General features: G+C 70.5%; 55 protein-coding genes, 3 tRNA genes and 2 pseudogenes (2 of these 60 only partly in view). 23 read left to right on the forward strand and 37 right to left on the reverse strand.

The genetic code is table 11. The features are described from left to right. A protein-coding gene (locus ABZ923_RS01150) for an L-threonylcarbamoyladenylate synthase (protein ID WP_361465083.1) crosses the window boundary here: on the forward strand, window positions 1-150 show its 3' portion. The gene continues 837 nt to the left of window position 1, outside the view; the window shows 150 of its 987 coding nt (coding positions 838-987); its start codon lies off the left edge, out of view; it ends in the stop codon at window positions 148-150. 46 nt (window positions 151-196) lie between these two features. Here the strand turns inward: ABZ923_RS01150 and ABZ923_RS01155 are convergent, their stop codons facing one another. Further along, window positions 197-838: a carbonic anhydrase gene (locus tag ABZ923_RS01155; RefSeq protein WP_361465086.1), complete on the reverse strand. Its 642-nt coding sequence runs from the start codon at window positions 836-838 to the stop codon at window positions 197-199. 197 nt (window positions 839-1,035) lie between these two features. Between ABZ923_RS01155 and ABZ923_RS01160 the strand changes: the two genes are divergently transcribed. Then, complete coding sequence (locus ABZ923_RS01160) at window positions 1,036-2,295, forward strand: SpoIIE family protein phosphatase (RefSeq protein ID WP_361465089.1); 1,260 nt, start codon at window positions 1,036-1,038, stop codon at window positions 2,293-2,295. A gap of 48 nt (window positions 2,296-2,343) precedes the next feature. Here the strand turns inward: ABZ923_RS01160 and ABZ923_RS01165 are convergent, their stop codons facing one another. Beyond that, on the reverse strand, window positions 2,344-2,883 hold the full coding sequence (locus tag ABZ923_RS01165; protein ID WP_361465092.1) for a DUF6368 family protein: 540 nt from the start codon (window positions 2,881-2,883) through the stop codon (window positions 2,344-2,346). A 183-nt stretch (window positions 2,884-3,066) separates the two neighbouring features. On the opposite strand from ABZ923_RS01165, the gene ABZ923_RS01170 reads away from it, so the two are divergent. Next, window positions 3,067-3,246, forward strand: coding sequence for a hypothetical protein (locus ABZ923_RS01170; protein ID WP_361465094.1), 180 nt, complete (start codon window positions 3,067-3,069; stop codon window positions 3,244-3,246). Window positions 3,247-3,360: 114 nt separating this feature from the next. Here ABZ923_RS01170 and ABZ923_RS01175 read toward each other — a convergent pair whose 3' ends face one another. From ABZ923_RS01175 to ABZ923_RS01195, 5 genes are all read right to left on the reverse strand, one after another. Beyond that, on the reverse strand, window positions 3,361-3,615 hold the full coding sequence (locus ABZ923_RS01175; RefSeq protein WP_361465097.1) for a hypothetical protein: 255 nt from the start codon (window positions 3,613-3,615) through the stop codon (window positions 3,361-3,363). Between the two features lie 149 nt (window positions 3,616-3,764). Beyond that, complete coding sequence (locus tag ABZ923_RS01180) at window positions 3,765-4,247, reverse strand: DUF3618 domain-containing protein (RefSeq protein WP_361465100.1); 483 nt, start codon at window positions 4,245-4,247, stop codon at window positions 3,765-3,767. Beyond that, entirely contained in the window at window positions 4,244-4,669 is a 426-nt protein-coding gene (locus tag ABZ923_RS01185) for a phage holin family protein (RefSeq protein ID WP_361465103.1), read from the reverse strand. Before ABZ923_RS01185 ends, ABZ923_RS01180 begins: the two co-directional genes overlap by 4 nt. A 155-nt stretch (window positions 4,670-4,824) precedes the next feature. Further along, window positions 4,825-5,373 carry a phosphatase PAP2 family protein gene (locus ABZ923_RS01190; RefSeq protein ID WP_361465105.1) on the reverse strand — a complete coding sequence of 183 codons (549 nt, stop codon included), beginning with the start codon at window positions 5,371-5,373 and terminating at the stop codon, window positions 4,825-4,827. A gap of 55 nt (window positions 5,374-5,428) precedes the next feature. Beyond that, a complete protein-coding gene (locus ABZ923_RS01195) occupies window positions 5,429-6,523 on the reverse strand; it encodes a YihY/virulence factor BrkB family protein (protein WP_361465108.1) in 1,095 nt (364 codons plus the stop codon). Window positions 6,524-6,764: 241 nt separating this feature from the next. Here ABZ923_RS01195 and ABZ923_RS01200 point away from each other — a divergent pair, with 241 nt between their 5' ends. Next, window positions 6,765-7,211, forward strand: a complete 447-nt coding sequence (locus ABZ923_RS01200; RefSeq protein ID WP_361465260.1) for an ATP-binding protein — start codon at window positions 6,765-6,767, stop codon at window positions 7,209-7,211. Between the two features lie 512 nt (window positions 7,212-7,723). Further along, the gene (locus ABZ923_RS01205) at window positions 7,724-8,713 is read left to right on the forward strand and encodes a magnesium and cobalt transport protein CorA (RefSeq protein ID WP_361465111.1); all 990 of its coding nucleotides are present in this window, start codon (window positions 7,724-7,726) and stop codon (window positions 8,711-8,713) included. Window positions 8,714-8,803: 90 nt separating this feature from the next. Here the strand turns inward: ABZ923_RS01205 and ABZ923_RS01210 are convergent, their stop codons facing one another. The 7 genes from ABZ923_RS01210 to ABZ923_RS01240 form a co-directional block, all read right to left on the reverse strand. After that, a complete protein-coding gene (locus ABZ923_RS01210) occupies window positions 8,804-9,673 on the reverse strand; it encodes an alpha/beta hydrolase (RefSeq protein WP_361465113.1) in 870 nt (289 codons plus the stop codon). 15 nt (window positions 9,674-9,688) lie between these two features. Continuing rightward, on the reverse strand, window positions 9,689-10,168 hold the full coding sequence (locus ABZ923_RS01215) for a hypothetical protein (RefSeq protein WP_361465116.1): 480 nt from the start codon (window positions 10,166-10,168) through the stop codon (window positions 9,689-9,691). 48 nt (window positions 10,169-10,216) lie between these two features. Further along, complete coding sequence (locus tag ABZ923_RS01220; RefSeq protein WP_361465119.1) at window positions 10,217-11,626, reverse strand: protein kinase; 1,410 nt, start codon at window positions 11,624-11,626, stop codon at window positions 10,217-10,219. A gap of 284 nt (window positions 11,627-11,910) precedes the next feature. Continuing rightward, entirely contained in the window at window positions 11,911-12,456 is a 546-nt protein-coding gene (locus ABZ923_RS01225; protein WP_361465122.1) for a hypothetical protein, read from the reverse strand. A gap of 125 nt (window positions 12,457-12,581) precedes the next feature. Continuing rightward, window positions 12,582-13,043: a nuclear transport factor 2 family protein gene (locus ABZ923_RS01230; RefSeq protein ID WP_361465125.1), complete on the reverse strand. Its 462-nt coding sequence runs from the start codon at window positions 13,041-13,043 to the stop codon at window positions 12,582-12,584. 162 nt (window positions 13,044-13,205) lie between these two features. After that, the gene (locus ABZ923_RS01235; protein WP_361465128.1) at window positions 13,206-14,339 is read right to left on the reverse strand and encodes an NAD(P)/FAD-dependent oxidoreductase; all 1,134 of its coding nucleotides are present in this window, start codon (window positions 14,337-14,339) and stop codon (window positions 13,206-13,208) included. A 155-nt stretch (window positions 14,340-14,494) separates the two neighbouring features. Continuing rightward, on the reverse strand, window positions 14,495-15,520 hold the full coding sequence (locus ABZ923_RS01240) for an SAM-dependent methyltransferase (protein WP_361465130.1): 1,026 nt from the start codon (window positions 15,518-15,520) through the stop codon (window positions 14,495-14,497). Between ABZ923_RS01240 and ABZ923_RS01245 the strand changes: the two are divergent. Continuing rightward, window positions 15,447-15,813: pseudogene (locus ABZ923_RS01245) on the forward strand (SDR family NAD(P)-dependent oxidoreductase). The gene ABZ923_RS01240 and the pseudogene ABZ923_RS01245 overlap by 74 nt on opposite strands. 72 nt (window positions 15,814-15,885) lie before the next feature. On the opposite strand, the gene ABZ923_RS01250 reads toward ABZ923_RS01245, so the two are convergent. The 8 genes and pseudogenes from ABZ923_RS01250 to ABZ923_RS01285 form a co-directional block, all read right to left on the reverse strand. After that, window positions 15,886-17,640 (reverse strand): CHAP domain-containing protein, encoded by a 1,755-nt coding sequence (locus tag ABZ923_RS01250; protein ID WP_361465132.1) that lies wholly within the window; start codon window positions 17,638-17,640, stop codon window positions 15,886-15,888. A 128-nt stretch (window positions 17,641-17,768) separates the two neighbouring features. Continuing rightward, window positions 17,769-18,194, reverse strand: coding sequence for a hypothetical protein (locus tag ABZ923_RS01255; RefSeq protein ID WP_361465135.1), 426 nt, complete (start codon window positions 18,192-18,194; stop codon window positions 17,769-17,771). Window positions 18,195-18,204: 10 nt separating this feature from the next. Further along, window positions 18,205-18,582: a fic family toxin-antitoxin system, toxin component gene (locus ABZ923_RS01260; protein WP_361465138.1), complete on the reverse strand. Its 378-nt coding sequence runs from the start codon at window positions 18,580-18,582 to the stop codon at window positions 18,205-18,207. Next, window positions 18,582-18,821: a hypothetical protein gene (locus ABZ923_RS01265; protein ID WP_361465141.1), complete on the reverse strand. Its 240-nt coding sequence runs from the start codon at window positions 18,819-18,821 to the stop codon at window positions 18,582-18,584. The genes ABZ923_RS01260 and ABZ923_RS01265 overlap by 1 nt, the downstream gene beginning before the upstream one ends. 46 nt (window positions 18,822-18,867) lie before the next feature. Beyond that, window positions 18,868-19,389, reverse strand: coding sequence for a MarR family transcriptional regulator (locus tag ABZ923_RS01270; protein ID WP_361465144.1), 522 nt, complete (start codon window positions 19,387-19,389; stop codon window positions 18,868-18,870). 171 nt (window positions 19,390-19,560) lie between these two features. Beyond that, window positions 19,561-20,646 carry an alkene reductase gene (locus ABZ923_RS01275; protein WP_361465146.1) on the reverse strand — a complete coding sequence of 362 codons (1,086 nt, stop codon included), beginning with the start codon at window positions 20,644-20,646 and terminating at the stop codon, window positions 19,561-19,563. Window positions 20,647-20,858: 212 nt separating this feature from the next. Continuing rightward, window positions 20,859-21,106: pseudogene (locus ABZ923_RS01280) on the reverse strand (4-hydroxy-2-oxovalerate aldolase); the annotation flags it as partial. 521 nt (window positions 21,107-21,627) lie between these two features. Continuing rightward, complete coding sequence (locus ABZ923_RS01285) at window positions 21,628-22,974, reverse strand: phosphatase PAP2 family protein (protein WP_361465148.1); 1,347 nt, start codon at window positions 22,972-22,974, stop codon at window positions 21,628-21,630. Between the two features lie 263 nt (window positions 22,975-23,237). Between ABZ923_RS01285 and ABZ923_RS01290 the strand changes: the two genes are divergently transcribed. After that, on the forward strand, window positions 23,238-25,148 hold the full coding sequence (locus tag ABZ923_RS01290) for a S9 family peptidase (protein ID WP_361465151.1): 1,911 nt from the start codon (window positions 23,238-23,240) through the stop codon (window positions 25,146-25,148). Between the two features lie 15 nt (window positions 25,149-25,163). Here ABZ923_RS01290 and ABZ923_RS01295 read toward each other — a convergent pair whose 3' ends face one another. Next, window positions 25,164-26,042, reverse strand: a complete 879-nt coding sequence (locus tag ABZ923_RS01295) for a GNAT family N-acetyltransferase (protein ID WP_361465154.1) — start codon at window positions 26,040-26,042, stop codon at window positions 25,164-25,166. A 193-nt stretch (window positions 26,043-26,235) separates the two neighbouring features. On the opposite strand from ABZ923_RS01295, the gene ABZ923_RS01300 reads away from it, so the two are divergent. The 3 genes from ABZ923_RS01300 (at window position 26,236) to ABZ923_RS01310 (ending at window position 28,899) form a co-directional block, all read left to right on the forward strand. Then, the gene (locus ABZ923_RS01300) at window positions 26,236-27,357 is read left to right on the forward strand and encodes a PP2C family protein-serine/threonine phosphatase (RefSeq protein WP_361465157.1); all 1,122 of its coding nucleotides are present in this window, start codon (window positions 26,236-26,238) and stop codon (window positions 27,355-27,357) included. A 338-nt stretch (window positions 27,358-27,695) separates the two neighbouring features. Beyond that, window positions 27,696-28,424 carry an SDR family oxidoreductase gene (locus ABZ923_RS01305; RefSeq protein ID WP_361465159.1) on the forward strand — a complete coding sequence of 243 codons (729 nt, stop codon included), beginning with the start codon at window positions 27,696-27,698 and terminating at the stop codon, window positions 28,422-28,424. Window positions 28,425-28,461: 37 nt separating this feature from the next. Further along, window positions 28,462-28,899 (forward strand): cupin domain-containing protein, encoded by a 438-nt coding sequence (locus ABZ923_RS01310; protein WP_361465162.1) that lies wholly within the window; start codon window positions 28,462-28,464, stop codon window positions 28,897-28,899. Between the two features lie 75 nt (window positions 28,900-28,974). On the opposite strand, the gene ABZ923_RS01315 is transcribed toward ABZ923_RS01310, so the two are convergent. Then, entirely contained in the window at window positions 28,975-29,532 is a 558-nt protein-coding gene (locus tag ABZ923_RS01315; protein WP_361465165.1) for a GNAT family N-acetyltransferase, read from the reverse strand. A 155-nt stretch (window positions 29,533-29,687) separates the two neighbouring features. Here ABZ923_RS01315 and ABZ923_RS01320 point away from each other — a divergent pair, with 155 nt between their 5' ends. Then, on the forward strand, window positions 29,688-30,659 hold the full coding sequence (locus ABZ923_RS01320; RefSeq protein ID WP_361465168.1) for an expansin EXLX1 family cellulose-binding protein: 972 nt from the start codon (window positions 29,688-29,690) through the stop codon (window positions 30,657-30,659). Window positions 30,660-30,728: 69 nt separating this feature from the next. Here ABZ923_RS01320 and ABZ923_RS01325 read toward each other — a convergent pair whose 3' ends face one another. Together ABZ923_RS01325 and ABZ923_RS01330 are read right to left on the reverse strand one after the other, a co-directional pair. Continuing rightward, window positions 30,729-31,751, reverse strand: a complete 1,023-nt coding sequence (locus ABZ923_RS01325; RefSeq protein WP_361465171.1) for a LacI family DNA-binding transcriptional regulator — start codon at window positions 31,749-31,751, stop codon at window positions 30,729-30,731. 219 nt (window positions 31,752-31,970) lie between these two features. Beyond that, entirely contained in the window at window positions 31,971-34,883 is a 2,913-nt protein-coding gene (locus ABZ923_RS01330) for a glycoside hydrolase family 48 protein (RefSeq protein ID WP_361465174.1), read from the reverse strand. A gap of 562 nt (window positions 34,884-35,445) precedes the next feature. Between ABZ923_RS01330 and ABZ923_RS01335 the strand changes: the two genes are divergently transcribed. The 4 genes from ABZ923_RS01335 to ABZ923_RS01350 all read left to right on the forward strand — a co-directional run bounded on the left by ABZ923_RS01335 (window position 35,446) and on the right by ABZ923_RS01350 (window position 40,096). Beyond that, a complete protein-coding gene (locus tag ABZ923_RS01335) occupies window positions 35,446-37,254 on the forward strand; it encodes a glycoside hydrolase family 6 protein (RefSeq protein ID WP_361465177.1) in 1,809 nt (602 codons plus the stop codon). 298 nt (window positions 37,255-37,552) lie between these two features. Further along, window positions 37,553-38,239, forward strand: a complete 687-nt coding sequence (locus tag ABZ923_RS01340) for a DinB family protein (protein WP_361465180.1) — start codon at window positions 37,553-37,555, stop codon at window positions 38,237-38,239. Window positions 38,240-38,483: 244 nt separating this feature from the next. After that, on the forward strand, window positions 38,484-39,644 hold the full coding sequence (locus ABZ923_RS01345; protein WP_361465183.1) for a hypothetical protein: 1,161 nt from the start codon (window positions 38,484-38,486) through the stop codon (window positions 39,642-39,644). Window positions 39,645-39,667: 23 nt separating this feature from the next. Then, complete coding sequence (locus ABZ923_RS01350) at window positions 39,668-40,096, forward strand: hypothetical protein (RefSeq protein WP_361465186.1); 429 nt, start codon at window positions 39,668-39,670, stop codon at window positions 40,094-40,096. Window positions 40,097-40,120: 24 nt separating this feature from the next. On the opposite strand, the gene ABZ923_RS01355 is transcribed toward ABZ923_RS01350, so the two are convergent. The 9 genes from ABZ923_RS01355 to ABZ923_RS01395 all read right to left on the reverse strand — a co-directional run bounded on the left by ABZ923_RS01355 (window position 40,121) and on the right by ABZ923_RS01395 (window position 45,459). Further along, window positions 40,121-40,780 (reverse strand): hypothetical protein, encoded by a 660-nt coding sequence (locus ABZ923_RS01355; RefSeq protein ID WP_361465188.1) that lies wholly within the window; start codon window positions 40,778-40,780, stop codon window positions 40,121-40,123. A 142-nt stretch (window positions 40,781-40,922) separates the two neighbouring features. Next, window positions 40,923-40,995, reverse strand: a tRNA-Gly gene (locus ABZ923_RS01360). A 23-nt stretch (window positions 40,996-41,018) separates the two neighbouring features. Beyond that, the gene (locus tag ABZ923_RS01365; RefSeq protein ID WP_361465191.1) at window positions 41,019-41,633 is read right to left on the reverse strand and encodes a response regulator transcription factor; all 615 of its coding nucleotides are present in this window, start codon (window positions 41,631-41,633) and stop codon (window positions 41,019-41,021) included. Further along, window positions 41,630-42,874, reverse strand: coding sequence for a histidine kinase (locus ABZ923_RS01370; RefSeq protein ID WP_361465194.1), 1,245 nt, complete (start codon window positions 42,872-42,874; stop codon window positions 41,630-41,632). Before ABZ923_RS01370 ends, ABZ923_RS01365 begins: the two co-directional genes overlap by 4 nt. A 16-nt stretch (window positions 42,875-42,890) precedes the next feature. Then, window positions 42,891-43,679, reverse strand: coding sequence for an ABC transporter permease (locus ABZ923_RS01375; protein ID WP_361465197.1), 789 nt, complete (start codon window positions 43,677-43,679; stop codon window positions 42,891-42,893). Further along, on the reverse strand, window positions 43,676-44,614 hold the full coding sequence (locus ABZ923_RS01380) for an ABC transporter ATP-binding protein (protein WP_361465200.1): 939 nt from the start codon (window positions 44,612-44,614) through the stop codon (window positions 43,676-43,678). Before ABZ923_RS01380 ends, ABZ923_RS01375 begins: the two co-directional genes overlap by 4 nt. 135 nt (window positions 44,615-44,749) lie before the next feature. Then, a tRNA-Gly gene (locus ABZ923_RS01385) sits at window positions 44,750-44,822 on the reverse strand. A gap of 80 nt (window positions 44,823-44,902) precedes the next feature. Continuing rightward, window positions 44,903-44,974: transfer RNA gene (locus ABZ923_RS01390), tRNA-Gly, on the reverse strand. Between the two features lie 167 nt (window positions 44,975-45,141). After that, entirely contained in the window at window positions 45,142-45,459 is a 318-nt protein-coding gene (locus ABZ923_RS01395; RefSeq protein WP_059249902.1) for an Lsr2 family protein, read from the reverse strand. 310 nt (window positions 45,460-45,769) lie between these two features. Between ABZ923_RS01395 and purS the strand changes: the two genes are divergently transcribed. From purS to purM, 7 genes are all read left to right on the forward strand, one after another. After that, complete coding sequence (purS, locus tag ABZ923_RS01400) at window positions 45,770-46,033, forward strand: phosphoribosylformylglycinamidine synthase subunit PurS (protein ID WP_014673609.1); 264 nt, start codon at window positions 45,770-45,772, stop codon at window positions 46,031-46,033. Then, window positions 46,030-46,710 (forward strand): phosphoribosylformylglycinamidine synthase subunit PurQ, encoded by a 681-nt coding sequence (purQ, locus tag ABZ923_RS01405; protein WP_361465204.1) that lies wholly within the window; start codon window positions 46,030-46,032, stop codon window positions 46,708-46,710. The genes purS and purQ overlap by 4 nt, the downstream gene beginning before the upstream one ends. Further along, entirely contained in the window at window positions 46,707-48,965 is a 2,259-nt protein-coding gene (gene purL, locus ABZ923_RS01410; protein ID WP_361465207.1) for a phosphoribosylformylglycinamidine synthase subunit PurL, read from the forward strand. Before purQ ends, purL begins: the two co-directional genes overlap by 4 nt. A gap of 125 nt (window positions 48,966-49,090) precedes the next feature. Further along, window positions 49,091-49,888, forward strand: a complete 798-nt coding sequence (locus tag ABZ923_RS01415; RefSeq protein WP_361465209.1) for a sterol carrier family protein — start codon at window positions 49,091-49,093, stop codon at window positions 49,886-49,888. 73 nt (window positions 49,889-49,961) lie between these two features. Then, entirely contained in the window at window positions 49,962-50,396 is a 435-nt protein-coding gene (locus tag ABZ923_RS01420) for an META domain-containing protein (protein WP_361465211.1), read from the forward strand. A gap of 201 nt (window positions 50,397-50,597) precedes the next feature. Continuing rightward, window positions 50,598-52,127, forward strand: coding sequence for an amidophosphoribosyltransferase (gene purF / locus ABZ923_RS01425; protein ID WP_361465214.1), 1,530 nt, complete (start codon window positions 50,598-50,600; stop codon window positions 52,125-52,127). A 35-nt stretch (window positions 52,128-52,162) separates the two neighbouring features. Then, window positions 52,163-53,230 (forward strand): phosphoribosylformylglycinamidine cyclo-ligase, encoded by a 1,068-nt coding sequence (purM, locus tag ABZ923_RS01430; RefSeq protein WP_361465217.1) that lies wholly within the window; start codon window positions 52,163-52,165, stop codon window positions 53,228-53,230. A gap of 66 nt (window positions 53,231-53,296) precedes the next feature. Here purM and ABZ923_RS01435 read toward each other — a convergent pair whose 3' ends face one another. Together ABZ923_RS01435 and ABZ923_RS01440 are read right to left on the reverse strand one after the other, a co-directional pair. Next, on the reverse strand, window positions 53,297-53,542 hold the full coding sequence (locus ABZ923_RS01435; protein WP_030348846.1) for a DUF3073 domain-containing protein: 246 nt from the start codon (window positions 53,540-53,542) through the stop codon (window positions 53,297-53,299). Between the two features lie 290 nt (window positions 53,543-53,832). Further along, window positions 53,833-54,939 (reverse strand): Glu/Leu/Phe/Val dehydrogenase dimerization domain-containing protein, encoded by a 1,107-nt coding sequence (locus ABZ923_RS01440; protein ID WP_361465219.1) that lies wholly within the window; start codon window positions 54,937-54,939, stop codon window positions 53,833-53,835. Between the two features lie 200 nt (window positions 54,940-55,139). Here ABZ923_RS01440 and ABZ923_RS01445 point away from each other — a divergent pair, with 200 nt between their 5' ends. Continuing rightward, window positions 55,140-55,561: the 5' portion of a hypothetical protein gene (locus tag ABZ923_RS01445; protein ID WP_361465221.1), read on the forward strand. It continues 421 nt past the right edge of the window; only the first 422 of its 843 coding nucleotides appear in the window; its start codon is at window positions 55,140-55,142; its stop codon lies off the right edge, out of view.

Consider the following 55,561-nt stretch of genomic DNA (forward strand, 5'->3'; position numbering starts at 1 on the left):
GCCTACGCGCGCGGGCTGTACGGGTTCCTGCGCGAGCTCGACCAGCAGGGCTGCGACCTCATCGTCGCGTCCCTGCCGGCGGAGGAAGGACTGGGACTCGCGATCGCCAACCGGCTCCGCCGCGCCGCGGGGCCCCGGCCCTCCGCGTGACCGGCATCGGATCGGTGGCGTGCCCGAGCGGCCACGGCCTCCACGGTCAGGACGCCGCGGGCACCGCCACGTCGAGCCCCCGGGCCGCGACGACCTTCGCGCTGCCGTCGGCCAGGCGGTAGCACAGGCCCACCACGGCGGCCTGCCCGGCGGCGACCTTCTCGGCGAGCACCCGGGAGCGGTCCAGCAGCAGGTCGACGCTGTGCCTTATGTGCTCGGCGAGGATCTCCTCCGGTTCGACCCGTCCGGCGGCCCGCGCCGCCAGCACGCTGGGCGTCACCCGTTCGACGACGTCCCGGACGTACCCGGACGGCGTCATGCCGTCCTCCAGCGCGGCGCACGCCGCGCCGACCGCGCCGCACGAGTCGTGGCCGAGCACCACGACCAGCGGGCTGCCCAGTACGTCCACGCCGTATTCGATGCTGCCCAGCACCTCCGCGCCGATGACGTGGCCTGCGGTGCGCACCACGAACAGGTCGCCCAGGCCGCGGTCGAAGATGATCTCGGCGGCCAGGCGGGAGTCGGAACAGCCGAACAGCACGGCGAAGGGCTGCTGGGACGGTGCGATCTCGGCGCGGCGGGTGGAGTCCTGGTTCGGGTGCTCGGGAGTGCCCGCGACGAAGCGCTGGTTACCGGCCAGCAGCAGCTCGAAGGCGTCCTGGGGCGTCGGAGTCTTGATCTCGGTCATGTCCGTAGCCTAGGACCCCGCTCCAGGCGTCGCACCGCCTGCCCCTGTACAAGCCTCTTCCAGGCGGCGCCGTCACCCCCCGTCCCGCGGTCCCACCACAGGCCGGCGGTGGCGCCCGCAGCCCGCGAGCGAGGTCGGCGGGCGCGGAAGCCGGACCTTTCGTAGATTGAGGAGCGAGCCACTGGCAGGGAAAGCGTGTGACACCGAACATCGATTACCCAGGGGTGTTCGCCGCCCTTCCGAGCCCGTGCCTGGTGCTCGGCACGGACCTGGTGATCGCTGACGCCAACCCGGCCTTCTGCGAGGTGACCGGACGGAGCCGGGCCGAGCTGATCGGGCAGTACCTCTTCGACGTCTTCCCGGACAACCCCACCGATCCGGAGGCCGACGGGGTGAGCACGCTGCAGGCCTCACTGCACCGTGTCCTGTGCTCCGGCCAGACGGATCACATGGCGTTGCAGAAGTACGACATCCCGGTCCCCGGCAGCCCCGAGGTGTTCAAGGAACGGTGGTGGACCGCGATCAACGCGCCCGTCCCCGGCCCGGACGGGAAGGTCGCCTGGATCATCCACCGGTCCGAGGACATGACCGACGTCGTCCGTGCCCGCCGCACCGCGCACACGCCGTCGGTCAGCCCCGGCCGGGAAGCGGCCATGGAAGCCGAGCTGTACGCCCGGGCGCGGCAACTGCAGCAGCTGAACTTGGAACTGCGGCAGGCCCACGCCCGTGAACGGCGTATCGCCGTCGCCCTCCAGGAAGCCATGCTCCACTCCCCCGACCTCGCCCGGCACCCGAACATCGCCGTGCGCTACCTGCCCGCGACCGGATCACTGAACGTGTGCGGCGACTGGTACGACGCGGTCGACCTGCCCGGGGACCGTTTCACCGTCACGGTCGGCGACGTGGTCGGCCACGGGCTGATGGCCGCCACCGTCATGGGCAGGCTCCGCAGCGCGCTGAGCGCCGCCACCCGCACCGTCCACGGTCCCGCGCAGGCGCTGGAGGTCCTCGGGCTCTATGCCCGCTCGGTCGATGGAGCACTGGCCGCCACCGCCGTCCAGGTCCTCGTCGACTGTCACAGCCAGCTGCTCATCTACAGCAGCGCCGGCCATCCCCCACCGATCCTCCTGCACCCGGACGGCTCCTGCCGGCTGCTCGACCAGGCCACCGACCCGCCTCTGGGCGCCCGCCCCGAACACGTCCCCCGCCCCCAGGCCAACACGACCTACACCCCCGGTGACACCCTCGTCCTCTACACCGACGGCCTGATCGAACGCCGCGACGAGGACATCGACGCCGGCCTGACCCGCTTGACCGCCACGCTCGCCACCTGCACCGGGTTCGGCGCCGAACACCTCGCCGACGCCCTCCTCGCCCGCCTGGGCCTCTCCAGCGGCGCCGACGACGACATCGCCATCGTCGTCGTCCGCCTGGACCGCACGACCCGACCGTACTGACCGCACCGACGCGCGGACTGGGCCTGAGCAGGCTGACGCGGGTTCCGGCTACTTCAGCAGCCGGAAGCCGGGCTGTCGAGCCCATGCTCTGAGGAACACCGCCGAGCCGTACGCGGCGGGCCATGGATGGGTCATCGTTGCTACGACGCCCGGCAGGCCTGCCACTTCCGGTACCTGGTCCTCGCTCAGTTCGACGTGGACAACGCCGCCGACCACCTCCATCACGGCGGCGGTCAGCAGGACCGTGACGACGTGGTCGATCGGACGGTTGCAGAAGGCGACGACGTGGACGGCGTGGGTCGGCGTGAAGCCGATGAAAGGCTCCAGATCGACTTCGTCGTGCTCAGCCTCGAAGGTGGCCTCGTCGCCGATGCCGGGCCCCATGAGGGAGACCTGGACGGGCCGCCGGCCGTCGACACTCCCGGTGTCCGGGATTCCGAGGCATTCCGCGTTGATGTTCAGGTCGTACTCGCCGACCCGCTTCTCCTCGAACCGTGCCGAGCAGCGAGCCAGAAGACCGCGGAGCCGCCGAACCGCCTCGCAGGGGACGGCCTTCGCCAACTCGATCACCAACACCGGCCCGCTCATGGCTCGGAGCCTAACGTCTACGACACCGAGAAGCCGCGAAGTTCCAGGCCCGGTCCGGTCGTTCCGCCGGCTCCGGCCGAGCAGCTGGCCCGAGGCGGCTCAAGTTCTGCTCAAAGCGGCGGCGCGTGCTGCGGTGGTCGGCGCACACTGACTGGCGGGACCACACACACGAGGGGGAACGCCTTGAAGACTTTGCTCAGCCGAGCCTCGGCCATCGTGCGGGACACCGTCTCCGGCCGTCGGCGTCTCAGGACGTACGACCACCCGGAGGCGCACCGCCACCGGCACAACCGCGACGCCGGCCTTGCCCACGACTACATCCCGACGGCGCCGCAGATACCCATCGGCGGGTCCGGCATGTGAACAGAGCGCTGAGCTGGGCCAGCTGAGCGGGTGCGGGCTCACCAGGCCGCTTCGGTACGCGATGACGACGAGCTGGGCGCGGGTGGCGGGGGCGGGGCTCGCAGGTCGCGCCGGTCACTCCGGAGGGTCGACCCGCGTGGGGAGTTGCTGCCAGCAGCGGTGGACGTGCTGCTCAGCCTCCCGCACGACCGAGGCGGCAGCGTCGGCCGGGAAGGCGGCCGTAGCGGGTGCGGTCTCGTCGCCGGAGGACGTGCTGCGGTCGAGCACCGGACCACGGCTGCTGTGGTGCAGGACGGCCGCCCTGGCGACGAGGACCGCGGCGATGACTGCCGCGGCGGTCAGCGCGGCGGCGGCGTGCTGGTCGGACATGGCGGTGAGGCGTCCTTCGCGTGAGTACTGGTCAGCGGGTGGGAGGGCCGGTGTCGGTGTCGTACCGGCCCTCCCCACGTGCTCGTGCCGTCAGCCGGGCCGGGTTCCGAGCGGGCGGCGGGAGGCGCCGGCCCGGTCATCGCCGGTGCTCAGCCCTTGGAGCGGCGGCAGGCCAACCACGTCACGACGGCCACGCCCGCCGCGGCCAGCAGCAGCTTCCGGTTGTTCCGCGCCAGCTGCGCTCCCTGAGCCGTCTTCTGCCGCACCGGCTCGGGTGCCTTCTCCTCCCACAGCTGACCGGCCTGGGCCGCCTTCGCGCGGGCCTGCTCGGCGGCTTGGGCGGCACCGTCCTTGACCGGGTCGGGCAGCCGGTCCTGCGCCTGGTGCGCCAGGTCGGCGGCCTTCGCCTTCAGTTCGGCGGCCTTCAGGGCGGCTTGCTCCTTCAGCTCGCCGGCCATCGCGGCGGCCTGCTCCTTGACCTCGGCGGCCTTCTCCTGGGCACGTGCCTTGACGTCGGTCTTCGCGGCGAGCGCCTCGACCGTCTCCCCGAGCTCGGACCGGGTCTGTTCGACCTGCTCGCGCAGTTCCTCGGGGCTCGTGGCGGTGGGCTCGTCGTGCGGCGGCTGGGTCATCGGTGCGCACTCTCCTTGATCTCGGCCACGTCGGCCTTCACGTTCTCGATCGTCTGCTCGGGCGTGGGCGGCGCGGCCTGGTCGACCTGCTTCTTTCCGCTTATGGCCATCATCGCGGCGATCACACCCAGCACCGCTGTGACGATCAGCGCCGCTGCCCACACCGGCAGCGGCACCGCGAGCGCGGCGATCACGGTGGCGACCAGCGCCTGCAGCATCAGGAAGCCGACGACACCGGCGCCGCCGAAGAGGCCGCCGCCCTTGCCGTAACGCTTGCCCTTCTCTTTCATCTCCGCCTGCGCCAGCCGCAGTTCGCCCCGCACCAGTTCGGTCAACTGCTGCGAGGCCCGCTGCACCAGCTCGCTGACCGGTTCCTCACCGGATCCGGCGTGGTGCGGCTGTGTGCTCGACACGTCGGTCACCTCCCGTTCCTGAGTCCGTATCGGCCGGGCCGCACCCTGCGCCCGGCCATCCGACGAGCGCGCGAGTACCCCGAACAGGCGAGTTAAGGTCGATCGACGTGGCTTGCCTGCACCCCGCCGGGATCACGCGCGTCGTATCCGGCCCGCGCCGACCGCTAGAGCCCCTGGCGGAGGATCAGCCGGGGGGCGTGACGAGCGAGCCAGGCGCCGGCCAGGCCGATGACGGCGCCGGTTGCCACGTCGCTGGGGTAGTGGGCGCCGCTCTGCACGCGTTCGAGCGCCACCAACGCGGCCGGCAGGGCGCACACCGCGCCGGCGGCCGGCCACACCGCCGCCACGGCGGCGGTGAAGGCCACCGCGGCGGCGGTGTGGCCGGAAGGGAAGGAGGAGGAGTCGGGCCGGTCGTCCACCTCGTCGTGGGGGAACCACTCCTTCGGCGGCCGGGGCCGGTCGGCCAGCTGCTTGCACAGGCCGTTCGAGATCAACTGGGCCACGGCCAGGGCGGCCAGGCCACCGGCCGCCGCCCTGCGGCCGCGCCACCCGCCCAGCCAGGCCATCGCGGCGGCCGAGCCGCACCACAGCTTCGTGCTCTCCGCGGCCTCCTCCACAGCCGACAGCACCTTGCCGGCACCGGGCGGAACGCGCCAGGCCACCTGTTCACTCAGCGACCGGTCAACGTCACGCAACACTGCAAGAACCCTCATGGGAGGCGGATATCCCGCAGGTCGACGCCCACACCCAAGATCGTCAGGCGGCCGGTCACTCCTCGCCCAGGCGACGCCGGTCCTCCTCGTCCCACGTCCGGGTGTCGCGGGGCTGGGTGTACGGCTCGGTGTCGGGCGGCAGGCCGCCCGCGATGGCCCGCTGGCGTACGGTCTCGGCGTCGAACTCCAGGCCGAGCAGGATGGCCAGGTTGGTGATCCACAGCCAGACCAGGAAGACGATGACGCCGGCCATGGTGCCGTAGGTCTTGTTGTAGGAGGCGAAGTTGGCCACGTAGAAGGCGAACCCCGCGGAGGCGATCATCCAGATCAGCAGGGCCAGGAAGCTGCCCGGGGTGATCCAGCGGAAGCCCTTCACCTTCGCGTTGGGGCTCGCCCAGTACAGGATCGCGATCATGATCGTGACCAGGAGCACGAGGACGGGCCACTTGGCGATCGACCACACCGTCAGTGCCGTGTCCCCGACCCCCAGCGCGGTCCCGGCCCGGCGGGCCAGGCCGCCGGTGAACACCACGATCAGCGCGCTGACCACGGCCAGGACCATCAGCACGACCGTCACGCCGACCCGCACCGGAAGGATCTTCCACACCGGGCGGCCCTCCGGCATGTCGTAGACGGCGTTGGCCGCGCGGATGAACGCCGCCACGTAACCGGAGGCGGACCACACGGCCAGGACGATGCCGACGATGGCCATGATCGAGCCGACGCCGGCGCTGCTCTGCAACTGCTCCACGGCCCGGGTGATGATGTCCCGGGCCGAGCCGGGAGCGAGTTTCCTGATGTTGGCCAGCACCGCGTCGGTCGCCGACTTGCCGGTGATACCCAGCAGCGACACGAGCACCAGGAGCGCCGGGAACAGCGACAGCACGCCGTAGTACGTCAGCGCCGCCGCACGATCGGTCAGCTCGTCGTCCTTGAACTCGCGCAGCGCCCCCTTGAACACGGCGCCCCACGCCCGCTTGGGCAGCTTGGTCGGCGTGTCCGGTGCCCGGCGTTCCACTTCCGGCCCGGGCCCGGCCTCCTCGGGTGCCGCCTCGTCGCGTGCCGGCGCCTCGCGCGCCTCAGCCTCGCGTGCCTGCGCCTCGTCGACACCGTCGTGTGCTTTTCGCCCTGGAAGATGCAGCTTCGCCATACGCGCCGGGTAACCCCTCACGGCCCCGTCTACGCCTGCGCGGGGAGATCGGCCACCGCACCGGCGGCCCGCTCAGCCCTCCCCCGGTGCTGTCAGACCGTACGTGCTCGCGTCGACCGGGGAGAGCGCAGGCGTACAGATGACGATCGCGGGTACGCGCGGGCGTATGAACGGGGTGGCGAAGGCGGTGGGCATGAAGGCAGTGGGGATGCAGTCGGTCCTTCTCGGCGAACAGGGCGGCATGGACCCGGAGCAGGAGTCGTGGCGGATGTCGGCCGCGCTCGACGGCGACGGCACGTGCATCGCCGAGGCGCGCCATCTCGCGGCCGGCTTTCTCACCCGGCTGCGGGCCGACCACGGCATCCTCGTGCCGTCACGGGCGATGGACCTCACGCAGCTGGTGGTCAGCGAACTGGTCACGAACGCCCGCAAGTACGCGCCCGGCCCGGTGCTGCTCGACCTGCGCGTCACCGACGAGGTGATCGAGGTGGCGGTCTGGGACAGCGATCCGGTGCTGCCGGTGGCCCGGGCCGCCGACCCCGGCCGGGTGGGCCAGCACGGACTGGAGATCGTGATGGCGGTCGTCCAGGGCTTCGAGGCGCAGCGGGAGCCGGTCGGCAAACGCATCACCGCCCGCATCGCCCTCTTCGACGACCCCCACGGGAGTACGGCCCGCCGCCGGCCCTGAGGGGCGAAGCCGGCGTGCGGCGGCCGCCGGCACCAGGACGGGAAGAAGCTGAGCTCCCCGAGTCGGGACTCGGGGAGCTCGGCGGGGCTGGCTTCCCAACCCCGCACGGGGCGGGTAGCCCCGGTGTCGGCTTTTATACCGACGCGATCAGGCCACGTCGCGGTACGGCACTGACTGCTCAGCCGGATCACTCGGCTTACTCGTGCTGTGGACCAGTCGGAGATGACGGCCACGGGCGTGACGTGCCACCCGCGGGCCGCCCTGCAACCAGCCCTCGATGCGGTCCATTCCGTACAACAGCAGGCCCAGTACGGGCAGCAATAACACGGCGACGGCGAACACAGCGACAGATCCCTCCAGCCGGCAACTCCCCACCGGGTTTCCAGCAAGCTCCCGGCCAGCGGCCCGCCTGTGTGAAGGTCTGGTGACCAACCGGGGTGCGGACGGTTCACCACGACAGACCTTTGCACTCCCCCAAGCATGGATCGCGCCGGTGGAAGCATCCGTAGGGCATGGAGTGCGTGATCTATCAAGAGCGGACGGGCGAGTACGAGCAGATCGACTACCGGCAGGCGGACGCGGGATGCCAGGCCACCCTGGACCGCCTGGCGGTGCTGAAACCGGACGAGTTCGCCTGGATCCGCATGGACGAACCCCGCCAGGAGGAGCTGCAGCGGCTGGGCGAGTACCTCGACCTGCATCCTCTGGCGATCGAGGACGCGGTCCAGGCCCATCAGCGGCCCAAGCAGGAGCGCTACGGCGACGTCCTCGCGGTCGCCGTGAAGACGGTCTGGTTCGTCGAGCGGAGCGCGGACGTGGAAACCGGCGAGGTGATGGTCTTCCTCGGGCCGTCCTTCGCGCTGACCGTGCGGCACGGAGCGGACGATCCCACGGTGGAGGCGGCGCGCCGGCTCGCCGATCAGCCGGACATGACCCGGCTCGGACCGGTCAGCGTCCTGCACGCGGTGACCGACGTGATCGTCGACGCGTACGCCGAGGCCGCCGCCCAGGTGCGCACGGACCTGACGGAACTGGAACGGTGCGTCTTCTCGCCCGCCCGCGACGACCTCACCGAGCAGATCTACTCGCTCAAACGCGAGGTGGTGGAGTTCCGCGACGCCGTCCAGCCCCTCGTCCCCGTCATGCAGCCCTTCACCACGGCCCGGGACGACTGGCCGCGGCAGGTCCTGCCGTACTTCCGTGACGTGACGGACCACCTCACCCGCACCGACACCGAAGTCCGCGCCCTGGACGACCTGCTCGCCTCCGTCCTCGACGCCCATCTCGCCAAGGTGGGCACCTGGCAGAACGACGACATGCGCCGCATCAGCGCCTGGGCGGCCATCTGCGCCATCCCCACCATGGTCGCCGGCATCTACGGCATGAACTTCTCCCACATGCCCGAACTGGACTGGCGTTACGGCTACCCGTGCGCGCTCGCCGTGATGGCCCTCGGCGCGGGACTGCTGTACCGGGCCTTCCGCCGCAACGGCTGGCTGTGACGGGCGGGTCGGCGCGCGCGGACGGTCCCGGGGCCGGCGGACGCACGGCGACGGGAGCGCTTCGGCGCCGACGGGTGCTGCTCCGGGCGCTCAGGCAGGCCGTCCGGTGAAGAAGTCCGCAAGGGAGGACACGAGCGCTTCCGGAGCCTCTTCGGCCACGTGGTGGCCGGAGTCGATGCCGTGGCCCCGTACGTCCGGCGCCCACTGACGCCAGATCCGCACCGGGTCCCCGTAGAGGTCCTCTAGGTCGTCCCGGAGCGACCAGAGGATCAGCGCCGGGCACCGGATCCGTACCCCGGCGGCACGATCGTCCTCCTCGTGCCGCCGGTCGACGGTGAGGCCGGCCCGGTAGTCCTCCAGCATCGCCCGCACCACGTCGGGGTTCCTCGTGGCCGCACGCCACTCGTCGTAGTTCTCCCGTCCCATGGTCCGAGGATCGCCGCGGTACCAGCTGTCAGGGTCGGCGTTGATGACTCGCTCGGGGATGTCCGGCTGGGCGAAGAAGAACCAGTGCCACCACTGCGTGGCGAACTCGGTCGTGATGCGGGACAGGTGCTCGGTGAGCGGCAGGCAGTCGATCAGCGCCACCCGCGAGACCGCGTCGGGGTGATCGAGCGTGAGACGCAGCGCGACGCTGCCCCCGCGGTCGTGCCCCGCGAGTGCGAACCGGGCATGGCCGAGGGAGCGCATGACCTCGACCACGTCACCGGCGACAGCCCGCTTGGAGTATCCGGCGTGGTCCGCGGTGGGTGCCGGGCCGGTGGACCGGCCGTACCCCCGGAGATCGGGACACACGACGGTGAAACCGCGCCGGACGAGGAGCGGGGCGACGCGATGCCAGGTCGCGGATGTCCGGGGGTGGCCGTGCAGCAGCACCACCGGCGGCCCCTCCCCGCCGTGGCGGACGAGAATCGACGCGTCATCGGTCTGAACCCGCCTGGTCTCGAAACCCTCGAACACGTCTGGAATCTCCCGTCACTGCTCGTCGAGGGATGCCTGCCGGGCGAGGAACTCCTCGAACGCAGCCCTCTGCTTCGGATCCATGAACCCTTGGCGGACACCGCGGGCCTTCTCCTGGAGCCAGTGCGCCTCGTCGGGGTCCAAAAGCTCGGCGACCACCACGCCTTCGCGCGCAACCGCCGTACGCCCTCCCACGCGACGGCGAAAGAGCGTGAAGGGGCCGAATTCCGCCGGGTGGGCCAGCTCCTGCTCCTCCGCCACCGCCGGGTCCTCTTCCCCGGCGGCACCCGCCGGACAGGCGGTGGGGGCCCAGTGCTCCCAGAGCGCCAGCGTGGCCGCGGGTACGAGCACCGCTCGTTCCGCCTCTTCCTGCCTCTGCCCGTCCCACACGATCGTGAGGGTGACGGGCTCGCCGACCGCCTCGGCCAGGCCGAGCACCCTCTCCATCTCATCGTTGATCGGGTAATCCACCACTACGTCGATCCGAATGCCCATGGAGCCCGAGGCTACTGGCCGCCTCCGACATGCACCGGTCACGTGCGGCTAGTCCCCGTGCTTCTTCCGGGACTTCTTCTCATGCGCCTTTTCGGCCTTCCGGGACGTGTCGGCTCGCTTGCCGGCGGCGTGCGCCCCCTTCTTGCCGTGCGATGCCGTCCGGGACGTTCCCGCGACCTGTGAGGCCGGGACCGTGGTGCTGCGTACCACTGCGTCGACGGCCGGTTCCCGGTTCCGGACCGCGTGGGCGGGGCTGGTCGTCGGATCGGGACGGGCGGCAGGACGCCGTCCGGCGGCGACGTCACGGCCGGCGGGCTCGGCAGGAGCAGATTCCGCCTCCCCACCGGGAGTTGACGCGTCTGGTGTGCCTGCCTTCACGGAGGGGCTGGACGCCGCCCGTGTCGCTTCCTGGTGCGGAGGTCCGTCGGATACGGCGAGAGTGGCGGCGACGGCGGCCGCCACCGCGGCGGCCGTACCGACGACCAGGTGGCGTCCGCGGGCGGATGCGGCCTTGGGTACGGCCGTGCCGGCGGTGTGCGGCGCGTACGGGTGCGTGAGGTCGCCCCGCGCCGGCGCCTGCCTGGGGACCAGGCTCGTGACCTCGGCCGGGGGTTGGGCGGGCCCGGGGCCGACGGTGGCGGCCAGGGCGGTCAGGGCCCGGGCGCAGTCGTCGGCCGATGGGCGGTCCTGCGCGTCCATGGCGGTCATGTCCGCCAGCAGGGCCGCGAACTCCTCCGGCAGGGAGTCGGGCAGTTCGGGCCGCCGGTGGAGCCGCGCGATCGCGGCCTCCAAGGGCACACCGTCGTACTCGAGTCGGCCCGTGACGCATTCGAGGAGCACCAAGCCGAGGGCGTAGACATCGGCGGGCGGGCCGACGGGCTGGCCGAGCACCTGCTCGGGAGACAGGTAGGCGGCCGTGCCGATGAGTGAGCCGGTGGCGGTGTGGGTGGTGGCGTCCAGCAGCCGGGATATCCCGAAGTCGGTCAGGTGGGGGCGGCCGGACGCGTCCAGGATGATGTTCGAGGGTTTCACGTCGCGGTGGACGATCCCTGCGTCGTGAGCGTGGGCCAGGGCACGTGCGAGTCCGGCTCCGAGGGCCGCGGCCTCTCCGGGCGCCAGGGGACGCGCGGCGATGCGGGCCTTCAGCGTGGGGCCGTCGATCAGCTCCATCACGAGATAGGCACGTCCGTCGTGCCGGCCGGCGTCGTAGACGGTGACCAGCCCGGGGTGCCGCAACCGGGCGAGGATCACCGCCTCGTTGTGGAAGCCGTCCTCCCTGTCGCCCTCGGCACCGACGCGGAAGACCTTGACGGCCACCGGCCGTTGCAGACGCAGGTCGAAGCCGCGGTGGACATCGCCGGCGCCTCCCGATCCGACGACCGTGTCCAGGCGGTACCGCCCGCCCAGCACGTGTGCGGAACACCGGAACGGCGCCAGAGCCGACTGGCGGAGCCTCATGTCATCTCCCACTGCTTCCCCAAGTGCTGCCCACTGGTGCGCCGACAGAAGGGCGCCGCACACGCGTACCCGTGAGCTGCCGGAGTACCCCGATCACCGCAGGTCTGATGCCTTCACCGCCGCGGCTGCACGGGCGTCCGCCGGCCAGTGCGCCGAGGCGGCTGCCCCGAAGGGCAACCGCCTCGTCCCGCTACGCTCGCATGGTCGGCCGCGGACGACGTTCCGAGCCCGCGGCCCCTTCTGCCCCTGCCGCCGACCCTCAGGTGCCTCGGGACGGCGGCGGCTCATCCTGCCGTCCCGTGCAGCAGTTCCTCCACCTGGCGGACCCGCCACTCCTCGACCGTCGTCTGCTGTCGCCGGGCCCGTTCGAGCAGCGCGTCGAGCCGGGCCGGATCCAGGCGTTCTTCCGTCTCGCTGAGCCGGCGCAGGGTCTGCCAAACGGCCGCCTTCCCCTCGATCCCCAGCCGCAGCGCTTCCAGATCCACCAGGACGCCGAGCGGGGAGCGGCGTACCAGGCGGCCGTTCGGCTTCAGCCGTCCGGCCTTCTCGCCCGCCCATCCCGCGCACACCTTGTAGCGGCGCACGGGGACGCCGAGGTCCCGCATGATGCCGATCAGCGTCGTCCGGTCCTGGGCGATCTCTGCCGCGACGGGCTCCAGTGCGCGCCCGAGCGCGGAACCCCGGGAGCCGCGCACCAGATGGGCGGCGCGTTCGGTGCCGGCGGTGGCGCCGGCGAGATGGTCGTTCAGATAGATGCCGAGCAGCTTCACGTCGACACCTAGCCCGGTGTCGTGACGCCGGCGCGCGCCGGACTTCGGAGGGGCGGTCATCTGCGGTCTCCTTCGGTTGCCGGGGTTCCTCGCGGGTGAGCGGGTACGGATACCGCGGTACCCGGAGTGCCGCCCGGCATCACACCGAAATCAGTCGAGGACGAGCCAGGGTCCCCGGGGTCGACTCACGAGCCGTTGCTGAGGCTCGCGGTCACGGCGGTCAGGCGGTCCATCGCGTGCGCCACGCCGAGCCCGTCCATGTAGTCGCGGACATGCACGATCCGGCCGTTCCGGACCCGGATCACGAGAAGGCCGGGGAAGCTGAAGGACCGGCCGGTCGTGGTCACGGTGCCGGAGACGATCTGCTCGACGACGATCACCTCCGGGTCGGTGCTTCCGTGCACGGCGACTTCGTGGATCTCCTTCGGCTGCGCCGGGCTCGCGCCCCAGGCCGCTCGGTAGCCCGCGCGCACTTCTTCGCGTCCCTGGTAGCGCTCAGGCATCCCGGGGAAGAGGAAGGGAAACTCGTGCACGGCATCGACCGCGTACAGATCGGCCAGGTCGTCCGCGGACTTGTCGAGCATCGCCTGCCGGTAGCGGGCCAGGATCTCCCGGGGGCCGAGGTCGGCCGGGGTTGTGTCCGGCATGGCTGTTGGACTCCGTTCGGTCGACGTGCGGACGGCATTCGAGCGCTGGGCCACGGGACAAGGCCCGGTTGTGACACCCGACTTGGAGATCCCGTGGACCGCACTCTATGCGAAGATCGACGAGGACTTCGGAGACTTTCGCCGGCACCCGGTGCCGACGGCTCACGGGTTCTGCTCGTCCTCGACGAACGCGGTGATCAGGCCGTGGGGTGCGTCGTCGCCGAAGAGAAGCTCGTGGAGCCGGGTGCCGTCGGCGGCGGCCGCGGTGCTGCGGGGGAACATGGCCTGCTCGTACTCGGCGAGGGCGGCTTCCACGTTGTCGGGATGCGCGGCGAGGGCCTTGCCGAGTTCCGCGCCGTCGTACATGGCCAGGTTGGCACCCTCGCCGTTCGGGGCCGAGAGGTGCGCGGCGTCGCCGAGCAGGGTCACGCCCGGTACCCGGTCCCACCGGTGCTCGGCCGGCAGAGCGTGGAGGGGGCGCAGGACGGGCGCGGTGTCGCTGTCGGTGATCAGCGCGGTGAGCTCCGGCGCCCATCCGTCGAACTCCTGCGCGATCCGTGCGGTGGCCGCGTCGGCATCGGTGAAGTCGACGGCGGCGAACCAGTCCTGCGGCTTACGCAGCGCCAGGTAGGTGTGCAGGGTGCCGCCCCTCTCCCGGTGAGCCTGGATGCCCTTGCCCGGCGCGAGCGCGAGCAGCGAGCCGCCGCCGGCCGCTTTCGCCGCGGCCGGGTGCCGGGTGTCGACGTCGAACAGGTAGGTCTCCACGAACGACGTGCCGGTGTACGCGGGTGTGGCGGCGGACAGCAGTGGCCGAACCCGTGACCACGCGCCGTCCGCGCCGACCAACAGGTTCGTGACGACGGTGCCCCCGTCGGCGAAGGTCACCTCGTGGCGGCCCTCGCCGAGCGCACGGGCACCGGTGACCTTGCGGCCCCACCGGACGGTGCCGGCCGGGAGCGAGTCGAGCAGGATCTGTCGCAGCTCGGCGCGCTGCACCTCGGGACGTCCTCCCGTGCCGTCGTCGGGTTGGTCGAACAGGACGGTCCCGTCCCGGTCGAGGATCCGCATCTGCTGGCGGCCCTCCAGGACGAGGCTGCGGAACTCGTCGTACAGGCCCGCTTCCTGCAGTGCCGGCTGGCCGTCGTGCTCGTGGATGTCGAGCATCCCGCCCTGCGCGCGGGCGGTCGACGAGGCATCCGCTTCGTAGACCGTGGCCGGTATGCCGTGGACGTGGAGGACGCGGGCGAGAGTCAGTCCCCCGAGCCCGGCGCCGATGATCGTGACGTCAGTGGTCATGGTGCTTCCCTGTGTGTCGTACGCCTGCCGGATGGGCACCCGGCGGGATCACCCAGAAAGCTCCCTCCCCCGGCCGACAAGCCGCCGACACCGGGGCGACACCTCCCGACAGGCGACCGACACGGCGGCGACGGAGAGGACACAGGGCACGATCTTCAACCGCCGTGCACACCAGGCCTGTCCCGTACGTCGGCCAGGTGCTGTGCGTCACCGATGCGGTGGGCGATGGTGAGCCAGAGACGTGCGGTGGAGCCGCGTCTCGGGTCGAGTTCGTCGGGTAGTCGGCGTCCGGTCTCCGTGGCCAGTGTCATCGGGTCGGCCGCCTGGGCCCGCCAGCCGTGTTCCGCCAGCCACCGGTGCGGATCCTCCATGCTCGACTTGCGGGTGATCCCCAGTGCCGCGCGGCGCCGGGCCATGTCCTGCATGAACGGGAGCCGGTGCAGTGCCGCGTTGCCGTGTTCCGCCGCCAACCTGCAGCCGCGGCCGGACAGTTCGGTGATGCTCGCCAGCAGCCGGTCGAGTCCGGCGCGGTCCAGATACATCAGCAGCCCCTCGGCCAGCCAGGCGGTGGCGAGCACCGGGTCGAAGCCGGTCTCGATCAGCGCGGGGGCCCAGGCGGTGGTGAGATCCACCGGGACGGATTCGCGGCCGCACCTGGGGTGTGCCCGCTCTGTGGCGAGCACGTGGTTCTTGAAGGCGAGCACCTCGCCGCCGTCGAGTTCGAACATCCTCGTCGCGGGCGGCCAGTCCAGCCGGAAGGCCCGGGTGTCCAGTCCCGCGCCGAGCAGGACCACCTGCCGGCAGCCCGACCGTGCCGCGGCCAGGAGCTGCCGGTCGAACCACCAGGTGCGCACGGAGAGGAACCTGCGGAGTGCGTCGCTGACGGCTCCGTTCTCCGGCTGGCGCGCTGGAGGCCGCGGGACGGGGCCGTGGTCGGCCGCGGGACGGGACCGTGGTCGGCCGCGGCGCGGAGGAAGGCTTCGGCCAGTGGGTCGGCGAACAGTCGATCCGTGCGGCTGGTTTCGCAGTTCCGTTCGGCGGCCAGTCCCAGGGCGGTCCGCCCCATGGCCGGCAGCGGGGGGATGGTGGTCACCGCCCGGCTGGCCCGTGACCCTGATCACCGGGGCCAACAACGGCCTCGGCCACGAGACCGCCCGCCGTCTGGTCGCCGCGGGCCACACCGTCTGGCTGGGGGCGCGCAGCGTCGAGCGGGGTACGGCCGCCGCGGCCGAGCTGGGAGCCCGGTTCGTGCAGCTCGATCGCGGTCAACATGCTCACCGTGCAGTTCGCCAAGGCGTTCCCGCGGATGAGGATCAACGCCGTGGAGGCCGGTTACACCGCGACGGACCTGAACCGGCACCAGGGCGTGCAGACCGTCGAGCAAGGCGCCGAGATCGTCGTCCGGATGGCGCAACTCGGGCCGGACGGCCCGACCGGCGGCTACTTCGACCAAGCGGACCGGCTTCCCTGGTAGGGGTCGCTTCCCTGGCAGCGGTCGTACGTCGGCGGGGGCCCGGGATCACCCGGGCCCCCCGGTGGCGCATGGTCAGTAGCCGCGGGGAGGCCGGTTGGGGTCGAACTGCTGGACTTTCTTGGCGAGGTTGGAACCGTCGATGGCGACGCCGTACCTGTTGCGGACGTACCGCATCGCGGCGGCGATGCATGCCACGGGGTCGTAGATGTTCACCGAGGTACCGGGAGCGTGACGCAGGGCGAAGGTCTGTGGGATGCACTGCACGATGCCCCGGGAGCACTGGAAGGGCGTGAGCGCGCCGTTCAGCCTGACGATCCGCCCGTCGCGCAGATAGCCGTCCCCGAAGTCCTTGACCTTGCTGAAGCCGGGAGGCGTCTTGGCGTTGCTGTCCCACGTGTTGCAGGCGTTGGGGTTGCCGGACGACTCGCGTGCGACGGCCGTCTTGAAGCCCTTCACCCAGTAGCGGCTCGCCTGGACTCCGGCCGCCGTGCACGCCTGAGCGATCCAGTCCTCCAGCTTTCCCTGGGGCACGTACCGGTGGAAGGTCACCTGCTTCGGGTCGAGCTGGCCCATGGCCTCGACGCCGGTGCCATCCGTCGATCCGTCGACCGGGAAACCGGTGTGCACCCGGAACAGCCCGGCCATCTCCCCGAGTTCGGTGAGCGACTGCACGCCGGGTGTCCCGGCGGCGTCACTGCCGGAGAAGTGCAGCACCGTACGACGGAACTCGTCGTAGAGGTCCTGGGTGGCGGCCTCGAAGATCCCGCGTTCATCGGCCACGACCGTGTGCATGACCCTCTCCAGCGCCTCCTGCACCCGAGCCACGTCGGCCTTCGGGCCGGCCTTTCCGTCCGGCTGCTCCTGCTCTTCCTCGGCACTGTGCGTCGAGGCCCAGACCACCTGGTTGAAGCTGATCCAGGGCTGCTCCGCGGCCGGGGACGAACCCGCTCTGACGTTGAACAGCTCTGACTGCTTGGCCAGTTCGACCAGCTCCCGCGTACTGGGAACGCCGTGGCCGTCCGCCTCGCCGTAGCCCAGCTTCTCCTTGCGGAAGCGCTCGAAGAGCTCCTGTGTCTCCGCTTCGAACATGGAGTGCGGGTCGTCCGGGGCGACGCCCAGGACCTTCTCCAACGCATGCTGTACGTGGGCGACGTCGTCTGCCGTGGGGCCGGAGCCGTTCCCCACGGTCTGCTCCGCGGCCGTGGGGTGGGTGGCCGCCCAGGTGAGCTGGTACGAGGACACCCACGGCAGCGCCTCTTCGGCCTCTGCCACGGGCAGGGGTTCGGCCTCACGGGACGAGGCGGCGGCCATATAGGTGTATCCGGGCTTGTTCTTCAGACCCGGGTCGGCCGTGACGATGCCCTCCGCGAATTTCGGCAGCCCGTAACCGTAGAGATTGCTGCCCCGGCGGGCACGCTTCTTCCGGTACACCCCGTCGCCCTCGGACGAACCGTTGGCGTTGGTGTTCCCCTCGATGGTGTACGCGTAATCCGCGTCGTACTTGTAGACGATTCCGACGTGTTCACCTCCGCCGTGGCCGAAGAACACCATCGCCCCGATGGCGGGATAGAACGAGAACCTGCCGCGGCTCTTGTACCAGTTGACCGCAGTCGGGCAGGAGGCGGTCACGGGTGCCAGGCTCTTCAGGCCGGCCTGCTGGAAGGCCCAGGACTGAAAGGTCTGACACCATGCCTGGTTCTGCGACCACTCCAGCCCGGGAACGGCGGGGGAAAACTTCTGGTGGTTGTTGTAGTGGCCGTTCGAGAAACCTTCGTGGTATCCCACTTCGGCCTTCTCCACGGCGATGAGGGTGTCCGTCTGACTCATCGTGTTCTATCTCCCTTCCCGCAGTCTGCGGGCCCAGAGAACGAGGGAACACGAAGGCGCACGAAGGAAGGAAAGGAACGCCAGGGGAATTCGGCCACCGGTTGACTGGGCTCGCGCGGCCGCTGTGTTCATGCTATCGCCGGTGGCGGGGTCCCGCATCCGACCGACATCTGGCGCGACCCGGCCGGCGCCGCAGCGGTGAGGGCGGCCAACGACGGCGACGAGACCGTACCGACCGTCGTCGTGCAGGCCGACCGCACACCGACCCAGTGCAACTGACGGGCGCTGCACCCCAACCGGATGCGCAGTCGCAGACAGTACTTGCAGCCGGGGCGCCAGTAGACGATCGGCCGGCCGTCGACCGCGCTGAGGTGCTGTTCCTCCGACGCCCCGAGCGACTTCGGGACGACCAGCGGCGAGTTCGGGCCTGCGAGCAGTACGAACACCAGCGGCAGCGCTGCGGCTGCGTCGAGGGTCCCGCTGGACAGCAATGCCGTCGCAACGACTGCGCCGCACGGCACCAGCAGCACCGGCAAGATCCAAGCGCGCGTCATGAGGCCGAAGTCAGGTGGCGGTGGGCCATGCCCGCAGCAGGACGGCGATCCTGCCGGCGGTGCAGGTGGGGTCAAGGAGCAGGTCCTTGAGGGCGATGGCGTCCTCGCGGGCGGGCTTGACGGGAATCCCCGCGGCTTCGAGGTACATCACGCCGGTGGCGGCGGCGACGGCGAGGTTGGAGCGCTCCAGCCAGCGGCATCGGCCGAGCGTGTGCACCAGGGCGGCGGCTTTGGCGTAGGGGCCGTCGTAGACCGGCTGCTCGAACAGCTCGGCCCGGTGGCGGGCGACCGCGCAGACGGGAACGCCGTAGTCCTCGGGGGCTGGGTCGTTCGCGCCGGCGGCCTCGGCGACCTGCAGGATCCAGGGGACGTCGATGTGCAGTTCCATCAGGCCGCGCGCGTTCCCGGAGGCGTCTGCTGGGCCTGTTCGGCCTCGTCGAAGATCGCCTGGTGGTCGGCCAGGAACCGGGCGGCCGCGTCCACCGCGCGGGCGCGCAGGCCACTGGCGTCATCCTGCACGAGCCGGGCGAGGTAGTCGCCGATGCTCAGTCCGAGGTCGGCGGCGCGCTTCTTCGCGAGTTCCGCGATGTCCTCGTCCACGCGCGCGCCCAGCTGTGTCTTCGCCATACCGGCATGGTAACAGCTGTTACCAAGCATGCACCCGCATCCCCGGTCAGACGTCGGGCGTGCCGGGGCGTGTGGCCGGTTCGGGGTCGCTGACGTGGGCGGCGAGGGCGGCTTCGAGGCGTTCCAGGACGGCGACGGTCTCGCCGCGTTCGGCGTCGGTGAGGCCGCCGGCGACGTAGTCCTCAAGGCGGGCCCAGAGGTCTTCGACCTGTTGGCGCAGGGCCTGGCTGGCGGCGGTGGGCTCGACCAGGACGGAGCGCTTGTCGCTGGTGGAGCGCACGCGGCGCACGAAGCCGGCCTTCTCCAGGCGCTGGATGGTGCGGGTCATGGTGGCGGCGTCGGCGCCGACGTGCCGGGCCAGGTCGGTCTGGCGCATCCGGCCGCGGTCCCACAGCTGCATCATGACCAGCTCCTGGGCCGGGTGCAGACCGACCTCGCGCAGCAGTTGGCCGGCGAGCATGCGGTGCAGGCGGGCCACCCGGAAGATCGTATGGCTGATCGGTCCGCGGCGTGCGGCCTCGGGGAGTTCCCCGGTCTCGGGGACCTGGGGCGTTGCCTCGGATTCCATGGTGCTGCCTTCTGCTTTCTCCCGTGCGGCCGTCCCTGCCGGGGCGGGCCGCGGGGGCCGGCACCGGGGCCGGCTCCCGCGGGCAAGCCCTCGGGTCCGCCTCCTGAGAGCACAGGGTATGTGCTGCTCAGGTGCGGCATGCCGGGTGGGCTCGGGTCCGTCGCGGAACCGTCAGGCGCGGGCTTCCGCCAGCGTGGGGTAGTCGGTGTACCCCTTCTCGGCGCCGCCGTAGAAGGTGGCGGGGTCGGGGGTGTTGAACGGTCCGCCCTTGGCCAGGCGTGCGGGCAGGTCGGGGTTGGCGAGGAAGAGGGCGCCGTAGGCGAGCAGGTCGGCGGTGCCGTTCTCGACGAGTTCCAGCTCGGCCGGTCCGGTGGGCTGCCGGCCGGTGAAGGGGTTGAGGATGAAGGTCGTCGGCCATGCCTTGCGCAGGCGGAGCGTCAGGTCGCGTACGCCCGGAGCCTCCATCTGGTGCAGGTAGGCGAGGTTCAGCGGGGCGAGGGCCTCGACCAGGGCGGTGTAGGTGGCCTCGGTGTCGGCGATGTCGGACTCGTCGATGTCGTTGAACGGGTTGCCCGGGGAGAGACGGAAGCCGACCTTGTCCGCGCCGACGGCCTCGGCGACGGCCCTGGCGGTCTCCACGGCGAAGCGGATGCGCTTCTCGACGCTGCCGCCCCACTCGTCGGTGCGCCGGTTGCTGTTGGGGGCGAGGAACTGGTGGATGAGGTACCCGTTGGCGCCGTGCAGCTCGACTCCGTCGAAACCGGCCTCGATCGCGTTGCGGGCGGCGGTGGCGAAGTCCGCGACGGTGTCCCGGACTTCCGCGTCGGTCAGTTCGTGCGGGGTGACGAAGTCCTGGGGGCCTTCGTGGGTGTACACCTGCCCGGCTGCCGCGACGGCGGAGGGGCCGACGGGCTGCAGACCCGTCAGCGCGGGGTGTCCGACCCGTCCGGTGTGCATGATCTGCAGGTAGATCACGCCACCCTGGGCATGCACGGCGTCGGTCACCTTCCGCCAGGCGGCGACCTGCTCGGCGGTGTGGATACCGGGGGTGTCGGGGTAGCCCTGGCCGACCCTGGAGGGCTGGACGCCCTCGGTGACGATCAGCCCGGCGGAGGCGCGCTGCGCGTAGTAGTCCGCCATCAGCGGCATGGGGCTCTGGCCCGGGCCGTAGGCGCGGCTTCGGGTCATCGGCGCCATGACCAGACGGTTGGCCAGGCGCTTGCCGCCCAGCTCGTAGGGCTCGAATACCTTCGACATCGTCATCTCTTCTCTCGGGGGAGGAGTGGGCTGCACGGGGAGTCCGCGAGTCATTACTTGTCCGAACAGGTAATTCGGCGCGCCTCTTCCCCGAGGAAGAGTGGCCTGCGTCACATAGCAAGCGACGGTCGGTGAAAATAGGGGGATTGAGCAACAGGACGAGCGCCGTCGAGGCCGCCTCCACCAGTCTCTTGCTCGAACAATCTCCAGGCTGGGAACCGGTCGCAGCCGTGCTGCCAGCCATCAGCGCAGCGACCGCGAGAAGGCTTCAATAGGGCAGTTGCCGGCTCCGGCGCCCTGGTCGGCGAGGGAGGCGTCGACGCGGGTGACGCCGTGCTCGACGGCGACCAGGGAGTTGGCGACACCCAGGCCGAGGTTGTGGTGGGCGTGGATGCCCAGTTCCGTGTCGGGGGGGCAGCACGTCGCGGTAGGCGCGCAGGCGGTCGCGGACGCCGTCCACACCTGACGGCCTACGGCATCGCGGGCACCGGCGGGCTCTTCGGGCAGCGGGAGATCAACGGTGACGCCGTCGCCCTGGTGGCGCTGTCCGGACTGCACGCGCACCTGGTCCGCGAGGCGGCGAACCAGTTGGCGGCCAGGAGCACGGCGTGAGCCCGCCGCACCCACGGTGCGAGCAAACCGCCCGACGGCTGGGCGAGGCGGAACGCCTCAGGGCAGCCTGACCGCCGGATCCACGTGCGCGGTCACGAGGTCGGTCTCACCTCTGCCCCGAGGTCTGCTTCCGTCGGTGTGACCGGCTCGTCGCGACCAGGCTCGCGAACCGCCTCCCCGACCCCGCCCTCGGCCCTCTCCCCCGGTCTTCCAGAGGCCCGTGCGCCACCGCCACGCCGAAGCACTCTTCCCCCCGCTTACCCCCCGGGGCGCCCGCGCGGCAACCCGGCCCACCGCCGCGCCTCTGGTCTTCACACCCGGACAGGTTTCTCCTCCTCCCCGCTCTCCCCCCAGCCGAAGGCTGGACGATCAGACCGGTTCGGGCTGGGGTTCCGGCTGCGGCACGGGGACCAGGGCGGGCTGCCAGAGCCTCGTCGTGCGCAGGTAGCCGTACACCACCGAGGCCGTCGCCAGGACGAGCAGGGGACCGAACAGCCACGGGTGCCGGGCCATCTGCACCGGCAGATAGCGGTAGGACAGCAACAGCGCCGTGAACACCGTCGCGCCATGGGCGACCAGTTGAATTCCGGCCCGGTCCCAGCCGCGTGCCAGTGAACGCAACGCCGCTTCGATGGTGAGGGTGAACACGACTCCGGCAAGAATGTCCGCGCCGTAGTGATAGCCGAATCCCAGGGTCGCGCCGAGGGTGGCGATCAGCCAGAACGTACCCGCGAACCGCAGAATGCGCGGGCCGCTGCGGGAATGCAGGAAGATCGCGGTCGCCCAGGCCGTGTGGAGGCTGGGCATGCAGTTGCGGGGCGTGATCTGGTCGAAAGACATGGGATGCGGGGTGTGCATCGGTGCCGGGGTGTCCGGCCACAAGTGGGCCACGGCCCAGTGCCCGCCGTCGCCGCCGTAGGCGAAGATCGGGCCCACCACGGGGAAGATCATGTAGATGCCCGGGCCGAGGAGCCCGATGACCAGGAACGTGCGCACCAGGTGGTGGCGGGGGAAGCGGCGCTCGGTCGCGATGTTGCGGAGCTGGTAGAGGGCCACGACGACCGCGGCGACCGCGAGTTGGATGTAGACGTAGTCCAGGACGTGCGCGCCGACCGTACCGGTGGCCCTGACCAGCCGGCCCGCCAGCCAGGAGGGGTTGCCCAGTGCGTGGTCGGCCGTCGCCACGTACTGGTCCAGGACCAGTGGACGCGTCTTGGAGGTGATCAGCAGCCAGGTGTCGCCGGTCTTGCGGCCGGCCACCAGCAGCAGGCCCAGCCCGACGCCCTTGAGCAGGAGGATGCGCTCCCGACCCGTACGGCGCGTGACGGCGATGACCGCGTATGCCAGCAGTACCCACAGCGCACCGTTGCCGAAGGGGTGGCCGTGGCCGGCCGGAACTTTGACGTCGGTCGTCCAGCGCACCAGCAGGAAGACGAGGTCGATTCCGACGGCGGCAGCGATGGCGATCACACGCTCACGCCAGGTGAGCACCACCATCATCAGCGCCATCCCCGCGTACAGCAGGGGGCCGGATTTCGGCGGAAGGAGCACCTCCTTCGCCTGGTTGGTGATCGGCCCGGGCATACCGTAACGACGCGCGGCGATCTCCAGCGCGACAAGGAATCCCAGCGCCGTCACACCCGCCACGGTCCACAGCACCACCCGTGGTTCACGCCACGCGGCGAAGGCGGTTCTTCCGTTTTTGCGCGAAAACACCCGCGAAGTAAGAGGTATCAATTCTCAGGCCGATTTGTTAGTTGTTATCCGAATGAGTCGATCTTCATGCACTCGTCATGACTTGGATCATGTTATCTGAGCAGCACGGCCATGTTTCCGCGATCCCCGAGGCCGGGGTCCAGGGACCGGCAGGCAGAATGATCGCCGTGATCTACGACCGGAACGACCCCGTCGCGTTCCATGACCTGTTAGCCGCACACTCCCGTCTGACCGGCCTGGTGCCGGCGCCTGATGGGGCGCGCTTGATCGCGTCGGTGCAGTCGGTGAACGAGGAGGGGACCGGTCGCGTTGCGACGCTGTGGGAGGTCGATCCCTCGGGCGAGAGTGAGAGCCGCCGCCTGGCCGGATCCGTGGAGGGTGACTCCGATCCCGCGTTCGCTGCCGACGGGACGCTGCTGTTCCTCTCCGGCCGCGAGGGCGGGGACGCGACCGGAGAGGAACCCGGCACCGACTCGCTGTGGGCCTTGTCCGAGAGCGGCGAGGCGAGACGGATCGCCCGCCATCCCGGGGGTATATACGCCTTCACCGTCGCCGCGCATGCCGACGCGGTCGCGTACACCGGTGATCTCCTGCCGGATGCGGCGGACATGGCGACGTACGCCGCATTCCGCCGTGAGCGCGAGGAGGCCATGGTCACCGCGGCCTTGTACGAGGAGACCACGGCCGGTGCCTGGGGTGCGGCCCTCGGGCCCGACGAACCCCACACGTTCGTCCTGCGTTCCGGCGGAACCGGGGTGAGCGCCGGCAGCCAGGGCCTGGCGGGCGACGCGGACGTGGCCCTGTCCCCCGACGGGTCGCTGGTGGCCTACACCCGGGCCGCCACCGGCCGGGTTCCGGACACGAACACCGTGGTGATAGCCGACGCGGCCACCGGTGCTCGGCGCCGCGCCTTCTCCCGCCCCGGCCATCAGTACTACCGCCCGGCGTTCACGGCCGACGGCTCGGCGCTGGTCTGCCAGCGCCAGCGGGAGGAGACGTACGACACCGAGTGGCGCGTCACCCTCGTATCGTTCGACCTGGGCTCCGGCGAGGAGACGGACCTGCTGCCGGACTTCGACAACTGGCCGTGGCCGGGACGGCCCGTCCCCTCGCCGGTTCCCGGAGACGCCACGCTGTGGTTCACCGGCGACGAGCGGGGGCACTGCCCGGTCTTCCGCCGCGACGCGGACGGCACGATCACCCGCCTGACCGCCTCCGGCGCCTACGACTCGCTCTGTGTCACACCCGACGGGACCACGCTCTACGCGCTGCGCAGCGCGATCGACAGCCCGCCCGGAGTGGTCCGCCTGGACGCCGTCACGCCCGATCAGCAACCCGCCTGCCTCCAGGCCCCCGGCGACCTCGGCTCGCTTCCCGGCACGCTGACCGAGGTGCGCGCCCAGGCGGACGACGGCTTCCCGCTGCGCGGCTGGCTCGTCCTGCCCGACGGCGCCTCGCCCGAACGCCCGGCGCCCCTGCTCGTCGTCCCGCACGGTGGACCGCAGGCGTCCTGGAGCGCCTGGACGTGGTCCTGGAACCCCTGGCCGTTCGCGGCCCGCGGGTACGCGGTGCTGCTCCCGGACCCGGCCCTGTCCACCGGATACGGCCAACGGATGCAGGAACGCGGCCGGGGACAGTACGGCGGTCAGCCCTACCGTGACGTCGTCGCGCTGACGGACGCGGCACTGGCACGCGTCGACCTCGACGCGACCCGGACGGCCCTCGCCGGCTGGTCCTACGGCGGCTACCTGGCCAACGTGGCAGCAACCCGCACCGACCGCTTCAAGGCGATCGTCTCCGCCGCCGGGATGTGGAACCTGGAGGCGTTGCAGACCGACACGGACATGCACGCCTACTTCCGCAAGATCTTCGGCGACCCACGGACCCAGCGGGAACGGTACGAGGCCGACTCGCCCCACTTCCACGCGGCGAGGATGGCGACGCCGATGCTGCTGGTGCACGGTGGCAAGGACCACCGCGTGCCGATGGGCCAAGCGCTCAGCCTGCACAGCGATCTCCAGCGGCTCGGAGTGCCGGTCAGGTTCCTGCACTTCCCGACCGAGGGGCACACCATCGGGGCACCGAACCATGTCCGGATCATGTACGAGACGGTGTTGAGCTTCCTCGATCACCATGTTCTCGGGAAGGAGTGGCGGCGCCCCGCGATGCTCTGACCGTTCCGCGCGTTCCTAACCGGCTTCTCGCGCCTCCTGGGAGAACCCGTAGCCGGTGAAGTCGGCGATCGGGACGTATCCGATGCGCTGGTAGAGAGCGTTGCTGGTGGGGTTGGCCGGGTTGGTGAACAGGACGACGTCCGTCGCGCCCGCGGCCAGCGCGGCGCGGCTCACCTCGACGGTCACGGCGCCTGCGTAGCCGCGGCCCCTGAGGTGGGCCGGGGTGTAGACGGGGTCCACTCGGATCATGCCACCGACCAGCGACGTCGAGCCGGCCATGGAGACGGGTGTGCCGTCCGGGTCCTCCCAGAACGTGAAGTGCTTGTCGGCGAAGCGTGAGGCGGGCCAGGAGTCGGCGTCCAAGGTGGGCGCCTCTCCGACGTCGGCGGCGAACTCGTTGCACCACCGGATGAGTTGCTCATGGTCGTGCGTCTCCGCGACCCGAGCCCGGCCCCCTGGGTGCGGCTCCGGCGGGGTGAGCGGGCCGAGACGGTGCAGACGGCCCCACCAGTGGGCTACGGCTGCCGCGCCTGTGTGCCGTTGCCATGCCTCGGCGAACGTGGTGGCGGTGTCGTGGTCCGCGGTGACACCGGACACCGGGCGGCCGAGGTCGGCCAGGCGGGCGGCGAGGGTGTCGGCCTGGGCGGCGGTGAGGGGGGTGAGGGTCACGCGCTGGGAGGCGAGGCGGTAGAAGATGGCGCGGACTTCACCCCCTGACTCCAGCCGTCCGAGGACGGTGGCTCCGGCGTCGACCGCGTCCGCTCCGCGCGTGCGCAGTCTCTCGAGCACCGTCAGCGGCGTGTTGTGCAGGGCGGGACGCGAACGCAGGAAGTCGCCGGCTCGGGCGAGGAACTCGTCGATGTCTTCGGTGAGATGCCAGTCATCCGGGCGCATGCTTCATCGTCCCTGATCCAAGCCTCGATTTCCGACCCCCTGCGCGACAACGAGATGCGACCTTTTCCGCTGCCGGGGCGCTCCTCACTCCGCCCTCGACGCACTGCTTCGACGGCCCGGCAGCCCAGGCAGCAGTTCCCGGCCCCCGGAGCGGCGTGTTCCCGTACACGGAGGTGAGTGGAAGGCTTGGACCATGGCCTTCCGATCATGGCGGGACTTCCGGCGTTCCTGGCAGCCGGGTCACACGCCCGCGCTGATGGTGATTCCACTGGGGCTGATCGTCATGGTCTGCGTAGTGGACGTGCTGGCTCCGCCGCGCATCCACCTCGGGCCGCTGCTGGTGGCGGCGCCGGCGATCACGGTTGCGTTCGCCGGCGCCCGCGTGACAGCGCTGATGGGAGTGCTCGCGGTAGCGGCCCAGGTGCTGATCAGCGTGCTCAGAGGGGTCCTGCCCACCGCCAACATCCAGGCGCAGATCACTGCTCTGATCGTCGTCTCCGCCGTCTGTGTCGGCATCTGCGTCGTCCGGGACCGGCGCGAACGCCAGCTCCACCAGGTCCGGTCCGTGGCCGAGGCGGCGCAGAGCGTGCTCCTGCAGCCACTGCCCGCCCGGACCGGCCCGCTGCGGATCGCCGGCCTGTACATCCCCGCCGAGGAAGAAGCCGCTCTGGGCGGAGACCTGTACGCGGCCGCACGGACCGACCACCACAGCACCCGGCTCCTCATCGGCGATGTCCGCGGCAGTGGGCTGGCCGCGATCAACAAGGCCGCCCTGCTGCTCGGCGCCTTCCGGGCAGCCGCCCATCGGCAGGCCACCCTGCCCCGCCTCGCCGTCCACCTCGACGCCGCGTTCCGCTGGGACACCAGCCAGTGGCGATCACAGGCGGAGCAGGACACCAACGAGGACTTCGCCACCGCCATCCTGCTCGACATCCCCGACCACGATCCGGTCGTCCACCTCATCAACTGCGGCCACCCGCCGCCACTGCTCCTGCGCGGGACTCACCTCACCCCACTGGTGCCCGAGGCGAGCCACCTTCCGATCGGACTCGGCGGCCCCTTCGGTGTCGCCGCCTACGACGTCCAGACGTTCCCGTTCGACGTCGGCGACCTGCTGCTTCTCTACACGGACGGCCTCATCGAAGCACGCGATGCCGACGGCGTCTTCTACCCGTTCACCGAACGGGTGCCCGAGTGGACCAAGGACGACCCCGACGAACTCCTGCGCGGTCTCCGGGACGACCTCCTGGCCCACGTCCACGGACACCTCAACGATGACGCGGCCGCAGTCGCGATCCGCCGCCTGGCAGTCTGATCTCCGGCACGGTGGGCTTCGTCCACCCGAAGCCGAACACGTCGGACCTGCACCGGCGGGTCTTCGACGAGCCGGCGACGGCTCCCGTGCACGTCCTGCTTCTGCCCGTCGGTGTCGAGGCCGGCCTGCCCGTCCGAGGCGGCGGGTGTCGGACGGATCGCGCGGTGCGCCGGCAGGCGGCGGGGCGGCTCCGCGACCGAGGGGCTGAGGGGTTCGGATGGTCCCACGTCTCGCATGACGCCGGCCCTCCGGGTCCATCACGACGAACCGTTTCATGCTGCATCCACATAACGGCTCATGTGCCATATTGCGTATGAAATCACCAGGAAAGGCATGTCATGAAGATCGCAGTAATCGGCGGTACCGGGCTGATCGGGTCGCAGGTCGTGAGGAACCTGACCGCGGCCGGGCACGAGGCGGTGCCGCACTCGAAGTCCACCGGAGTCGACATCATCAGCGGTCAGGGACTGGAGGAGGCGACGGCGGGAGCGGACGTCGTCGTCAACCTGACGAACTCCCCGACCTTCGACGAGGCCTCCCTGGGCTTCTTCCAGACCTCGATGGACAATCTTCTGGCCGCGGCCCACAAGGGCGGCGTCGGCCACTTCGTCATTCTCTCGATCGTCGGCGTCGACCAGGTGCCGGAGCTGGACTACTACCGGGCCAAGGTGCTCCAGGAGCAGATCCTCGCGGCCGGACCGATCCCCTACTCGATCGTCCGGGCGACGCAGTTCATGGACTTCATGGACGCGGTCCTGTCGTGGACCGCTGACGCCGACACCGTCCGGCTGCCCGCCACGCCGATCCAGCCGATCGCCTCCAGGGACGTGGCCGCCGCAGTGGCGGAGGTCGCCGAAGGAGCCCCGCTGAACGGCATCCGCAACATCGCCGGCCCCGAGGTCTTCACCCTGGACGAGGTGGGGCGGATCACCCTGGCCCACAAGGGCGACCACCGTACCGTCGTGACCGACCCCACCGCCGGCATGTTCGCCGCCGTCAAGGGCGACGTCCTCACCGACAGGAACGCTCACCTCGCCCCCACCCGCTACACCGACTGGTTGTCCTGAATCGTCCATTTCCGGAGGGCTTACGGAGGTGTGGTACATGTCGGACAAGAACCCAGGGCACGGGAGCGCCGCCCAGGTCTCCCTGCCGCCCGAAGTCAAGTTGTTGCAGGAGGTCACCCCGCCCTTCTTTCCCGAAGGCGGTTCGGGAATGACCATCCTCGTCGACTGGCCGCCCGGTCACCCCGGGCTCCCTCCGCATCGCCACTCGGGCCCGTCGTTCGGTTACGTGATGGAGGGCGCGCTCCGGTTCGAACTCGAGGGTGAGCCAGAGCGTGTGGTCGAGGCCGGTGGAACGTTCTGGGAGCCAGGCGGTGACGTGATCCACTACCAGGACGGCAATGCGCTGCCGGACGCGTCGACCAAGTTCGTGGTGACCATGTTGTGCGCGCCGGGTCAGCCGATGCTCACGTTGGTCGACGAGGAGGAGCTGAAGGAACGGGCGCACAAGCGCGCCCCGCGTCCCTCCGAAGGCTGACTCGACACCGCGGACACCGCACGCGCCGGACCGTCCGCCCCGGCCACGGCAGCCGCGCACCATGGGCAGCGGTTCTCACCGTCGGCCAGAAGCGGACTCGCCGGTCCGGTCCTGGGCTGCCGTCCGAAGCTCCTTCTCCAGCAGCGTGAAGGACTTGGCCGGCCCGCTCGGCTGCGGCTTGCCTTCCTTGTGCCCCACGACGCGGTAACCGGCGTGCTGGTAGTAGGCGTTGAGCTGGGCGTTGTCGGCCAGGCAGTCCAGGCGCACGGATGTCCGTCCCACTTCGGCCACTCTGCGTTCCGCCGCACTCAGCAGCAGCCTCCCCGTCCCGGGCGCGGCGACGCGCCGGTCCACCATGAGCCGGTGCACGTATCCGGCCACGGGCGGCTGCGGACCCCAGGCGGCCTCGTCCTCCCACCACAGCTCCCAGGCACCGGCAACGCGGCCGTCGATCTCCGTGAGCCAGATCTCGCCGTGTGCCATGACCCGGCGGAAGTGGTCCTCGGCCAGCTCTCCCGGACGCCACTGCCCCGTGATGCCGTGGGCCAGCATCCAGCGTGCCGCGTCGTCGCGCAGACGGACCAGGGCAGTCAAGTCGGCTTCGGTGGCCGCGCGGACGCGTAGATCATTCACGCAGCGATCTTCGCACAGCCGTACGACGCCCGTCCCCGCCTGCAACGCCTTCTCGCCACTGGTCCGCACCCCGCCCAGGAATTCGCCGGCAACCTCTGCGCCTCCTGCGGTCACCAAGGAGTGCACCATCGACTCGATCTCCCGAACGGACGGGTATGCAGACAGCACGGCAGGCCGCGCGGCAGCGCAGGCACAGACGCAGGATCATGCTGGGCACCGCGTTGAGGCTCGTCTCCACGGGCCTTCTCGCCTATCTGGTCGTGGCGTTGCGCCCCGACCGTCAGGCCGAGGCACCGCCCTCCGCGGCCACATCCGTCACCACCCCTCGAGTGGGAGCCACCACGGCGGCCGGGACGAGCGCCCCCTCCCCCACCGGCTCCGCGACCCCGACCGGCTCCACGGCCCCGACCGGCCCACGGACCCCGACGGTTGCCGCGACCACGGCGACGGCGAATCCCTCGGCCCCGCACACCCCGCGGCCCCCGCGCACGGCGTCCGGCACGGCGTCGCTCGCAGGACGGATCAAGCCCGGGACCACCTACCGAGGCGTCGCCACCTCCTACAAGGCCGGCAACGGAGACGGTGCCTGTCTGTTCGGACCGAGCAACGACCTCATGATCGCGGCGATGAACACCACCGACTACGAGACATCCAAGGCGTGCGGCGCATACGTACGCGTCCGCGCGGCGAACGGCGCCTCCGTCACGGTGCGCATCACCAACGAGTGCCCACTGCCGTGCGCACCCGGGCAACTCGACCTCAGCGAACAGGCCTTCGCCAAGCTCGCCGCCCCCCAGCTCGGCCGGGTTCCGATCACCTGGAGCCTGGTGAGCCCCAGCACGTCGGACACGATTTCCCTCAGGTACAAGACCGGGTCCAGCGCCTACTGGTGCGGCATCCAGGCGATCGGCCACCGGAACCCCGTCGCACGGCTGGAGGTCCGCACCGCGGGCGGCTGGCGGCGGCTGCCCCGCACCGACTACAACTACTTCGTCTCCGCGGACGGCGGTGGATGCGGCGGCGCGATCAGACTCACGGACGTCTACGGGGAACAGCTGACCGTCAGCGGCATCGCCTTGCGGCCGAACGTCGCACAGCCCACCCGGGTCCAGTTCGCCCGGCACTGACCGCCGCTCGCGCACGGGAGCCGCCGGCTCTGTCGGCGCCCCTCCCCCGCCGGCCGGCCTGGGCCCAGGTCAGGACGACTCGCGGACCACCAGTTCCGTACGGAGGATCACGTGTCGCCAAGCCACGGCCGGCTCCTCCATCTCCTCCATCAGCAGCCTGACCATGGCCCGCCCGATCTCCTCCAGCGGCTGACGTACCGTGGTCAGGCGCGGCTGGGTGCTCTGCGCCAGCGGGAAGTCGTCGAAACCGATCACGGCGACGTCCTCCGGCACCCGTCGTCCCGCCGCGCGCAGTGTGTGCAGGGCCCCGACCGCCGTGGTGTCCGACGCGGCGAGGACGCCGTCGATGTCCGGGTGCCGTTCGAGGAGTTCCGCCATGGCGCGGCGCCCGCTCTCCTCCGTGAAGTCGCCCTCGGCCACCAAGGAGCGCGTGACCTTCAGCCCGGCCAGCGCAAGGGCATCCTGGTAGCCGCGCAGCCGGGACTGGGCGGCGTACATGTCGAGCGGGCCGGTGATGGTCGCGATCGTTCTACGGCCCCGCTCCAACAGGTGCGAGACGGCGCTTCGGGCACCGCCCGCGTTGTCCGCGTCCACATAGCTGACGTACTCGTCGCCCGAACGGCGCCCCAGCAGCACGGTCGGCAACCGTGCCTCGGCGAGCATGTCCGGCAGCCGATCGCCCGCGTGCACGGAGATCAACAGGATGCCGTCGACACGGCCGCCACGGGCGTACTCCAGGAAGCGCTGCCGTTCGTCCTCGGAGCGGACCAGGGTCAGCAGCAGCTGCATCCCGGTGTCCACCAACGCGTCTCCGAGCGAGCGGACGATCTCCGAGAAGAACGGCTCCGCGAACTGCCTCCAGTCCGGCTCCGTGAGGACGAGGGCCACGGCGTCGGCCCGCCGCCCGGCCAGGGAGCGGGCCGCGAGATTCGGCACGTACCCCAGCTCCTCGATGGCCTGCTGCACGGCCCGGCGTGTCGACTCCTTGACGCCCGCCGCATTGTTGATGACTCGGGAGACCGTGCCCCGCCCCACCCCGGCATGGGCGGCCACCTCTTCCAGCGTCGGCGTACCAGGGCGTCGCTTGACCATGACCACCTCCCCCACGAGATCACTGATCTTACGGGCCCGCGAACCGGGCAACACCGCTTCCGCAAGTAATCAGTTGGGTTCTGGTCAGGAGGAGTGCTCGGACGAACGGAGCGGAGACGCGTGTGGGCCGGGCGGTCCCCTGCGTGGGTGGGGGGCCGCCCGGCCCGGTGGCCCTGTCGTTTGGTGACGGGGCCGGGTACGCGGAGCGTCAGCGGGGACTTATTCGAGGAGCTCCGCGTACGCGCCCATGGCCATGGCGATGTCGGCCTGTGCCCAGAAGCGGTGGTAGGTGAAGACGGGTGCGGCGCCGCCCTTGAGATAGGCCTCGATCTTCGACCAGTTGGGGTCGCTCTTGTAGAAGGAGCGCAGTGAGGTGAAGGTGGAGGACGGGTTGATGGTGTCGCCGTTCGGCATGGTGCCGCTGAAGCCGGTGGGGATGTAGACGCTGTCGTTGAAGCGGCTGTAGTCGGTGCGGGTTTCGGACACGGCGATGCCGAGGCTGTCCTGGTGGTTGTTCCACATGCCGTCCAGCAGTGCCTTCGCCGTCGTTTTCGCCGTGCTGTCGCCGGATTTGGCGGCGTAGTAGGTGAGGGTCTTGGCGTAGGCGGCGGCGACGCCGACGTCGTCGGTGTAGTCGGCGACGGTGACGTGCAGGTTGCTGTTGGTGCCGGGGCTGGAGGGGTTCCAGGTGTCGGGCTGGCCGGACCACTGGAGGGTGGAGGGGATGCGGTAGGTGCCGTCGGGGTTGATCGTGGTCTTGGACAGCGCCCACTTGACCCACTTGTCCAGCACGGTCTTGGCCTGGGTGTCGCCGGTCTGCTGGTAGTACTCGGCGACGCGTTCCATGGACCAGGCCTGGAAGCCGAACCACTGGTTGGAGGGCGGGTCGTGGTAGACGGGCTGCCAGTCGTAGGCCATGCCGTAGAAGGTGGAGACCCCGGCCGGCGGTGCGCTGTAGCGGCCCTGCCAGCTGTTGGTGGCACCACCCGCGATGGCGCCCTCGGAGGACTGCAGCCACTGGTAGAACTCCAGCTGCCGCTGCAGCGACTTACCCCAGTCAGCCGCCCCGGTGGCCGACTTGGGCTTCAGATCGGCCACCGAGCTGAGCGCGTACGCGGCCAGCGGGTTCTGGTAGCCGCCGTGGACGTGGCTGGAGCCGATCCGCCACGCCCAGCCCGCCGAGGTGTCGGTGGCACCGCCCCAGGCGTAGTACCAGGACAGCAGGTAATGCGAGGCGTCCTTGCCGGTTCCGGCCGGGCACGACGGACTCGTGCAATTGCCGATCTTCTTGAAGTACTTGTCGTACATCGCATACCGCAGGTAGTCGCCCATCTTCGCGGCCTTGGCGACCGTCGCGGAGACATCAGCGCTCTTGCCCTGCGCCTTCGCCCACACATCGGCCCAGTACGCCGCCTGCACCGCGCGGGCGTCTGCGTCCGGGGCGTCGGTGTACTTCCACTGCCGGGCATAGGAGGAGTCACCGGTGAACAGGTCCAGATAGCCGTTCTTCCCGCCGTACTTGAACGCATCACACGTCGGCTGCGGCACCGTCTCCCACACCGACTCCTGCACACCACGCTGGAAGGTGTTGATGTACGACGGGCCGGTGGCTGTGGGACCGGCCTCGCACTTGCCGGGCTCGTTGCCGTAGCCGTAGACGTTGTCGACGTCCTGGATCCAGTGCATACCGTAGACGTCGTCCGAACCGTATGCAGTCTTCAGTTCACCGGATATCGGATCCGAACCCACCGACACCGACGTGTCCAGCTTCGCCGGATACTCGTTCGGCGTATCCAGCTCCGGCGCATACGTCGCCGGCTTGGAGGCGTTGTAGAAGGAGTTCGTCGGCTGGTCGGCATGCGTGGGAATCATGTACTTCTCCATCAGCCCCCACGCACCGTTGAACTTCGACCAGTCACCGGTGACCTTGCCGTACATCGCCTGCAGCCACAGCAGATAGCTGTACGCCTCCGACGTCGTCTCATGCCCCTGATCCGGAGCCTCCACGATCAGCGTCTCCACCGAGTGATACGGAATCCCCTCAGGCGAGAAGTAACCGTTCGCCGGATTCGTGATCTTCCCGTACAGGTCGAGGAAACGGGCGTCGTACGCCTTCGACGCAGGCAACTCCGTCACCGTGACCGTCGCCTTGGAGTAACCGGTGGCCGACACGGTGAAGGTCGCACTGCCGGTGCCGGAGGAATCCGCCGTGATGGTCACCGATTGCGCGGTGTTCCAGTTCGACGGGGTGAACGTCAGCGAGGATCCACCGGTCACGGACAGACCCGAGTTGCCGCCGGTACGGGCCGTACTCACCGTCACGTTCCCACTCGGCTGCGCCGACAGCTTCACCGAAAACGTCCCCGACTTGCCCTGCTGCACACCCAGTTGGGTGGGTGACGCCACGAGTGCAGGCCCAGATGCGACGGTGATGCCCACCGGGGTGGACGCGGCGGACGCACCCAGACTGTCGTACGCCTTCGCCACCAGCGAATGACTGCCCACCGACAGATCAGACGTGGAAAGCGAGTACGGCGCGCTGGTGTCCGTACCCAACAGCGTGGTGTCGTCGTAGAACTCCACCTTGCTGATCGACGCGTTGTCCGCCGCCGCCGCGGTCGCCGCCAACGGCACCGCAGTCCCTTGCGTATACACCGCACCCGCACTCGGACTCGTCAGCACAGCCACCGGCGCCTGATGGGCCCCCACACACGCCGCACCGTTCACCGCGAACGACACAGGCGCGGTATTGGTACCGCTGTAGGTGAACTGCGCCCCCGTAGAGACCGCGGCACCCGCCGCGATGGTGCCGTTGTACGAGGCGTTCTTCACCGTGACCGTCTGACCGGACTGGGACCACGTGCCGTTCCAGCCGTTGCTCAGCTTCTGATTCCCCGCGTAGGCGTACGACAGCGTCCAGCCGTCGATCGCGTCCGAACCACGGTTGGTGATCGTGAGGTCGGCGGCGAAGCCCGAACCCCAGTCATTGGTCTTGTAGTCGACACTGCACTGCACCGATGCCGCCTGCGCGGCCGGCGTGCCGGTGGCGAGCATCGACAACGGCAGGGCGAATGCGGCTGCCACGGCGGTCCACAGCCGCCGTACAGCTCTGCGCTTGCGTCCGGGATCCATCGTTCTGGCCTCTCCTTGCGGGCGTGTGGCGCGTGGGGGACAAGGCTTGAACCAGTGGGAGCGCTCCCATAGTGAGGACGCGGGCGGGTCCGGTCAAGACGTTGAGAAGTTGAATCGTTGGAAGCGAACCATCTAAGAAAAGTTAAGCAACAGCCCTGTGAAGGCAGCGCAGTTGGCGCTACCGTCACTCGCACCAGTGGGAGCGATTCCATTCAGTCGACGCGTCCGTCACGGCGCGCCACACTGCAAGGAGTCGCTCATGCGACACCCCCCGCGTTGGCCACCGACGCGAGCGTCACCTCGGCTCCATGGGCTCCTGGTCGGGGGCGAGCACCCCGCCACCGTCCGCAGGGACCGCGCCCGCGCTGCACGTCTCCGGCAACACGCTCGTGACCCTCGTGGATGCCCAAAGCCCCCTCCCTCATCTCCGCCTACGACGGCGCACCCACCGCGTACGGCACCGGTCCGCGACCACCTGCGCGCCCTCACCCCGTGAGCCCACCCCACGGACCACCCCCGGACCACCCCACAACCAACCCTCGAATCGAAGGAACCCGCACTGATGAGTCGTACCAAGTTGTCATTCCTCGCTGCCCTGGCGGTGCTCGCCGGGGCCTCGGGGACGGCGCTCCTCACGGCACCGGCCGGTGCCGCCGTCACCTCCGTCCCCTGCTCGGTGGACTACAAGGTGCAGAGCCAGTGGGACACCGGCTTCACCGCCGCCGTCACCGTCACGAACAACGCGGCCGCCAAGTCCAGTTGGTCCCTGAAGTGGTCGTACTCCGGGAACCAGAAGGTCACCCAGGGCTGGAGCGCGAAGGTCAGCCAGAGCGGCGGTGACGTCACCGCCGCCAACGAGAGCTACAACGGCTCGCTGGCCACGGGCGCTTCGGTCAGCTTCGGCCTCAACGGCACGTACAGCGGCACCAACGCCGTGCCCACCACCTTCACCCTCGACGGCGTCACCTGCAACGTCGACAACGGCGGAAGCACGGGAGGCGGCAGCACCGGTGGTGACACGGGCGGCGGCACCGGCGGTTCCACCGGTGGCAGTACCGGTGGCAGTACCGGCGGTGACACGGGCGGCGGCACCGGTGGGGACAACGGCGGTGGCGGCGGCAGGGCCGACAACCCCTACGTCGGGGCCAAGGCGTACGTGAACCCCGAGTGGTCGGCAAAGGCCGCCGCCGAGCCGGGTGGCAGCCGCATCGCCGACCAGCCCACCGCCGTCTGGCTCGATCGCATCGCCACGATCAACGGCGTGGGCGGCGGCATGGGTCTGCGCGCCCACCTCGACGAGGCCCTGAAGCAGAAGGGTTCGGGCGACCTCGTCGTCCAGCTGGTCATCTACGACCTGCCCGGCCGCGACTGCGCCGCCCTCGCCTCCAACGGCGAACTCGGCCCCAACGACATCGACAAGTACAAGAGCCAGTACATCGACCCCATCGCCTCGATCCTGTCCGACCCCAAGTACGCCTCCCTCAGGATCGCCACCGTCATCGAACCCGACTCCCTGCCCAACCTGGTCACCAACGCCGGCGGCACCAACAGCACCACCGACGCCTGCGTGACCATGAAGAGCAACGGCAACTACGAGAAGGGCGTCTCCTACGCCCTGGACAAGCTCGGCGCCATCCCCAACGTCTACAACTACATCGACGCCGGCCACCACGGCTGGCTCGGCTGGGACAGCAACCTCGGCCCGGCGGTGCAGGAGTTCGCGAAGGTCGCCACGAGCAACGGCGCGAGTGTGAACGACGTGGCCGGTTTCATCGTGAACACGGCCAACTACAGCCCCACGAAGGAACCGAACTTCAAGGTCACCGACACCGTCAACGGCCAGACCGTGCGCCAGTCCAAGTGGGTGGACTGGAACCAGTACGTGGACGAGCAGTCCTTCGCCGTCGCGCTGCGGGACAAGCTGGTCGCTGCCGGCTTCAACTCCGGTCTCGGCATGCTCATCGACACCTCCCGCAACGGCTGGGGCGGCTCCGCCCGGCCCACCAAGCCCGGCCCCCTGACGTCTGTCGACGACTACGTCAACGGAGGCCGTGTCGACCGGCGCATCCACCCCGGCAACTGGTGCAACCAGAGCGGTGCCGGGCTCGGTCAGCGGCCCACCGCGGCCCCGTCCGCCGGCATCGACGCGTACGTGTGGGTCAAGCCCCCGGGGGAGTCGGACGGTTCCAGCTCCGCCGTCTCCAACGACGAGGGCAAGGGCTTCGACCGCATGTGCGACCCCACCTACGGCGGCAACGCCCGCAACGGCAACAACCCCACCGGCTCGCTGCCGGGCGCACCCCTGGCCGGACACTGGTTCTCCGCCCAGTTCCAGCAACTCATGCAGAACGCCTACCCGCCCCTGCCGTAGCCCCCTGAGGCAGTGAGCCCCCGCCGGGGCCGGTCCCCGAACGGACCGGTCCCGGCTGACCCTCGAAGAAGAACTCGTGTCGCGGGGGACGTGCGGCCAGTGCCGTCGTAGAGGGACCAGCCGACGACCGTGGAGTCCAGTGCCGACGTACTCGGGTACAGCACCAGCACCTGCTGACGGAGACCGAGCTGAGCAGGTGCTCCGGGGACACGTCCTCGGAAATGGTGGGGCGGGTGGTGGTGCCGGCTGTGCCAGGCTGGCGGATCGTCCCTGGACCGGTTCGACACAGGAGCGTCCGATGACGACACCGTCCCGTCTGTCTCCCCTGCTGGAGCAGTTCGACTTCGCGCGCACACGCCTCGCCGACCGCATGACGGGACCGGTCGTGGACAGCGGCGACGGGGCGGATACCGAGGTCGGCCCCATGACCGACGAGGAATACCTGTGGGAGCCGGTCCCCGGCTGCTGGTCGGTACGGCGGCGCGTGGACGGCCCGGGACCGCGCGCGACGTTCCTGGCCGGCACCGGCGACTGGGGCCGCGACGCCGCCTCCTACCCGCATCCCTGGCCGCCGCCCTTCACCACCATCGCGTGGCGCCTGAGCCATCTGAGCGAAATGCTGGCCCTGCGCGCCGACCACACCGCCGGCAGCCACACGCTGACCCGCGACGACCACCCCGTCAGCGGGGACGCCGCAGGAGCGGGCGCGGCCTTCGACGCCGCTGCCGCGGCCTGGCGGAAGGCGCTGCTGAGCGTCGACGACGCCGCACTCGACGCGGTGGGGTATTGCACCTACCCGCACGGCAGCGACGCGGAGGAACCGTTCCTCGGCATCGTGTGGTGGGTCAACCAGGAACTGCTGCACCACGGAGCCGAGATCGCCCTGTTGCGCGACCTCTACCGGGCCCTGCCGCACTCCCGGAACGGCGTGCCGGTCCCAGGAGGGGCCACGGTGCCGCGTTGCACGGTGGCGGGAGCGGAGTGAGACTGATGCTGGCGGTGGCGTCCTGAGGCTGGGCCCGTGCGCGGCCGTCCGGGGATCCTGCCCTGGGAAGCGCAGTACGCCCCCCCGGGACGTCCTCTCCGCAGCGCTCGTGACCCATGGACGGAGGGGCATCATGCTGCGTGTTCCCTGGCGACGTCTGACCGTCTCCGCTCTGGCGTGGCTGGGAGTGGTCGCCGTGCCGGCGACGCCTTCCGCAGCCGCAGCAGTCCCAGCCCACGCCGGCGTGACCGTCACTGCGCCGGGGAGTTCCTGCGCCTGGCCGGCCGTCGTCCGACCGAGCAGGCTGAACTTCGCCTTCCCGGAGACCAACGCGACGTACTGGCTGACGCCCTACCGCCTGGACGAGGGCGACCGCCTCGTGGTGGACGGTACGTACCCGTCCGCCCGGTTCACCGCGCTGACGGCCTACGACCACAAGGGCGCGCCTGTCGATGCCCTCGCCGACTACCAGATCTCTCCGCGTTCGGGGAGCAAGAACCCGTTCGCCGTCCCGGACGCGGGGACGGATCCGGCGCACCATCGCTATCAGGTGACGCTGAACCCGGGGGTCGCGGCCGGTTCCGGTGCCAACACGATCGCCGCGACCGCGAACGGCGCAGCGTCCGGTGCCGGCTTCCTGGTGCTGCGGATCTACGTGCCCGACAACGACTCCGACCCGGCGGGCGGAGTTCCGCTGCCGACGCTGTCGATCCAGCGTCGGGGCAGCAGCCCGAGCGTCATGAAGGCCTGCCCCAGGGCGGATTCCGCGCAGGGGCCGTCGGGACCGCTCGCCGATACGCTCAGGAAGCTCGTGAAGGACAACGCGCCCGCGGGGAAGTTCGCAGGCTGCGGGAAGTTCACGCCGAGTGACCCGGGTTTCGCTCCGCCCACCAAGGTGCTCGGGCTGTTCCCCAACCCGTACAACAAGTACCTGTGCGCGCCGCTCGCCTACAAGTCGGGCCGTATCGCGGTGGTCCGCGGCAAGGCGCCCACGTTCCCCGACACCACCAACGGGCAGTCGGTGCTCACCCGGACACAGCTCAGGTACTGGTCGCTCTGCCAGAACCAGTGGCAACTCCCCTATCCGGTCAGCTCCTGTGCCGCGGATTTCCAAACGGCCCGGGACAAGAACGGGCGTTACACCTACGTGGTCTCCACCAAGCAGGACCGGCCCGCCGACGCGACCACGGTCAAGGGCGTGACATGGATCGACTGGGGGCCCACCCATGTCTCCAGCCTGCTGTTCTTCCGGAACATGCTCCCCGCCGACGACTTCCGCAACGCCATCCAGAACGTCAAGAAGGGCGACGACCCGGCGAAGGTGATGGGGGACTACTACCCGACCGTCACCTACTGCACCAAGCAGTCCTTCGCCAAGGACGGACCGGACGCCTGCACGAGCTGAGCCGCGAAGTAACGTCAGGGTGCATGGTCTCCCTCTTCACGGTCTTCGGCCCGCCCGCGGTCACCGTCCTGCTCTTCGCCGTCGGGGCACTTCCGTACGCGTGGTGGGTGACCAGGAGGAAACCCTCACGGCCGGCCCGCTGGGCCGTGATCGGCGGGGCGGCGGCGATCGCCGCCTACGGGGCCGGAACCGTCTACGGGCTCGCCTTCACGAACCCGCTCGACGTGTGCGCGGACAGGACCGGCGACGGCGTGTACATGGATGCCGGGCGGGACTACGGCCTGACATCGGTGGACGTGGACGGCTTCCCCCCGTCCGTCACCTGCCACTGGACCAGCGGTCACAGCACCGAAGTGGTGTGGTTCTGGGCGCCGCCCCTGCTGTACGCCGGGCTGGCCTGCTCCGTCGTCTGCTTCGCCCTGCTCCTCGTCAACCGGACGCGTAGGTCCTGAGCCGGTCCCGGCGGCCGGCGCGCGTCAGGCGCTGACCGTCTTCAGGAAGTGGTCGGCGTCCTCGCTGTCGGCCAACCGCCCCAGGTTGAGCCACGATCCGTCCGGGAAGCGCAGGAAGAAGTGGCGCTGACCCGGCTCCCGGTGGATCCGGGCCTCGCCGCGCGCGAACTCGGTGACGATGTCGAAGTCGTCGGCCTTGGTCGGCGACAGACGTCGTCCTGGCGAGGCCGCGAGGCAGATGCGGTCGTCGGTGAGCAGCAGCAGGCGCCTGAGGTTGGGGGACTGCCCGTACCAGCGCAGCAGCAACTGGCCTGCGGTGAGGGTCCAGTCGCCGTCGAAGACGTCGTCGGACGGCTCCGGGAGGCGATGCCGGTCACCGTCGGCGCGCTGCGGCTCCGACGCACGGTCGGTACGCCGGCCGAGCAGTTCCCGGCGTGCGCGCTTGGACGTCAGCAGGTCGTCGAGCTTGTCGACCAGGAACCACGGGATGATGATCACCGCCGCGAGTACCAGACCGGTGTGGTACAGCCAGTGCCGTCCCGGCTTCAACCGCCCTCTGCCCGCCGCCCGGTGGACGTCCTTGGGCGGCCGGGGGATGTCCTTGCGCAGGCCGCACCAGACGAGGACCACCGGTTCCTCGCCCAGCACCTTGCGCGCCCGCCGGTGTACCTTCCGCTTCGCCATGCTGGAAATCCTAGGTCGTGTCCGCAAAGTCCCTCCGTCCGCCCGGAGGGCGGGCCCTGCGGCAGGAGGGACTTTGCGGACACGGCCTAAGGCCTTTCGGCACGAAAAAGACCCCGGTCCGATGGACCGGGGCCTTGTCCCGAGCGGACGACGAGGCTCGAACTCGCGACCTCAACCTTGGCAAGGTTGCGCTCTACCAACTGAGCTACGTCCGCAGTGCGCCGTTGCGCGAGAGCAACTATACCCAACCTCGCGCCCGTGCGAGACGCACTGCCGCATGACGGTTCTCGACGCCGAGCTTGGAGACGGCCGAGGAGAGGTAGTTCCGCACGGTCCCCGGCGACAGCGCGGCCCGCTCGGCGATCTCCGCGACCGGCGCCCCGTCGGCGGCCAGCTCCAGCACCTCGGCCTCCCGCGCGGTCAGCGGCGAGTCCCCGGCGGAGATCGCGTCGGCCGCCAACTCCGGGTCGACGTAACGGCCTCCGGCGTGCACGGTCCGGATGATCTCGGCGAGCCGCTGGGCGCTGACGGTCTTCGGGACGAACCCGCGCACACCGGCCGCGAGCGCCCGTTTCAGATGCCCGGGCCTGCCGTGCCCGGTGACGATCAGCACCTGGCAGCCGGGCAGTTCCGTGCGCAGGGATGTGGCGACCTTCACACCGTCGGCGCCCGGCATCTGCAGATCGAGCACGGCCACGTCGGGCCGGTGCGCCCGGGCCATGGCCAGCGCCTCCGGCCCGCTCGCCGCCTCCGCGACCACCAGCAGGTCGTCCTCCAGGGACAGCAGCGCGGCCAGCGCGCCCCGGATCAGATGCTCGTCGTCGGCGAGCAACAGCCGTACCGGAGCGCTCACGAGGTGACTCCTCTCACAGACCGCAGGGGCACGTCCGCCACCAGCCGGAACCGGTCCCGGCCCGTGCCCACGACCCCCGCCTCCAGGGTTCCGTCCACGGCGGCGAGCCGTTCCCGCAGCCCGGCCAGCCCGGAGCCGCCGCCACCGCCGGGCGCGGCGAGCCCGTCGTTCTCCACCGTCAGCACCACATGCCCCTCACGCACCGCAAGTTCCACCTCGCACCGGCCCGCGTCCCCGTGCCGCAGCACGTTGGTGGTCGCCTCGCGCACCACCCAGCCGAGCGCGGACTGCACCTCGGCGGGCAGCCCGCGGGTCTCCGCGCGCACCTCGCAGTCGATCCCGGCGGCGGTCAACACGCCCTGCGCACCGGCGAGTTCGACCCCGAGGTCGGCCTCCCGGTACCCGCGTACGACGGCTCTCACCTCGCGCTGGGACTCCTGCGCGATGCGCTGCACCTCGATCATCTGCTCCACCGCCTCCGGCCGCCCCCGCCGGGCCAGTTGCACCGCCAGCTCGCTCTTCAGGGAGATCACGGACAGGTTCCGGCCCAGCACGTCGTGCAGATCCCGGCCGAACCGCAGCCGCTCCTCGGCGACGGCGAGCCGGGCCTCCACCTCGCGGGCCCGTTCGGCCTCCCAGAGCACGGCCAGGGTCCAGGCGCCGCAGCGGCAGGCGAGCAGCGAGAACACCGTCTGGAAGGCGACCATCAGCCCGGTGGCGAGGATCCCGGCACCGTCGGGGTCGGCGAGCCCGACGGCCCCCATGAGCAGCACCGCGAGCAGCGCCGCCCCGCGCAGCAACACCGGTACCGGGACGGTGAGTCCGTAGAGCACGCCGAACGGCAGCAGGGCGGCGCCGATCCCCAGCCGGACCGTCACCGGGTCGGCCGCGTCCAGCGCGGCGAGGGCCACGAGCAGGGACAGCGCCAGCCCCAGCAGGGCGGCCGGGACGCCGTGCGCCCCGGCCGGCAGCCGGGCGCGCCCCAGGTAGTGGTCGAGCGCGGGCCGGGTCAGCCGGTTCGAGACCGCGCACTGCAGGGTCGCCACCAGGACGAGCAGGGTCCCGAGGACGAGGGCCGGGGGCCGGTGGTCGAGCCCGCCGACCAGGGGGAGCAACAGCCAGCCGAGCGAGAAGAACCAGGTCGTGCCGTACCAGGTGGCGACCGTGTACAGCTCGACCCGCTCGGCCTTGCTCCGCTCGCGCCAGTGCCGTTGCTGCCACCGCCGTATCCGCCCCACCACGCACGCCCCCCGTTCCTCAGCGCCGGGGTTCCCACCGGAACCACCGCCGTACAGCAAACACCGCCACCAGGGTCCAGGCCAGTGCGGTGGCGAGGGCGCCGAACGCCTCGTAGGCGCTCAACCCGCCGGTCCAGCCGGCCCGGACGAGCCGGATCGCGGGGGACAGCGGGAGCAGCTCGCAGACGGAGGCGAGCTTCTCCGGCATGACCTCGGCGGGGAACATGATCCCCGAACCCGTCATCGACACGAACACCAGCGGCAGCGCGGTGACCTGGCCGCTCTCCACGGTCCGGGTGACGGTCGCGGTGAGCGCGGCGAGCGCGGCGCTCAGCACCAGACCGACCGCCAGCCCCAGCAGGGTCAGGTACGGCGCCTCGGGCGCCCCGGCGTGCAGCAGCACCGCGCATCCGACGCCCAGCACCAGGGCCTGCGCGAGGCCCAGGGTCATGGCGGGCAGGGCGGTGCCGGTGAGGATCTCGGTGTCGGTGAGCTCGCCGGTGCGCAGCCGTTTGAGGACGAGTTCCTCGCGGCGGGCGACGTAGGCGTTGACGAGCGAGGAGTAGACGGCGAACAGGAAGGCGAAGCCGACCGCGGCCGTGAACATGGACGCGCCGACGCTGATGCCCTGTTTCTCCAGGTCCAGCTGGTCGAGGGCCGGGCGCACGCTGAACGGCAGCGCGAGCGGCAGGACGAGCGCGGTGAACACCACCCCGCGGTTGCGGCCGAGGAGGGCCAGTTCGGCCCGTGCCAGCGCGCGCAGCCGCCGTACGGAGGAGGTGCGGGTGTCGGGAGCGAGGGCGCTCATGCGGCCGCCTCCTCTTCCCGGGCGATTCCGAGGAAGGCTTCCTCCAGCGAGGCCGATCGCACGTCCAGTGCGCGCAGTTCGACGCCGGCCCGTTCGGCCCAGGCGAGCACGGCGGTGGCGGTCCGCTGGAGTTCGCGGGTGCGCAGCCGGACCACCCGGCCGTCGCTCTCGTGCCCGCAGACGCCGAGGGCGTCGAGGGGCGGCAGATCGCCGAGGAAGTAGCCGTCGGGCAGTTCGAAGGACATCCGGGAGGGGCGGCCGGCGGTGACCTCGGCCGGGGTTCCGGAGGCGGCGATCCGGCCCTCGTGCAGGATGGCCAGCCGGTCGGCGAGACCCTCGGCCTCCTCCAGGTAGTGCGTGGTGAGCAGCACGGTGGTGCCCGCGTCGCGCAGAGCGCGGACCAGTTCCCAGGTGTCCCGGCGGCCCTCCGCGTCGAGTCCGGTCGTCGGCTCGTCGAGGAACAGCACCTCGGGATCGCCGAGCAGCGCGAGCGCCAGGTCCAGGCGCCTGCGCTCCCCGCCGGACAGCTGTTTGACCCGCACCCCCGCCTTGCCCGTGAGCCCCACCCGTTGCAGCACCTCGGCTTCCGGCCGGGCGCGGCTGGTGCAGCCGGCCCACAGCCGGGCGGTCTCCGCGACGGTCAGCTCGGCGGGGAAGCCGCCCTCCTGGAGCATCACGCCGGTGCGGGGCCGTACGGCGGCCCGCTCGCGGTGGGGATCGTGGCCGAGCACCCGCACCCGGCCGCCGGCCGGTGCCGCGAGTCCTTCCAGCAGCTCGACCGTCGAGGTCTTCCCGGCGCCGTTGGTGCCCAGCACGGCGAAGATCTCTCCGCGCGCCACGGAGAAGGTGATTCCGCGTACGGCCTCGAACCCGCCCCCGTAGACCCGCCTGAGGTCGGTGACCTCGATCACGTTCTCGTGTCCGTCGGTGTTCATGCCCTCAGCGTCCCGGCGGCGCGGGCCGCCCGGCAGTGCGCGGTGTCACCGCTCGCCATGACAAATGTCAGGAGCGACCCGGCCGGACGGGACAACGAAAAAGACCCCGGTCCGATGGACCGGGGTCTTGTCCCGAGCGGACGACGAGGCTCGAACTCGCGACCTCAACCTTGGCAAGGTTGCGCTCTACCAACTGAGCTACGTCCGCACTGCTCCCGATCGGCTCCCACCGATCGGTGCGAACACCAGCCTACCTGATCCACAACAGTGGTCGTGTCGGCGGTGCGGAGCGGGTGACAGGAATCGCACACTGCGCCTTCCCCCTGGAAGGGGGATGTTCTGCTACTGAACTACACCCGCACGGTCCTCGGGATTCGGCCTTCCGGCCTCGCCCCTCGGCGTGTCCCAGACATTAGCTGATCGGCGGGGGGGTAGCGCAAGTCGGCTCCCCTCCGGACCCGGTATGCCCCAAGTGCACGGTCCTCAGGGCCCTCTGACGGGCCCTGAGGACTCGCCCCTTCGCGGGCTCACTGCGCGGCGCTGAACGCCTCGTAGACCTTCTTCGGGATGCGTCCACGGGCCGGGACGTCCATCTTGTTGGCCTGGGCCCAGGCGCGGACGGCCGCCGGGTCGGGGGCGACCTCCGTCTGCTTGTACGCCTTGCCGGAACGCGACCGCTTGCGGCCGGCCTCGACGTAGGGCGCGAGCGCCTTGCGCAGTTTCTCGGCGTTGGTTTCGTTCAGGTCGATCTCGTACGACTTGCCGTCGAGTCCGAAGGCGATCGTCTCCGCCGCTTCCGAGCCGTCGATGTCGTCAAAGAGAGTGACCACGACCTTTTGCGCCACGAATATCGGTCCCTTCGTGCGGAACGTCGTTACAGCTCAAGGCCGCCGACGTGCCGAGTATCGGCTATTGCCAATTCATTTGTACAGTGCCCGGCAATGCAAAGTGAAGCCCGACTAAATCCGTCCGCGTGTCCGGGCGCAATAGGTGTGTCGGACGGACTGTGGAACTTTCCCAGAAGTTTTCGCGGGTGGGCGGCTTCGACACCCGATCGTGATGCGCCTCACGTACTTTCCTCCAACTCTACCCGCGTAGAAATTTTGTGCGGGTAGTCTGAAGGAACCTGCTCAGCACCACACACCGGGAGTGCCAGTGGCACGCGTCGTAGTCGACGTCATGCTCAAGCCGGAGATCCTCGACCCCCAGGGCCAGGCGGTCCAGCGTGCGCTGCCGCGCCTGGGATTCGAAGGGATCTCGGACGTACGTCAGGGAAAGCGTTTCGAACTGGAAGTTGACGGGCCGGTCGACGAAGCCGCGCTCGCCCGGATCCGCGATCTTGCGGAATCCTTCCTCGCCAACACGGTGATCGAGGACTTCACGGTCCGGGTCGACGAAGTCGCGGAGGCGGCGAAGTGACCGCTCGTATTGGCGTCGTCACTTTCCCGGGCAGCCTGGACGACCGGGACACCCAGCGCGCGATCCGCCTCGCGGGCGCCGAGCCGGTCGCCCTGTGGCACAAGGACAAGGACCTCAAGCAGGTCGACGCCGTCGTCCTGTGCGGCGGTTTCTCCTACGGCGACTACCTGCGGGCCGGCGCCATCGCCCGTTTCTCGCCGGTGATGGAGTCCCTGATCGAGCAGGCGAAGGCCGGACTGCCGGTCCTCGGCATCTGCAACGGCTTCCAGATCCTCACCGAGGCCCACCTCCTCCCGGGCGCGATGCTCGGCAACGACCACCTCCACTTCATCTGCCGCGACCAGAAGCTGCGGGTGGAGAACGCGGAGACCTCCTGGACCGGCGACTACCGCGCCGGCCAGGAGATCCACATCCCGCTGAAGAACATGGACGGCCGGTACGTCGCCGACGAGTACACCCTCGACAAGCTGGAGGCGGAGGGCCGCGTCGCCTTCCGGTACGTGGACTTCAACCCGAACGGTTCGCTGCGGGACATCGCCGGCATCACCAACGAGGCCGGGAACGTCGTCGGCCTCATGCCGCACCCCGAGCACGCCGTCGAGCCGCTGATCGGTACGGGCCGTACCGACGGCCTGCCGTTCTTCACCTCGATCCTCAAGAAGCTGGTCAACGCATGAGCCGGACGCCTCTGGACACGGTCGAGCACGCGGCCGCGACCCCCGACGTCGAGCTGCCCTGGGCCGAACTGGGCCTGAAGAAGGACGAGTACGAGCGGGTGGTGGAGATCCTCGGCCGCCGCCCCACCGGCGCCGAACTCGCCATGTACTCGGTCATGTGGTCCGAGCACTGCTCGTACAAGTCCTCCAAGGTGCACCTGCGCCAGTTCGGCGAGAAGGCCCCGCAGTCCGACGCCCTGCTCGTCGGCATCGGCGAGAACGCCGGTGTCGTCGACGTCGGCCAGGGCTACGCGGTCACCTTCAAGGTCGAGTCGCACAACCACCCGTCGTACGTCGAGCCCTACCAGGGCGCGGCCACGGGTGTCGGCGGGATCGTCCGCGACATCATCGCGATGGGCGCCCGCCCGGTGGCCGTCGTCGACCCCCTGCGCTTCGGCGCCGCCGACCACCCCGACACCAAGCGCGTCCTGCCGGGCGTGGTCGCCGGCATCGGCGGCTACGGCAACTGCCTGGGCCTGCCCAACATCGGCGGCGAGGTCGTCTTCGACTCCTGCTACCAGGGCAACCCGCTGGTCAACGCCGGTGCCATCGGTGTGATGCGGCACGAGGACATCCACCTCGCCAAGGCCTCCGGCGCGGGCAACAAGGTCATCCTCTACGGCGCCCGGACCGGCGGCGACGGCATCGGCGGCGCGTCGATCCTCGCCTCCGAGACCTTCGACGACGCCAAGCCGTCCAAGCGCCCGGCGGTCCAGGTCGGCGACCCCTTCCAGGAGAAGCTGCTCATCGAGTGCACCCTGGAGGCGTTCCAGGAGAAGCTGGTCGTCGGCATCCAGGACCTCGGCGCGGCCGGTCTGTCCTGCGCCACCTCCGAGCTGGCCTCCAACGGCTCCGGCGGCATGCGCGTCACCCTGGACGACGTCCCGCTGCGCGACTCCACGCTCTCGCCCGAGGAGATCCTCATGAGCGAGTCGCAGGAGCGCATGTGCGCGGTCGTGGAGCCGGAGAAGGTCGACCGCTTCCTGGAGATCTGCGAGAAGTGGGACGTCATCGCCACCGTCATCGGTGAGGTGACCGACGGCGACCGCCTGGAGATCTACTGGCACGGCGAGAAGATCGTCGACGTCAACCCCCGCACGGTCGCGCACGAGGGCCCGGTCTACGAGCGCCCGTACGCCCGCCCCGAGTGGCAGGACGCCCTCCAGGCCGACGACGCCAACAAGCTGCCCCGCCCGGAGACCGGCGAGGAGCTGAAGGACCAGGTCCTGAGGCTGGTCGGGTCGCCGAACCAGGCGTCGAAGAAGTGGATCACGTCCCAGTACGACCACTTCGTGCAGGGCAACACCGTCCTCGCCCAGCCGGAGGACTCCGGCATGATCCGCGTGGACGAGAAGACCGGTCTCGGTGTCGCCATCGCCACGGACGGCAACGGCCGCTACGCCAAGCTGGACCCGTACACCGGCGCCCAGCTGGCCCTGGCCGAGGCCTACCGGAACGTGGCGACCACCGGCGCCAAGCCGCTGGCCGTCTCCGACTGCCTGAACTTCGGCTCCCCCGAGGACCCGGCGGTGATGTGGCAGTTCGCCGAGGCCGTGCGCGGTCTCGCCGACGGCTGCCGGCAGCTCGGCACCCCGGTGACCGGCGGCAACGTCTCGCTCTACAACCAGACGGGCGAGGTGGCGATCCACCCGACCCCGGTCGTCGCGGTCCTCGGCGTGATCGACGACGTCGCCCGCCGCACCCCGGTCGCCTTCCAGGAGGAGGGCCAGCTGATCTACCTCCTCGGCGACACCCGCGAGGAGTTCGGCGGCTCGGCCTGGTCCCAGGTGATCCACGACCACCTGGGCGGTCTGCCCCCGCAGGTCGACCTGGAGCGCGAGCGGCTGCTGGCCGAGATCCTGATCTCCGCCTCCCGCGACGGCATGATCGACTCGGCGCACGACCTTTCCGACGGCGGTCTCGTCCAGGCGGTCGTGGAGTCGGCGCTGCTCGGCGGCAAGGGCGCGCGGCTGGTCGTCCCCGACGGCCTGGACGCCTTCACCTTCCTGTTCTCCGAGTCGGCCGGCCGCGCCATCGTCGCCGTGCCGCGCTCGGAGGAGGTCCGCTTCAACGACATGTGCGGTGCGCGGGGCCTGCCGGCCACCCGCATCGGTGTCGTGGACGGCGACACGGTCGAGGTGCAGGGCGAGTTCACCCTCTCCCTCACCGAGCTGCGCAAGGCGCACGAGGAGACGATCCCGGCGCTGCTGGCGTAAGCGGCATCCCGGCACCCGGCCCCGCCCGCTCCGGCAGGCGGGGCCGGGTCGTACCCGCCGGACGCGCGACGTCAAGTGGGGGACACCGGCGTACTGTTGGCGGGCATGGAGGTGCTCTGACTCTCATGCCACCGGCCAAGAAACGTGCCCGCAGCTACGACCCGGCCAAGACCCGGGCCGCGGTCCTCGCCCAGTTCGGATCCGTCCGGGAGGCCGTCCGAGGCCTCGGTGCCGAGCAGCTCGGCCTGCCCACCCGGCTGGGCGAGTGGACCGTACGGGACCTGATCGCGCACATCGGCATGGCGGTCACCGCCGTCCACCGGGCGCTCGATGTGCCCGCGCCGCCGAAGCAGACCGTCACCGTGGCCGAGTGGCCGTTCTCCACCGCGTCGCACGCCGCGGCCATCGACGACTTCACGCGGGGCCTGACCGCCGTCCACCCGGACCTCGACGCATACCTCGCCGACGTGGACCACAGCCTGCGCGCCCTGCTGGACGAGCACCCCGGCAGTCGGCTGCTGGACACCAGCGCCGGCGCCCTGCCGCTGGCCGACTACCTCGTCACCCGCACCGTCGAGCTGGTCGTCCACACCGACGACCTGAACGCCGCCGTCCCGGGCCTGGACGTGCCCTGCGACCGGCAGGCCCTGGCCGCCGCCACCCGGCTGCTCGCCGACGCCCTCGCGCTGAAGGCGCCCGGCGGCTCCACCGAGGTGCGCGTGCCGCCGTACGCCGTCGTGCAGTGCGTCGAGGGGCCCCGGCACACCCGCGGCACCCCGCCCAACGTCGTGGAGACCGACCCGCTGACCTGGCTCCGGCTCGCCACCGGCCGAGTGACCTGGCAGGACGCGCTGGCCGAGGCGAAGGTCAGCGCGAGCGGGGAGCGGGCCGACCTCGGAGGGCTGCTGCCCGTCATGGGCTGACCCACGTGGTGCCGGGCGGGAACCGGTCGTACCGGACACCCGTCGAACCGGTATGAACCGGTACAAGCAGCGCGTGACCCTGGCGGTGGCCGCCGTGCTTCTCCCGTTCGCGGTGGCCTGCGGCAGCGAGAAGGGGGACAGTGAGGCGATGGGCGTCCAGCAGCCGGTGACCGGGATCGACTGGCGGGTCGACAGCATCACCGTCGGCGGCACGAACCGGCCCGCGCCCGCCCCCGCCCGCCTGCGCATCGACGAGGACGGCAGGGCGGCCGGCAACCTGGGCTGCAACCACTTCAGCGCCCGGGCCACCGTGCGCGGCGACCGCATCACCATCGGCGACCTGCGCACGACCCGGATGGCCTGCGGCGAGGAGCGGATGGCGTTCGAACGGGCCCTCGCCCGCACCCTCACCACCGGCACGCTCACCGCCGAGCGCCACGCCGCGAAACTGACGCTCACCGACGGCGACGGCGACCGCGTCCACCTCAGTCGCAGCGCCTCCGAATGATGTGCGACACCTCACTCATGCATACGGCGAAGATGCCCGTGACCGGTCCGCAGGGGGCGCAAGAAAACCCCGTCGGCCGGTGACGAAACGCCGTGACCAGCGAAAACGTAGAAACCACCAAGGTGATCGAGACCGGTCGTGCCGTTACGGGGGCGTATCCCCAATTCGGACCAGTGGTCGATCTCGCCTACACTCGGTGGCGTGCCACGTGGTGACGGTCGACTCAATCACGATCTGCTTCCCGGCGAGAAGGGCCCCCAGGACGCTTGCGGCGTCTTCGGCGTCTGGGCTCCGGGTGAAGAGGTCGCAAAGCTCACGTACTTCGGGCTCTACGCCCTCCAGCACCGGGGTCAGGAATCCGCGGGAATCGCGGTCAGCAACGGCTCCCAGATCCTCGTCTTCAAGGACATGGGCCTGGTCTCCCAGGTCTTCGACGAGACCTCGCTCGGTTCGCTCCAGGGTCATATCGCGGTCGGACACGCCCGCTACTCGACCACCGGCGCCTCCGTGTGGGAGAACGCCCAGCCGACGTTCCGCGCCACCGCGCACGGCTCGATCGCGCTCGGCCACAACGGCAACCTGGTCAACACGGCGCAGCTCGCCGAGATGGTCGCCGAACTGCCGAACGACAACAACAGCCGCTCCACCCGGGTCGCGGCCACCAACGACACCGACCTGCTGACGGCCCTGCTGGCCGCCCAGGTCGACGAGGACGGCAAGCCGCTCACCATCGAGGAGGCCGCCCATCAGGTCCTCCCGAAGGTGCGGGGCGCCTTCTCGCTCGTCTTCATGGACGAGCACACCCTCTACACCGCCCGCGACCCGCAGGGCATCCGCCCGCTGGTCCTGGGCCGCCTGGAGCGCGGCTGGGTGGTCGCCTCCGAGTCCGCCGCCCTCGACATCGTGGGCGCCAGCTTCGTCCGCGAGATAGAGCCGGGCGAGTTCGTCGCCATCGACGAGAACGGCCTGCGCAGCTCCCGATTCGCGGATGCGAAGCCCAAGGGCTGTGTCTTCGAGTACGTGTACCTGGCCCGCCCGGACACCGACATCGCCGGCCGGAACGTCTACCTCTCCCGCGTGGAGATGGGCCGCCGGCTGGCCAAGGAAGCCCCGGCGGAGGCCGACCTCGTCATAGCGACCCCGGAGTCCGGCACCCCGGCCGCCATCGGCTACGCGGAGGCCTCCGGCATCCCCTTCGGCGCCGGCCTGGTCAAGAACGCGTACGTGGGCCGGACGTTCATCCAGCCCTCGCAGACCATCCGCCAGCTGGGCATCCGCCTGAAGCTGAACCCGCTGAAGGAAGTCATCAAGGGCAAGCGCCTGGTCGTCGTCGACGACTCGATCGTGCGCGGCAACACCCAGCGGGCCCTGGTCCGCATGCTGCGCGAGGCCGGCGCCGCCGAGGTCCACATCCGGATCTCCTCCCCGCCCGTGAAGTGGCCCTGTTTCTTCGGCATCGACTTCGCCACGCGCGCGGAGCTGATCGCCAACGGCATGACCATCGAGGAGATCGGCACCAGCCTCGGCGCCGACTCGCTCGCCTACATCTCCATCGACGGCATGATCGAGGCGACCACGATCGCCAAGCCGAACCTGTGCCGCGCCTGCTTCGACGGCGAGTACCCGATGGAGCTGCCGGACCCCGAGCTGCTCGGCAAGCAGCTCCTGGAGACCGAGCTGGCGGCCGGTCCCGCGGCCACGGCCGCCTCCGACGCGATCCGTCGCCCGTAACACCCCTGCAGTACGACACGAAAGCTCTCACAGTCATGTCTGAGACAACTGGTGCCAGCTACGCAGCGGCGGGCGTCGACATCGAGGCGGGAGACCGCGCCGTCGAGCTCATGAAGGAGTGGGTGAAGAAGACCCAGCGCCCCGAGGTCCTCGGCGGCCTCGGCGGCTTCGCCGGGCTCTTCGACGCCTCCGCCCTCAAGCGCTACGAGCGCCCGCTGCTCGCCTCCGCCACGGACGGCGTCGGCACGAAGGTCGACATCGCGCGCCGGATGGGCGTCTACGACACCATCGGCCACGACCTGGTCGCCATGGTCATGGACGACATCGTGGTGTGCGGTGCCGAGCCGCTGTTCATGACCGACTACATCTGCGTCGGCAAGGTGCACCCCGAGCGGGTCGCGGCCATCGTCAAGGGCATCGCGGAGGGCTGTGTGCTGGCCGGCTGCGCCCTGGTGGGCGGTGAGACGGCCGAACACCCGGGCCTGCTGGGTGAGGACGACTTCGACGTCGCCGGGGCCGGTACGGGCGTCGTGGAGGCCGACCGGCTGCTGGGCGCGGATCGCATCCGTACGGGTGACGCCGTGATCGCCATGGCGTCCTCCGGGCTTCACTCGAACGGGTACTCCCTGGTCCGCCACGTCCTGCTGGACCGCGCCGGGCTGGCCCTGGAGACCGAGGTCGCGGAGCTGGGCCGGACCCTCGGCGAGGAGCTGCTGGAGCCCACCAGGATCTACTCGCTGGACTGCCTCGCGCTGACCCGCACCGCCGAGGTGCACGCCTTCAGCCACGTCACCGGCGGCGGTCTGGCCGCCAACCTGGCCCGGGTGATCCCGGACGGTCTGCACGCCGTGGTCGACCGCTCCACCTGGACCCCGGGCGCGATCTTCGACCTGGTCGGGAAGACCGGGAACGTCGAGCGCCTGGAACTGGAGAAGACCCTCAACATGGGCGTCGGCATGATCGCCATCGTCCCGGAGGAGTCGGCCGAGGTGGCCCTCGCGACCCTGGCCGACCGGGGCGTGGACGCCTGGGTCGCCGGCGAGATCACCGAGCGGGGCGAGAAGACGACCGGCGCGGAGCTGGTGGGGGACTACGCCGCCTGACCGTGCGGACAGCACAGAAGCCGGTCGGTGGCTGTGCCACCGACCGGTCTCGTGCTCAGTGCAAGGTCAAGCGCCTCGACGGTGCTGTGCGGGACCCTCGTCCTCGTCGTCGTCCTCATAGAGGTCGGCGTAACGGGAGTACAGGTCGTCGTCGTCATGCTCATCGTCCTCGAAGCGGTCGCCGTTCGGCGACTGGTTCGACGTCGATGCGCCCAGCTCCTCGGCCAGGCGTGAGAGGTCCGTCCCGCCGCTGTTGTACTTCAGCTGGCGGGCGACCTTCGTCTGCTTGGCCTTGGCCCGGCCGCGCCCCATGGCTCGACCCCCTCAACGACGGGGCTCGACGGCCCCAGAGTCTGACACGCGTTCATGATCTGGAACGGACTCTCCATGGAGAGGCCGGTCCGTAGGGCTTCCACGGTACCTGAGCCCGCGCCCATACGGTACGTCGCCCGCAGCACGCGCGTGTGCCCAGGACCTTCGAGGCGCCCCGTCCTCGCTGGTCAGTGGCGATTTTAACCACTTATCGGGGAACGACCCGCCGGGGGAAGTGAGAGTTCTCTCTAAGTTCCCGCCGACGGGTACCGCTCGTGTGTGCGAACGGGCTAGCGCGCGACGCGTTCCGCCCGGGCGTCCGCCATCCGCTGCTCGGCGATCCGGTCCGCCGCCGCGGCCGGCGGAATCCCGTCTTCCTTCGCACGTGCGAATATGGCCAGCGTGGTGTCGAAGATCTTCGCCGCCTTCGCCTTGCACCGGTCGAAGTCGAACCCGTGCAGCTCGTCGGCCACCTGGATGACCCCGCCGGCGTTCACCACGTAGTCCGGCGCGTAGAGGATCCCGCGGTCGGCCAGGTCCTTCTCCACACCCGGGTGGGCCAGCTGGTTGTTGGCCGCACCACAGACCACCCGGGCGGTGAGCACCGGGACGGAGTCGTCGTTCAGGGCGCCGCCGAGCGCGCACGGGGCGTAGATGTCCAGCCCCTCGACCCGGATCAGCTCCTCGGTGTCGGCCACGGCCGTCACGCCCGCGGGGTACTGGTCGAGGATCCGCTGGACGGCGTCCGCGCGCACGTCCGTGATCACGACCTCGGCGCCCTCGTCGCGCAGGTGCTTCACCAGGTGGTGGCCGACCTTGCCGACGCCGGCGATGCCGACCTTGCGACCGCGCAGCGAGGGGTCGCCCCACAGGTGCTGGGCGGAGGCGCGCATGCCCTGGTAGACACCGAAGGCGGTGAGCACCGAGGAGTCGCCGGCGCCGCCGTTCTCGGGGGAGCGGCCGGTGGTCCAGCGGCACTCGCGGGCCACGACGTCCATGTCGGCGACGTAGGTGCCGACGTCGCAGGCGGTCACGTAGCGACCGCCGAGCGAGGCGACCATGCGGCCGTAGGCGAGGAGCAGCTCCTCGGTCTTGTCGCGCTCCGGGTCGCCGATGATCACGGCCTTCCCGCCGCCGTGGTCGAGGCCGGCCATGGCGTTCTTGTACGACATCCCGCGCGCGAGGTTGAGGGCGTCGGCGACGGCCTCGGCCTCCGTGGCGTACGGGTAGAAGCGCGTGCCGCCGAGGGCGGGGCCCAGGGCGGTGGAGTGGATGGCGATCACGGCCTTGAGGCCGCTGGCCTGGTCCTGGCAGAGCACGACCTGCTCATGACCACCCTGGTCCGAATGGAACAGGGTGTGCAGGACATCAGCAGGCGCGCCGGTTACGTCGGTCACTGTGGTGACTCCTGTGTACAAATCGGCGAGTGGGGTCGGTCCCCGTACGGGTGGCGGGGAGCCGTGGCATGAGCGTAGAGCCTCGGCTCCCTCACCATCCGCGCAGTGTTCAGGATCACTCTCCCGAGCCCTCGGTGCACGTATGACCGTGGCACGATTTGCAGTGGTTTCGAGCCGGGCCCGATGGGGAGGGAGCAGGCGTGCCGAAGGTGTCCTCCGTGGTCGTCCCCTATGCCGCGTACCTGCGCGTGTACGAGCCGCTGGGCGCCTTCCCGGAGCCGGAGCGCAGCCACTGGGCGCGCTACGCCCGCCGCCCCGACCGCCCCTCCTACCAGGACGAACTGCGTCGGTCCCTGGCGGACCTGCTGCCCATCCCGCCGATCGCGGTGCCGGTGCACGAGAGCAGCGACGCCTTCGTGCTGGAGGTCGACGGGGTGGTCTGCGTGTGCCCCTGGCGGACCCGGCTGCGCGGCTGGCAGGCCCTGGACGGGCTGGCCGAGGAGCTGCCGCCGCCGGTGCTGGACGCGGTGCTGCCGCCCGTGGTGCGCCGCCAGGCCGCCCAGGACTACGAGCGCTGGCTCGCCCGCAACCCCGACGCCCGCCCGTGGATCCGGACGGCGAC

Source organism: Streptomyces sp. NPDC046881, assembly GCF_040645015.1.
Classification (GTDB): Bacteria; Actinomycetota; Actinomycetes; order Streptomycetales; family Streptomycetaceae; genus Streptomyces.

Excerpts from the sequence above, each read along its gene's own strand:
- ABZ923_RS01205 (WP_361465111.1), top strand. The coding sequence starts at position 7,724 with ATGGAGTGCGTGATCTATCAAGAGCGGACGGGCGAGTACGAGCAGATC.
- ABZ923_RS01200 (WP_361465260.1), top strand. The coding sequence starts at position 6,765 with ATGGACCCGGAGCAGGAGTCGTGGCGGATGTCGGCCGCGCTCGACGGC.
- ABZ923_RS01165 (WP_361465092.1), bottom strand. The coding sequence starts at position 2,883 with ATGAGCGGGCCGGTGTTGGTGATCGAGTTGGCGAAGGCCGTCCCCTGC.
- ABZ923_RS01415 (WP_361465209.1), top strand. The coding sequence starts at position 49,091 with ATGCCACCGGCCAAGAAACGTGCCCGCAGCTACGACCCGGCCAAGACC.
- ABZ923_RS01435 (WP_030348846.1), bottom strand. The coding sequence starts at position 53,542 with ATGGGGCGCGGCCGGGCCAAGGCCAAGCAGACGAAGGTCGCCCGCCAG.
- ABZ923_RS01295 (WP_361465154.1), bottom strand. The coding sequence starts at position 26,042 with ATGCGCCCGGATGACTGGCATCTCACCGAAGACATCGACGAGTTCCTC.
- ABZ923_RS01260 (WP_361465138.1), bottom strand. The coding sequence starts at position 18,582 with ATGGAACTGCACATCGACGTCCCCTGGATCCTGCAGGTCGCCGAGGCC.
- ABZ923_RS01155 (WP_361465086.1), bottom strand. The coding sequence starts at position 838 with ATGACCGAGATCAAGACTCCGACGCCCCAGGACGCCTTCGAGCTGCTG.
- ABZ923_RS01350 (WP_361465186.1), top strand. The coding sequence starts at position 39,668 with ATGGTCTCCCTCTTCACGGTCTTCGGCCCGCCCGCGGTCACCGTCCTG.
- ABZ923_RS01235 (WP_361465128.1), bottom strand. The coding sequence starts at position 14,339 with ATGACCACTGACGTCACGATCATCGGCGCCGGGCTCGGGGGACTGACT.
- ABZ923_RS01320 (WP_361465168.1), top strand. The coding sequence starts at position 29,688 with ATGCAGACAGCACGGCAGGCCGCGCGGCAGCGCAGGCACAGACGCAGG.
- ABZ923_RS01215 (WP_361465116.1), bottom strand. The coding sequence starts at position 10,168 with ATGGGCATTCGGATCGACGTAGTGGTGGATTACCCGATCAACGATGAG.
- ABZ923_RS01305 (WP_361465159.1), top strand. The coding sequence starts at position 27,696 with ATGAAGATCGCAGTAATCGGCGGTACCGGGCTGATCGGGTCGCAGGTC.
- ABZ923_RS01310 (WP_361465162.1), top strand. The coding sequence starts at position 28,462 with ATGTCGGACAAGAACCCAGGGCACGGGAGCGCCGCCCAGGTCTCCCTG.
- ABZ923_RS01190 (WP_361465105.1), bottom strand. The coding sequence starts at position 5,373 with ATGAGGGTTCTTGCAGTGTTGCGTGACGTTGACCGGTCGCTGAGTGAA.
- ABZ923_RS01335 (WP_361465177.1), top strand. The coding sequence starts at position 35,446 with ATGAGTCGTACCAAGTTGTCATTCCTCGCTGCCCTGGCGGTGCTCGCC.
- ABZ923_RS01330 (WP_361465174.1), bottom strand. The coding sequence starts at position 34,883 with ATGGATCCCGGACGCAAGCGCAGAGCTGTACGGCGGCTGTGGACCGCC.
- ABZ923_RS01340 (WP_361465180.1), top strand. The coding sequence starts at position 37,553 with ATGACGACACCGTCCCGTCTGTCTCCCCTGCTGGAGCAGTTCGACTTC.
- ABZ923_RS01175 (WP_361465097.1), bottom strand. The coding sequence starts at position 3,615 with ATGTCCGACCAGCACGCCGCCGCCGCGCTGACCGCCGCGGCAGTCATC.
- ABZ923_RS01375 (WP_361465197.1), bottom strand. The coding sequence starts at position 43,679 with ATGAGCGCCCTCGCTCCCGACACCCGCACCTCCTCCGTACGGCGGCTG.
- ABZ923_RS01255 (WP_361465135.1), bottom strand. The coding sequence starts at position 18,194 with ATGACGCGCGCTTGGATCTTGCCGGTGCTGCTGGTGCCGTGCGGCGCA.
- purL (WP_361465207.1), top strand. The coding sequence starts at position 46,707 with ATGAGCCGGACGCCTCTGGACACGGTCGAGCACGCGGCCGCGACCCCC.
- ABZ923_RS01195 (WP_361465108.1), bottom strand. The coding sequence starts at position 6,523 with ATGGCGAAGCTGCATCTTCCAGGGCGAAAAGCACACGACGGTGTCGAC.
- ABZ923_RS01265 (WP_361465141.1), bottom strand. The coding sequence starts at position 18,821 with ATGGCGAAGACACAGCTGGGCGCGCGCGTGGACGAGGACATCGCGGAA.
- ABZ923_RS01355 (WP_361465188.1), bottom strand. The coding sequence starts at position 40,780 with ATGGCGAAGCGGAAGGTACACCGGCGGGCGCGCAAGGTGCTGGGCGAG.
- purM (WP_361465217.1), top strand. The coding sequence starts at position 52,163 with ATGTCTGAGACAACTGGTGCCAGCTACGCAGCGGCGGGCGTCGACATC.
- ABZ923_RS01220 (WP_361465119.1), bottom strand. The coding sequence starts at position 11,626 with ATGAGGCTCCGCCAGTCGGCTCTGGCGCCGTTCCGGTGTTCCGCACAC.
- ABZ923_RS01250 (WP_361465132.1), bottom strand. The coding sequence starts at position 17,640 with ATGAGTCAGACGGACACCCTCATCGCCGTGGAGAAGGCCGAAGTGGGA.
- ABZ923_RS01270 (WP_361465144.1), bottom strand. The coding sequence starts at position 19,389 with ATGGAATCCGAGGCAACGCCCCAGGTCCCCGAGACCGGGGAACTCCCC.
- ABZ923_RS01380 (WP_361465200.1), bottom strand. The coding sequence starts at position 44,614 with ATGAACACCGACGGACACGAGAACGTGATCGAGGTCACCGACCTCAGG.
- ABZ923_RS01325 (WP_361465171.1), bottom strand. The coding sequence starts at position 31,751 with ATGGTCAAGCGACGCCCTGGTACGCCGACGCTGGAAGAGGTGGCCGCC.
- ABZ923_RS01230 (WP_361465125.1), bottom strand. The coding sequence starts at position 13,043 with ATGCCGGACACAACCCCGGCCGACCTCGGCCCCCGGGAGATCCTGGCC.
- ABZ923_RS01180 (WP_361465100.1), bottom strand. The coding sequence starts at position 4,247 with ATGACCCAGCCGCCGCACGACGAGCCCACCGCCACGAGCCCCGAGGAA.
- ABZ923_RS01300 (WP_361465157.1), top strand. The coding sequence starts at position 26,236 with ATGGCCTTCCGATCATGGCGGGACTTCCGGCGTTCCTGGCAGCCGGGT.
- ABZ923_RS01225 (WP_361465122.1), bottom strand. The coding sequence starts at position 12,456 with ATGACCGCCCCTCCGAAGTCCGGCGCGCGCCGGCGTCACGACACCGGG.
- ABZ923_RS01275 (WP_361465146.1), bottom strand. The coding sequence starts at position 20,646 with ATGTCGAAGGTATTCGAGCCCTACGAGCTGGGCGGCAAGCGCCTGGCC.